The 40,647-nt window shown below is 72.0% G+C and carries 34 protein-coding genes and 1 tRNA gene; 15 read left to right on the top strand and 20 right to left on the bottom strand.

What is annotated here, in order from left to right; all coding sequences use genetic code 11:
• Window positions 1-1,349: 1,349 nt before the first annotated feature.
• The 8 genes from NX794_RS34185 to NX794_RS34150 all read right to left on the bottom strand — a co-directional run bounded on the left by NX794_RS34185 (window position 1,350) and on the right by NX794_RS34150 (window position 12,191).
• Window positions 1,350-2,483, bottom strand: a complete 1,134-nt coding sequence (locus NX794_RS34185) for an LCP family protein (RefSeq protein WP_258783581.1) — start codon at window positions 2,481-2,483, stop codon at window positions 1,350-1,352.
• Window positions 2,484-2,753: 270 nt separating this feature from the next.
• Complete coding sequence (rho, locus tag NX794_RS34180; RefSeq protein WP_258783580.1) at window positions 2,754-4,796, bottom strand: transcription termination factor Rho; 2,043 nt, start codon at window positions 4,794-4,796, stop codon at window positions 2,754-2,756.
• Between the two features lie 404 nt (window positions 4,797-5,200).
• Window positions 5,201-6,118, bottom strand: coding sequence for a homoserine kinase (gene thrB / locus NX794_RS34175; protein ID WP_258783579.1), 918 nt, complete (start codon window positions 6,116-6,118; stop codon window positions 5,201-5,203).
• 412 nt (window positions 6,119-6,530) lie between these two features.
• Window positions 6,531-7,589, bottom strand: a complete 1,059-nt coding sequence (gene thrC / locus NX794_RS34170) for a threonine synthase (RefSeq protein WP_258783578.1) — start codon at window positions 7,587-7,589, stop codon at window positions 6,531-6,533.
• 6 nt (window positions 7,590-7,595) lie between these two features.
• Window positions 7,596-8,888, bottom strand: a complete 1,293-nt coding sequence (locus NX794_RS34165) for a homoserine dehydrogenase (protein ID WP_258783577.1) — start codon at window positions 8,886-8,888, stop codon at window positions 7,596-7,598.
• Between the two features lie 152 nt (window positions 8,889-9,040).
• The gene (gene lysA / locus NX794_RS34160; protein ID WP_258783576.1) at window positions 9,041-10,432 is read right to left on the bottom strand and encodes a diaminopimelate decarboxylase; all 1,392 of its coding nucleotides are present in this window, start codon (window positions 10,430-10,432) and stop codon (window positions 9,041-9,043) included.
• 54 nt (window positions 10,433-10,486) lie between these two features.
• Window positions 10,487-11,470, bottom strand: a complete 984-nt coding sequence (gene nrtL, locus NX794_RS34155) for an ArgS-related anticodon-binding protein NrtL (protein ID WP_258783575.1) — start codon at window positions 11,468-11,470, stop codon at window positions 10,487-10,489.
• Window positions 11,471-11,600: 130 nt separating this feature from the next.
• Window positions 11,601-12,191, bottom strand: coding sequence for a response regulator (locus NX794_RS34150; RefSeq protein WP_428986015.1), 591 nt, complete (start codon window positions 12,189-12,191; stop codon window positions 11,601-11,603).
• A 226-nt stretch (window positions 12,192-12,417) separates the two neighbouring features.
• Here NX794_RS34150 and NX794_RS34145 point away from each other — a divergent pair.
• Window positions 12,418-12,489: transfer RNA gene (locus tag NX794_RS34145), tRNA-Arg, on the top strand.
• Window positions 12,490-12,756: 267 nt separating this feature from the next.
• On the top strand, window positions 12,757-13,317 hold the full coding sequence (locus NX794_RS34140) for a hypothetical protein (RefSeq protein WP_258783573.1): 561 nt from the start codon (window positions 12,757-12,759) through the stop codon (window positions 13,315-13,317).
• Window positions 13,318-13,398: 81 nt separating this feature from the next.
• On the opposite strand, the gene NX794_RS34135 is transcribed toward NX794_RS34140, so the two are convergent.
• A complete protein-coding gene (locus tag NX794_RS34135) occupies window positions 13,399-14,124 on the bottom strand; it encodes a DUF4839 domain-containing protein (protein ID WP_258783572.1) in 726 nt (241 codons plus the stop codon).
• Between the two features lie 252 nt (window positions 14,125-14,376).
• Here NX794_RS34135 and NX794_RS34130 point away from each other — a divergent pair, with 252 nt between their 5' ends.
• Window positions 14,377-14,778 (top strand): PIN domain-containing protein, encoded by a 402-nt coding sequence (locus NX794_RS34130; RefSeq protein ID WP_258783571.1) that lies wholly within the window; start codon window positions 14,377-14,379, stop codon window positions 14,776-14,778.
• A gap of 237 nt (window positions 14,779-15,015) precedes the next feature.
• Here the strand turns inward: NX794_RS34130 and NX794_RS34125 are convergent, their stop codons facing one another.
• The 3 genes from NX794_RS34125 to ku all read right to left on the bottom strand — a co-directional run bounded on the left by NX794_RS34125 (window position 15,016) and on the right by ku (window position 20,414).
• Window positions 15,016-16,680: an SWIM zinc finger family protein gene (locus tag NX794_RS34125; RefSeq protein ID WP_258783570.1), complete on the bottom strand. Its 1,665-nt coding sequence runs from the start codon at window positions 16,678-16,680 to the stop codon at window positions 15,016-15,018.
• Window positions 16,681-16,809: 129 nt separating this feature from the next.
• The gene (locus NX794_RS34120; RefSeq protein WP_258783569.1) at window positions 16,810-18,858 is read right to left on the bottom strand and encodes a TerD family protein; all 2,049 of its coding nucleotides are present in this window, start codon (window positions 18,856-18,858) and stop codon (window positions 16,810-16,812) included.
• 491 nt (window positions 18,859-19,349) lie between these two features.
• The gene (gene ku, locus NX794_RS34115; RefSeq protein ID WP_258783568.1) at window positions 19,350-20,414 is read right to left on the bottom strand and encodes a non-homologous end joining protein Ku; all 1,065 of its coding nucleotides are present in this window, start codon (window positions 20,412-20,414) and stop codon (window positions 19,350-19,352) included.
• Window positions 20,415-20,467: 53 nt separating this feature from the next.
• On the opposite strand from ku, the gene ligD reads away from it, so the two are divergent.
• Window positions 20,468-21,355 carry a non-homologous end-joining DNA ligase gene (ligD, locus tag NX794_RS34110; RefSeq protein ID WP_258783567.1) on the top strand — a complete coding sequence of 296 codons (888 nt, stop codon included), beginning with the start codon at window positions 20,468-20,470 and terminating at the stop codon, window positions 21,353-21,355.
• On the opposite strand, the gene NX794_RS34105 is transcribed toward ligD, so the two are convergent.
• Window positions 21,352-22,155 carry a nuclease-related domain-containing protein gene (locus NX794_RS34105; RefSeq protein ID WP_258783566.1) on the bottom strand — a complete coding sequence of 268 codons (804 nt, stop codon included), beginning with the start codon at window positions 22,153-22,155 and terminating at the stop codon, window positions 21,352-21,354. The two genes, ligD and NX794_RS34105, sit on opposite strands and share 4 nt — an antisense overlap.
• 99 nt (window positions 22,156-22,254) lie before the next feature.
• Here NX794_RS34105 and NX794_RS34100 point away from each other — a divergent pair, with 99 nt between their 5' ends.
• The 5 genes from NX794_RS34100 to NX794_RS34080 all read left to right on the top strand — a co-directional run bounded on the left by NX794_RS34100 (window position 22,255) and on the right by NX794_RS34080 (window position 27,879).
• On the top strand, window positions 22,255-22,761 hold the full coding sequence (locus NX794_RS34100) for a protein-tyrosine phosphatase family protein (RefSeq protein WP_258783565.1): 507 nt from the start codon (window positions 22,255-22,257) through the stop codon (window positions 22,759-22,761).
• Between the two features lie 132 nt (window positions 22,762-22,893).
• Window positions 22,894-23,622 (top strand): hypothetical protein, encoded by a 729-nt coding sequence (locus NX794_RS34095; RefSeq protein ID WP_258783564.1) that lies wholly within the window; start codon window positions 22,894-22,896, stop codon window positions 23,620-23,622.
• Window positions 23,619-24,905, top strand: a complete 1,287-nt coding sequence (locus NX794_RS34090) for a sensor histidine kinase (protein WP_258783563.1) — start codon at window positions 23,619-23,621, stop codon at window positions 24,903-24,905. The genes NX794_RS34095 and NX794_RS34090 overlap by 4 nt, the downstream gene beginning before the upstream one ends.
• 131 nt (window positions 24,906-25,036) lie before the next feature.
• Window positions 25,037-26,398 (top strand): FtsW/RodA/SpoVE family cell cycle protein, encoded by a 1,362-nt coding sequence (locus NX794_RS34085; protein ID WP_258783562.1) that lies wholly within the window; start codon window positions 25,037-25,039, stop codon window positions 26,396-26,398.
• A 23-nt stretch (window positions 26,399-26,421) separates the two neighbouring features.
• A complete protein-coding gene (locus NX794_RS34080) occupies window positions 26,422-27,879 on the top strand; it encodes a penicillin-binding transpeptidase domain-containing protein (protein ID WP_258783582.1) in 1,458 nt (485 codons plus the stop codon).
• Window positions 27,880-27,948: 69 nt separating this feature from the next.
• Here NX794_RS34080 and NX794_RS34075 read toward each other — a convergent pair whose 3' ends face one another.
• Entirely contained in the window at window positions 27,949-28,818 is an 870-nt protein-coding gene (locus tag NX794_RS34075; RefSeq protein WP_309506062.1) for a hypothetical protein, read from the bottom strand.
• A gap of 206 nt (window positions 28,819-29,024) precedes the next feature.
• Between NX794_RS34075 and NX794_RS34070 the strand changes: the two genes are divergently transcribed.
• The 5 genes from NX794_RS34070 (at window position 29,025) to NX794_RS34050 (ending at window position 32,809) form a co-directional block, all read left to right on the top strand.
• Window positions 29,025-29,963: an AurF N-oxygenase family protein gene (locus NX794_RS34070; RefSeq protein ID WP_258783560.1), complete on the top strand. Its 939-nt coding sequence runs from the start codon at window positions 29,025-29,027 to the stop codon at window positions 29,961-29,963.
• 72 nt (window positions 29,964-30,035) lie between these two features.
• Entirely contained in the window at window positions 30,036-30,686 is a 651-nt protein-coding gene (locus tag NX794_RS34065) for a TetR/AcrR family transcriptional regulator (protein WP_258783559.1), read from the top strand.
• A gap of 10 nt (window positions 30,687-30,696) precedes the next feature.
• Window positions 30,697-30,999, top strand: a complete 303-nt coding sequence (locus tag NX794_RS34060; protein ID WP_258783558.1) for a hypothetical protein — start codon at window positions 30,697-30,699, stop codon at window positions 30,997-30,999.
• 125 nt (window positions 31,000-31,124) lie between these two features.
• A complete protein-coding gene (locus tag NX794_RS34055) occupies window positions 31,125-32,186 on the top strand; it encodes a C40 family peptidase (protein WP_258783557.1) in 1,062 nt (353 codons plus the stop codon).
• 47 nt (window positions 32,187-32,233) lie between these two features.
• Window positions 32,234-32,809, top strand: a complete 576-nt coding sequence (locus NX794_RS34050) for a hypothetical protein (RefSeq protein ID WP_258783556.1) — start codon at window positions 32,234-32,236, stop codon at window positions 32,807-32,809.
• Between the two features lie 87 nt (window positions 32,810-32,896).
• Here NX794_RS34050 and NX794_RS34045 read toward each other — a convergent pair whose 3' ends face one another.
• From NX794_RS34045 to NX794_RS34025, 5 genes are read right to left on the bottom strand one after another with little or no spacing between them, the layout of a single operon-like run.
• Window positions 32,897-34,150 (bottom strand): styrene monooxygenase/indole monooxygenase family protein, encoded by a 1,254-nt coding sequence (locus NX794_RS34045; RefSeq protein WP_258783555.1) that lies wholly within the window; start codon window positions 34,148-34,150, stop codon window positions 32,897-32,899.
• Window positions 34,151-34,177: 27 nt separating this feature from the next.
• The gene (locus tag NX794_RS34040) at window positions 34,178-34,816 is read right to left on the bottom strand and encodes a GTP-binding protein (RefSeq protein WP_258783554.1); all 639 of its coding nucleotides are present in this window, start codon (window positions 34,814-34,816) and stop codon (window positions 34,178-34,180) included.
• Window positions 34,797-35,204 carry a DUF742 domain-containing protein gene (locus NX794_RS34035; protein ID WP_258783553.1) on the bottom strand — a complete coding sequence of 136 codons (408 nt, stop codon included), beginning with the start codon at window positions 35,202-35,204 and terminating at the stop codon, window positions 34,797-34,799. Before NX794_RS34035 ends, NX794_RS34040 begins: the two co-directional genes overlap by 20 nt.
• Window positions 35,201-35,704, bottom strand: coding sequence for a roadblock/LC7 domain-containing protein (locus NX794_RS34030; protein WP_258783552.1), 504 nt, complete (start codon window positions 35,702-35,704; stop codon window positions 35,201-35,203). Before NX794_RS34030 ends, NX794_RS34035 begins: the two co-directional genes overlap by 4 nt.
• On the bottom strand, window positions 35,701-38,682 hold the full coding sequence (locus NX794_RS34025) for a nitrate- and nitrite sensing domain-containing protein (RefSeq protein ID WP_258783551.1): 2,982 nt from the start codon (window positions 38,680-38,682) through the stop codon (window positions 35,701-35,703). Before NX794_RS34025 ends, NX794_RS34030 begins: the two co-directional genes overlap by 4 nt.
• 385 nt (window positions 38,683-39,067) lie before the next feature.
• Between NX794_RS34025 and NX794_RS34020 the strand changes: the two genes are divergently transcribed.
• Window positions 39,068-39,856: a protein phosphatase 2C domain-containing protein gene (locus NX794_RS34020; protein WP_258783550.1), complete on the top strand. Its 789-nt coding sequence runs from the start codon at window positions 39,068-39,070 to the stop codon at window positions 39,854-39,856.
• Between the two features lie 19 nt (window positions 39,857-39,875).
• On the opposite strand, the gene NX794_RS34015 is transcribed toward NX794_RS34020, so the two are convergent.
• Window positions 39,876-40,367: a MarR family winged helix-turn-helix transcriptional regulator gene (locus tag NX794_RS34015; protein WP_258783549.1), complete on the bottom strand. Its 492-nt coding sequence runs from the start codon at window positions 40,365-40,367 to the stop codon at window positions 39,876-39,878.
• Between the last annotated feature and the right edge of the window lie 280 nt (window positions 40,368-40,647).

Genomic DNA, 40,647 nt, shown 5'->3' with positions numbered 1-40,647 from the left:
GGGGATTGGTGTGCTGGGGCCGGTGAGTGGGGTCCGGTGAGTGGGCGGACTTCGACGGGGCACGGCTGGCGGGCGTGCTACGGCGGAGGCGGCCGGTGGGCAGCCCTCGGCGGAGCGCGGCCCGTGGGCGGGCTACGGCAGGCCCGGCCGGTCGACGGGCGTCAGCGAGTCCGGCCGATGGAGAGGCCCCGGCGGGACCGGACTCGGCGGGCGAGGCCGGTGAGCCGGCCTCACCGGCCACGGCGAGTGGGCAGGCCTCGGCGAGTACAGCCGGTAGGCAAGCCACGGCAGACCAGCCGACAGGCAAGCAAGCCCCGGCCGACCGGCCGATGACCGGGCTCCGGCGGCCCATCCGTCAGCCAAGCCACTGCAGCCACGACCGGCAGGCGGCACGCGTCCGGGCGCGGCCGGTGGACGAGTTACGACGGGCGCGGCCAGCAGATAGGTTCCGGCGGCGCTGGCCGATGACCGGGCTCTGGCAGACCCGGCCGACAGGCGAGAAACGGGGGCACGGCCGGTGAGCGGCGCTCAGCGAGCGCGGCTGGTGAGCGAGCGACGGCGGACACGACCGGCAGACAGGCCCCGGCAAGCCGAGCCGATCACCCGCCTCCGGCAGACCCCGCCGACAAGCAAGACACGACCGGCACGGCCAGTAAGCAGCGCTCAGCGGGCGCAACTGGTGAGCGAGCTACGACGGGCGCGGCCAGCAGATAGGTTCCGGCGGTGCTGGCCGATGACCGGCCTCCGGCAAACCCGGCCGGCAGGCAAGGCACAACCGGCACGGCCGGTAAGCGGCGCTCAGCGGGCGCGGCCGAAGGGCGAGCTACGGCGGACACGGCGGGTGGGCAGAGCCCGGCAGGTGCGACCGGCAGGCAAGGCACGGCGGGGACGGCCGTAAGCGGCGTTTCAGCAGGCGCAGCTGGTGAGCGAGCCACAGCGGACACGACCGGCAGACAAGCTCCGGCAGTCCCAGCCGATCACCCGCCTCCGGCAAACCCGGCCGACAGGCGAGGCACGGCCGGTGAGCGGCGCTCAGCGGGCGCGGCCGAAGGGCGAGCCACGGCGGACACGGCGGGTGGGCAGGCGGGCAGACCCCGGCAGGTGCGACCGGTAGGCAAACCCCGGCGGCACCAGCCGATCACCGGCCTCCGGCAGACCCCGCCGACAGGCAAGACACGACCGGCACGGCCGGTAAGCGGCGCTCAGCGCGCGCGGCCGAGGGGCTCGGGCTCTCAGTGGCCGGCCACGGTCCTCAGCGACTGACCACAACCCCTGGCTCGCCGGCCACGGCCCTCAGCCACTGACCACAACCCTCGGCCACTGGCCACGGTCCTCAGCCGCCGCCTCCCTCAGCCGCTGACCACGCCCTTGGCCTCGCCCGTCGCCGTGCCCTTGGTGGCGGACTTGGGGATCGGGCGGTCGTTCTTCAGGGCGTTCCAGATCTGCTGGGCTTTGGACTTTTCCAGCAGGACGCGGTTGGGGTTGGCCGGGTCGTACTGGACCGGCATCGTGACCATCTTCATGTGGGAGGAGCCGATGCCCTTGAGGCCGCTCGCGAAGTCCGTCAGGGAGTTCACCGAGCCGAGGTCGGAGTCGGTGGTGACGGCCTTGGTGGCGGTGTCGGCGAGGTCGTACAGCCGCTTCGGGTCGGAGAAGACGCCGACGTGCTTGACCTGGTCGATGAGGGCCTTGACGAACGCCTGCTGGAGCTGGATGCGGCCGAGGTCGGAGCCGTCGCCGACGCCGTGCCGGGTGCGGACCAGGCCGAGGGCCTGCTGTCCGTCCAGGGTGTGGGTGCCGGCCTTCAGGTTGAGGTGACTCTGCGGGTCGGCGATGGCCTTGGTGGTGGTCAGTCTGACGCCGCCGAGGTCGTCGATGAGCTGCTGGAAGCCCTCGAAGTCGACCTCCAGGTAGTGGTCCATGCGGATACCGGTGATGGACTCGACGGTCTTGACCGCGCAGGCGGCGCCACCGGTGGAGTACGCCTCGTTGAACATCACGCCGGACGCGGCCGGATGCGCGGTGCCCTTGGTGTCGGTGCACCGCGGGCGGTCCACCAGGGTGTCCCGGGGGATGGAGACGACGCCGGCCTTCTTGTGCCCCTTGTACACGTGGACGATCATCGCCGTGTCGGAGCGGGCGCTCCCGTCGTCGGTGCCGCCGCCGAGCTTCTTGTTCTTGCCGGTGCGCGTGTCCGAGCCGAGGACCAGGATGTTCTGCGAGCCGTTGTCGACCTTCGCGGGCCGGTCGCCGCCGAGCGCCTGGTTGATGTCGACGCTGCGCAGGTTGCCGTTGAGCTTGAAGTAGACGTACCCGGCCCCGGTGCCGCCGAGCACGATCACGCCCGCGGCCGTCCAGGCCGTGACCAGCAGCGCCTTGCGGCTCCCGCTGCGCGGCTTGCGGCGGCGGCCCCGGCCGCCTCGCCGGGGGCCGGTGGTGGCCGGCCCGGATATGCCGGGGCCCGGTGTGCTCTCGGCGGACACGTCGCTCCTAGGTCTCGTCGGTGGGATACCCCCTGCTGTCAGGGTCGGGCGCGGTCGTCACCGCTCCATCGTCGCCCCGCCAGGACAGACGGGGAAACTCGGGAAAGGGTTGCACAACGCAAAGTGCCCACCGCGTGCGGCGATGGGCACTCTGCGTCACCGGTGCGACGAGGACACGCCTCGCTCACCTGCTCTTTTGCCCGAAACGGGCGCACCGCTGGAAACGGTGCCGAAGGAGACCGTTGTGGCACAGATCTCCGGGGGCAACGGTCAGTCGCCGTTGCCCGGGGTCGGCGTCGTCTTCTGGATCTGCATCAGGAACTCGCCGTTCGACTTGGTCTGCTTCATCTTGTCGAGGAGCAGCTCGATGGCCTGCTGCTGGTCGAGCGCGTGCAGCACCCGGCGCAGCTTCCAGACGACCGCCAGCTCCTCGTTGCCGAGCAGGATCTCCTCCTTGCGGGTGCCGGACGCGTCCACGTCCACCGCCGGGAAGATGCGCTTGTCGGCGAGCTTCCGGTCGAGCTTGAGCTCCATGTTGCCGGTGCCCTTGAACTCCTCGAAGATCACCTCGTCCATGCGGGACCCGGTGTCCACCAGGGCGGTGGCGAGGATGGTCAGCGAGCCGCCGTCCTCGATGTTGCGGGCCGCGCCGAAGAAGCGCTTCGGCGGGTAGAGGGCCGTCGAGTCGACACCACCGGACAGGATGCGGCCGGAGGCGGGCGCGGCCAGGTTGTAGGCACGGCCCAGACGCGTGATGGAGTCGAGCAGTACGACGACGTCGTGGCCCAGCTCCACCAGGCGCTTGGCGCGCTCGATGGCCAGCTCCGCGACCGTGGTGTGGTCCTCGGCCGGGCGGTCGAAGGTCGAGGAGATGACCTCGCCCTTGACCGAGCGCTGCATGTCGGTGACCTCTTCCGGACGCTCGTCGACCAGGACGACCATCAGGTGGCACTCGGGGTTGTTGTGCGTGATCGCGTTGGCGACCGCCTGCATGATCATGGTCTTGCCGGTCTTCGGCGGGGCCACGATCAGACCGCGCTGGCCCTTACCGATCGGCGACACGAGGTCGATGATGCGGGTGGTGAGCACGCCCGGGTCCGTCTCCAGACGGAGCCGGTCCTGCGGGTAGAGCGGGGTCAGCTTGTTGAACTCCGGCCGCCCGCGGCCGTGTTCGGGTGCCATGCCGTTGACGGAGTCGAGGCGGACCAGCGCGTTGAACTTCTCGCGGCGCTCGCCCTCCTTGGGCTGGCGGACCGCACCGGTGAGGTGGTCGCCCTTGCGCAGGCCGTTCTTGCGGACCTGGGCGAGGGAGACGTACACGTCGTTCGGGCCCGGCAGGTAGCCGGAGGTGCGGATGAACGCGTAGTTGTCGAGGATGTCCAGGATGCCCGCGACGGGGATCAGGACGTCGTCCTCGGCGACCTGCGGCTCGGCGATCTCGTCGCGGCCGCGACGGCCCCGGCGGTCGCGGTAGCGCCCGCGACGGCCCCGGCGGCCGCCCTCGAAGTCGTCGTCGTCCTGCTGCTGCTGGCGGTCCTGCCGGCCGCCGCCGCCCTGCTGCGGCTGCTGCTGACGCTGCTGGCCGCCGCCCTGCTGGTCGTCGCCCTTGCCGCGGCGGTCACGGTCCCGACCCTCGCGGTCCCGGCCATCGCGGTCCCGGCCGTCACGGTCGCGCCCGCGCTCACGGCGGTCCCGGCGGCCACGGCCCTCGCCGTCACCGGCGTCGCCCTTGGCGTCGCCGCCCTGCTGCGACTGCTGCGGGGCCTGGGCGTCGGCCTTGGGCTCGCTCTTCGTCTCGGCGGCGGTCTCGGCGGGGCTGCCGGCGTCCGCGGTGGCGCGCCGGCGACGGCGCTCGCCCGGGGCGTCCTCCGCACCGCGCTCACCCTCGCGGGTGCCGCCCGCGGGCTGGCCGGGGATCTCGATCTGCTGCTGGGCCACGGCCTTGTCGGCGGGGCCGTCGTTCTTGGCCTCGGCCTTCTTGTCGGCGGCGTCCTCGCCCGTGCGCGCCTTGGAGGTGGCGCGACGCTTGGGCTTGGTCTCGGCGGCGTCCGAGGCGGGCGCGGCCTTGGGGGCACCGCCCCCGGCCTGCGCCTCCTTGATGACCTCGATCAGCTGGCTCTTGCGCATCCGCGCGGTGCCCCTGATGCCGAGGCCCGAGGCGACCTGCTGCAGCTCGGCCAGCACCATGCCCTCAAGGCCGGTGCCGCGGCGCCGCCGGGAGCCGGCACCGGTGGCAGGCGCGGAGGCGTCCGTGGCGGGCGCGGCAGCGGTCTCCTCGACACGTGCGCCCATCAGATCGGTGGTGTCGCTCACGAAGGGTCCTTCCCTGGAGCGGACGTCGGCCTTCTGGCTCGGCGACCGGTTGTGCTGTCCGACTACGGTCCTGTCTTCCGTGAACCGTGCCGGGGCGGTGGTCCGCCAAAGCGGCGGAAAGAGATGTGCTGGTGATGGCGCTTCCGCGAGCCGTGGCACCCAGTGTCACGTGGCGTGGTAGCACCGATTCCGGAGCGTGCCCGGCGGTCCGCTCAATGCCCGCATACGACGCACTGCCCAGGTACGGCGCAAGGGACACGGAGTGGCGTGGGAGGCTCCCGGAAGAATGTCTGTCCCGGACGGGGACACGAGGCACCTCGCCATGGTGGGGTCGGGTGCAGACTTGAGATTAACACTACCGGATCCAACAAACATTCCCCCTCTCCAAATCCGGCAACCGTGTCTCAGGCGGCAAGCGGCAGCACGCTCGCCCCCCGCTGGTCCAGGCTCAGCCGGTTGGCGGCCCAGTCGGTGCCGGCCAGCGCCTCGACCTTGTCGGCGGTGCCGGGGTCGGCGAGGGCCATGACGGTGGGCCCGGCGCCCGAGATCACGGCCGGGATGCCGTCGGCCCGCAGCCGCTCCACCAGTGCCGCGCTCTCCGGCATGGCCGGGGCGCGGTACTCCTGGTGCAGCCGGTCCTCGGTGGCCGGCAGCAGCAGCTCGGGGCGCCGGGTGAGGGCCTCGACGAGCAGCGCGGCGCGGCCCGCGTTGGCGGCGGCGTCGACGTGCGGCACGGTGCGCGGGAGCAGCCCGCGGGCGGTCTCGGTCAACACCGGTTTCCCGGGCACGAAAACCACCGGAACGATGGAATCGCAGGGGTCCATCCTGATCGCGCGGGCGGCGCCGGCCTCCATCCAGGACAGCGTGAAACCGCCGAGCAGACACGCCGCCACGTTGTCCGGATGGCCCTCGATCTCGGTGGCCAGTTCCAGCAGCGCGGTGTCGTCCAGACGGGTCTCGCCGCCTATGGTCACCGCGCGGGCGGCGACGATGCCGGCGCAGATCGCGGCGGAGGAGGAGCCGAGGCCGCGGCCGTGCGGGATGCGGTTGGCGCACACGATCTCCAGCCCGCGGGGCTGTCCGCCCAGCAGGTCGAAGGTGGTGCGCAGGGAGCGGACGAGCAGATGCGCCTCGTCTCGGGGCAGGGTCTCGCTGCCCTCCCCCGCGATGTCGATGTGCAGCCCGGAGTCGGCCACCCGGACGACGACGTCGTCGTAGAGCCCCAGCGCGAGGCCCAGGGCGTCGAAGCCCGGACCGATGTTGGCGCTGGTGGCGGGTACGCGCACCCGGACGGCGGCGGCGCGGAACGCTGGACCGGCCATCGCTCGTTGACTCTCCTTGAGCTGCGTGACGGGAGACCGTCGTCCGTGGTCCCGAACGGCGGTCGGTGGATCCGGCGGACGTCCGAGCGGACGTCCGATGGCGTACGAGGCCCTCGGGGCGCGGAGACGACGCGGCCCCGTGCCCACACGCGGGGCATATGCGGTAGGCGGGTTCACCCCAGCCTATCGAAGGAAGGTTCTGTGGCGACACAGGGCGCACAGGAGGCGCACGATGCGTGTCGGAGGCCCCCTGTGCATCCCGGCAGGGGCCCCTGCGCATCCCGGCAGGAATCGCGGCGCATCCCGACAGGGATCACGCTCGCCACCCTGCCGGGATCGCGCCCGCCACCCCTGCCGGGATCGCGCCCGCCACCCCTGCCGGGATCGCGCTCACCACCCCTGCCGGGGCGGGTCAGGCGAGGCCGAGGCGCTCGGCGGCGGTGGCGGCGTCGACCGGGACGGTGACCGGCTGCGGGGCGCCGGCCACGGCCCAGTCGGGGTCCTTCAGGCCGTTACCGGTGACGGTGCAGACGATGCGCTGGCCCGGGTCCACCTTGCCCTGCTCGGCGGCCTTGAGCAGACCGGCCACCGAGGCGGCCGAGGCGGGCTCCACGAAGACGCCCTCCTGCGCGGCCAACAGCCGGTAGGCGCGCAGGATCTCACGGTCCGTCACCTCGTCGATGGCGCCGCCGGATTCGTCGCGGGCGGCGAGGGCGAGGCTCCAGGAGGCCGGGTTGCCGATGCGGATGGCGGTGGCGATGGTCGAGGGGTCCTTGACCACCTCGCCGCGCACGATCGGGGCGCTGCCGGAGGCCTGGAAGCCCCACATGCGCGGGGTGCGGGTGGCGATGCCGTCGCCCGCGTACTCCCGGTAGCCCTTCCAGTAGGCGGTGATGTTGCCCGCGTTGCCGACCGGCAGGACGTGGATGTCGGGGGCGTCGCCCAGCATGTCCACGATCTCGAAGGCGGCCGTCTTCTGCCCCTCGATCCGCACCGGGTTGACCGAATTCACCAGCGCCACGGGGTAGTTCTCGCTCAGTTCCCGGGCGAGGGTCAGACAGTCGTCGAAGTTGCCGTCGACCTGGAGGATCTTCGCGCCGTGCACGAGGGCCTGGCCCATCTTGCCGAGGGCGATCTTGCCCTGCGGCACGAGCACAGCGGAGACCATCCCGGCGCGTACGCCGTAGGCGGCGGCGGAGGCGGACGTGTTGCCCGTGGAGGCGCAGATGACGGCCTTGGCCCCCTCCTCCTTCGCCTTGGAGATGGCCATGGTCATGCCCCGGTCCTTGAAGGAGCCGGTGGGGTTCGCGCCCTCCACCTTCAGGTGGACCTCGCAGCCCGTGCGCTCGGAGAGCACCTGCGCGGGCACGAGGGGCGTGCCGCCCTCGCGGAGCGTCACGACCGGCGTGGTGTCGGATACCGGCAGCCGGTCCCGGTACTCCTCGATGATTCCGCGCCACTGGTGGGTCATTGCTGGTTACTCTCCTTCAACCCGCATGATGCTGGCGACACCCCGCACGGTGTCGAGCTTGCGCAGCGCCTCGACGGTCCCGGTGAGGGCGGCGTCGGAGGCCCGGTGGGTGACGACGACGAGAGAGGCCTCGCCGTCCTTGCCCTGCTGCCGGACGGTGTCGATGGAGACCCCGTGCTCGGCGAAGACGGTGGCGACCTGGGCGAGCACGCCCGGCTTGTCGGCCACGTCGAGGCTGATGTGGTACCGGGTGACGACGTCGCCCATCGGGGAGACGGTCAGGTCGGCGTACGCCGACTCGCCGGGCCCGGTGGCGCCGTTGAGCCGGTTGCGGCAGACGGCGACGAGGTCACCGAGCACGGCGGAGGCGGTCGGGGAACCGCCGGCGCCGGGGCCGTAGAACATGAGCTGGCCGGCCGCGTCGCTCTCCACGAAGACGGCGTTGTACGCGCCGCGCACGGAGGCGAGCGGGTGGGTCAGCGGAATCATCGCCGGGTGCACCCGGGCGGTGACGGACGCCCCGTCCCCGGACCGCTCGCAGATGGCGAGCAGTTTGATGGTGCAGCCCATCTCCCGGGCCGAGCGGAAGTCGGCGGCGGTGACCTCGGTCATGCCCTCGCGGTAGACGTCGTCGAGCCGTACCCGGGTGTGGAAGGCGATCCCGGCGAGGATGGCGGCCTTGGCAGCGGCGTCGAAGCCCTCGACGTCGGCGGTGGGGTCGGCCTCGGCGTACCCGAGCGCGGTGGCCTCGTCCAGGGCCTCCTGGTAGCCGGCGCCCGTGGAGTCCATCTTGTCGAGGATGAAGTTGGTGGTGCCGTTCACGATGCCCAGCACCCGGTTGACCTTGTCGCCGGCGAGGGACTCGCGCAGCGGGCGGATCAGCGGAATGGCTCCGGCGACGGCGGCCTCGTAGTACAGGTCCTTGCCGTGCTGCTGGGCGGTGGCGTGCAGCGCGGCGCCGTCCTGGGCGAGCAGCGCCTTGTTGGCGGAGACCACGGAGGCGCCGTGCTCGAAGGCGGTGGTGATCAGCGCCCGGGCGGGCTCGATCCCCCCGATCACCTCCACCACCACGTCGATGTCGCCGCGTTTGACGAGGGCGGTGGCGTCGGTGGTGACGAGGGCCGGGTCGATGCCCGCGCGCACCTTGCCGGGCCGGCGGACCGCCACACCCGCGAGCTCCACCGGGGCGCCGATCCGGGCGGCGAGGTCGTCGGCGTGCGTCGTCATGATGCGCGCCACCTCTGAGCCGACCACTCCACAGCCCAGCAGCGCCACCTTCAGCGGACGCGTACGCATCATCCGACCTCGTTTCCTCATACCGTCGACGGTTGCACCAGTCTCACTCACCGGACGGGAGTTTCCCCCCTTGGTCCGGATCGTGAGACATTCATTTCATTTCCGGGCCCGTTCGAACCGCAGATCTTCCACCCGCACTGCGCGGGATCGCGGGCTCACCCGACATCGAGCCGCAGCAGATCCTCCTCCGTCTCCCGCCGGACGATGACCCGGGCCTCGCCATCCTGCACGGCGACCACGGGCGGCCGCAGCACATGGTTGTAGTTGCTGGCCATGGACCGGCAGTACGCGCCCGTCGCCGGTACGGCGATCAGGTCGCCCGGCGCCAGGTCGGCCGGCAGGAAGGTGTCCCGGACCACGATGTCACCGCTCTCGCAGTGCTTGCCGACCACCCGGGCGAGCATCGGCTCGGCGTCGGAGACCCGGGAGACCAGGGCGACGCTGTACTCCGCGTCGTAGAGCGCGGTGCGGATGTTGTCGGACATGCCGCCGTCGACGGAGACGTAGGTCCGCAGCCCTTCGAGGGGCTTGATGGTGCCCACCTCGTACAGCGTGAACGCGGTCGGGCCGACGATGGCCCGGCCGGGCTCGACGGAGATGCGGGGCGTGCGCAGCCGGGCCGCCTCGCACTCGCGGCCGACGATCTCGGTGAGCGCCTTGGCGATCTCGTGCGGCTCGCGCGGGTCGTCGTCACTGGTGTAGGCGATCCCGAGCCCGCCGCCGAGGTCGATCTCCGGCAGCTCGACGCCGTGCTCGTCGCGGATGTCCTTCAGCAGCCCCACCACGCGGTGGGCGGCGACCTCGAACCCGGACATGTCGAAGATCTGCGACCCGATGTGCGAGTGGATGCCGATCAGCTCCAGGCCGTCGAGCTGGAGCGCCCGCCGCACCGCCTCGGCCGCCTGGCCGCCGGCGAGCGGGATGCCGAACTTCTGGTCCTCGTGCGCGGTGGCGATGAACTCGTGGGTGTGCGCCTCCACGCCCACGGTGATCCGGATCTGCACCTTCTGCCGCGTGCCGAGGGACTGCGCGACGTGCGCGACCCGCGCGATCTCCTGGAAGGAGTCGAGCACGATCCGCCCGACGCCCGCCTCGACGGCGCGGGTGATCTCCGCGACGGACTTGTTGTTGCCGTGGAAGGCGATGCGCTCGGCGGGCATGCCCCCGGACAACGCGGTGGCCAGCTCGCCCCCGGAGCACACGTCCAGGTTCAGCCCCTCCTCCGCCAGCCACCGCACGACGGCCCGCGACAGGAAGGCCTTCCCCGCGTAGAAGACGTCGGCGTCCTCCCCGAAGGCGGTACGCCAGGCCCGCGCCCGGGCCCGGAAGTCGGCCTCGTCCAGCACGTAGGCGGGCGTCCCGAACTCCTCGGCGATCCGCCCGACGCCGACGCCGCCGACGCTGACGACACCGTCGTCATCCCGCGTGACGGTCTGCGCCCACACCTTCCGGTCGAGCGCGTTGAGGTCCGTGGGCGGCGCGGAGTAGTGCCCCTCGGGCAGGACGTCGGCGTGACGGGGCCCGGCGGGATGCGCGGAACGGCTCATGACGTGACTCTCAGACTCTCTGTGTCTCTCCGGGGCCCATGACGTCTGCGGCCCTCAGAGGTGTTCGGGTGCGTCGATGCCGAGCAGGGACAGGCCACCGGCCAGCACCGTCCCGGCGGCTTCGGCGAGCGCCAGCCGGGCCCGGTGGGCGGCCGAGGGTTTCTCCTCCCCGACGGGCAGCACACAGACCGCGAACGGCAACAGCGCATCGGCTACGGCGACGAGATGCCGCGCCAGCCGGTCGGGGGCCCGGTGAGTGGCGGCGGCGGTGAGGATGCGGGGGTGGGCGGTGAGGGGGGTGGTCAGGGGAGTGAGGAGGGAGTGGGGGGCCAGGGGACCCGGCTCGGCGGCGAACCCGAGACGGCCGGCGTTGCGGCTGAGGGAGCGGACGCGGGCGTGCGCGTACCGGACACGGAAGAGCGGGTTGCTCTCGCGCTGCACGAGGTGATCGGCGGTGATCCGGGGCCGGTCGTGCGGGGCGGGATGGAGCAGGGCCCACCGGGCGGCGTCGGCCCCGAGCGGAGCGGGGTCCTCCGGAGCGGGAACCGGACGCACGTTCACCGGCTCACCATGCTCGACGACGGCCCGCCCGCCCTGCGTGGCGACGATCCGCGCCACGGCGTCCGCGACGACCTCGGCCCGCACCTCGTACGGCACCCGCAGGACGACGACCTGCCCGGCGAGGGCGTCACCGTGCCCGTACGCACTCCCCTGCCGCAGGATGTCGCCCACGAGGTCGGCGACAAGGTCACCCTGGCGTCGCAGACAGAGGTTGAGGAACCCGGGCCCGGTGACGACGACGTCCCGGATGCCACCGGTGCCGACGAGCCGGGGCCGCAGAATCTCGGCGACCCTGAGCGGAGGCTGCCCGGCCGGCCGGGCGAGCTGGAGGGCGACGTTGGTGGCGTAGTCCCCGCACCCCCCGGGCCCCGGCTCGGTCACCACGACCCGCTCGGGCACGGCCACGCTCAGTTCCCCGTCCTCGACAGCACGACGCACCGCGCCCAGCACGGTACGGGAGAGCTCGACGGGGGTCACGGGACAAGCGTAGGGGAGGAAGGGGGTGGGGCGGGGAGGTGGCTCAGGTTGTGGACCGGGTAGGGGGCAGCGGCGAGACGAAGGCGTACGAACCGCAAGGTCACGCGCCCGCCCGCCACAAGAGTCCCGCCTACCCCCCGAAGGAGATCCCCCCGGTCACCCCGTCGGCGACCCCGTCATCGTCGCCTTCTCCGTCGTCACCGGAGCCGGAGCCGGAGCCGGCGTCGGAACCGCTGGGACTCACACCGGCACCACCACCGGAACCACCCCCCGCACGCCCCTCTCCCTCACGCCCGCCCGGCCGCTCCAGCAACTGCTTCACCAGCCGGACGAGTTCACCGGGTTCGAAGGGCTTGGCGAGAAAGGCGTCCACGCCGACATCGAGCCCGGCCTCGACCTCGTACTGCGTACACGCGCTGATGATGGCGAGGGGAAGGTGACGCGTACGGGGATCGGCACGCAGCAGGGCAGCGGTCCGCAGGCCGTCCAGCCTCGGCATGACGATGTCGAGCGTCACGACATCGGGCCGCACCTCGTGCACCACGTCCAGACACTCGGCACCATCGGCCGCGGTCACGACCTCGAGCCCTTCAAGTTCGAGGTTGACCCTGATCAACTGCCGGATCACCTTGTTGTCGTCCACAACAAGCACCCGGCCCGAGGCGCCTGACACAACTCGAGAGTAGGTCCGGACCGACCACCGCGTCCGGGTTTTCCCCACTTCCACCCCGTACAGGGGAACTTCCCGTCCGGGGTCCCCCACAGATCCCACACCCACCACTCCGCCCTCCAAGGCCTCGCCGGGTGAGGCTGGCGGGGCCACGACACCCCACCGGAGCCCCCGCACCCGTCCTCCGCCCGCCCCGGCGAAACGGGTTCCTGATCACCCCGCCGGACCTGCTAGTGTTCTACCCGTCGCCGCAAGCGAAAAGCTCCGCAGCCGACACGCCCCCGTAGCTCAGGGGATAGAGCAACGGCCTCCGGAGCCGTGTGCGCAGGTTCGAATCCTGCCGGGGGCACTCCTTACAAGGTGCCCAAGACCCCGTCACCAGCGGAAACGCTGAGGCCGGGGTCTTCGCGTTTATACAGGCAGGTGCGGAGCGGAGCGGGCGTATTTCGGGGTCTGGGGACGAGGCCGCAGCGGAGAAATCAGGCTGGTGACGCGAGCTGTCGAAGCCGCCATCAGTCGCCGGCTCCCGACATACGAACAGGCGAACTGGGGACTCATGGATGTATCCGCTGTGGCCGTTGGGCTGATCACCGCTGGTGCAACTCTGGGTGGGGGGATGTTCAACGAGTTCGCCAGCCAGAAGCGCGAAAAGCGCGCCGATCAACAACGCGTGCAGGAGCGCGACGAGAGGACGCAGCAAGCAAGACGTGATCTCTATGCTCGCCTGAACGCCACCGCTCGTGCTTATCGGGTTGCTGCCCGAGATGCGGTCCGGGCTACCGAGCGAGGTGAAGACGTCGAGTCAGCGGTCCTCGACGCCGCCATAGAAGCCTGGGCGGAGGAATACTCCCAGGCGCGGATGGCGCTGTCGAAGAACGTCCTGGATGTGGCCTCGACCCTGAACAGCGCTCTCGGCGTCGGATACACCGTTGTGAAGCAGTTGCCGAGCAGCCTCAGCCCGGATGCCGCATACAGCCGAGCAAAGGCATGGTTCAGGGGTCCACTGTCCGATGGCGTGCATCTACTGCGGGTCACCCTGCGACATGACCTCGGCGTCGAGGTGAGGCCTGACTTCGAATACTCCCTCATGCGGGGTGTTGCCGCCCTTGACAGTGAGCGAAGAAGTCTTGAACGCCAACTCGACTCAGAGCACACTCAAGCCAGCCAGTCCTCATGACGCACGGATGAGCACTGGCCCGGGGGGAACGGATCTAGCGCCCGACTTCCGCGCGGCGTGCTGATGCTCCACTCATCTTGACTACCGGATTTCCGTAGAGCTCGGGTCGAGGAAGAAAAGGCACTGGTCCGCTTTGAATTCGCCCACCTCAGCGACGAAGCGGAACTTGTCGCCTGCTCCGACGGTGACGGGGATTTTCTTGCCGGTCAGATTCAGGTCAGAGATGTTGACGTCCTCGTACTTGAAGGCCGGGCCGACCGCCGTGTTCGGTCCCTTGTCGCCTGGGCCCAGGAGGAAGTCGTAGCGGGTGTCGTAGTCACCGTGGGGCGCCATGTTCACGATCGAGCCGTTGAACGCGACCGTCTCGCCCTGGTGCCTGGTCGCGAAGTCCAGGTTCGCGTCGTCGCACGGGCCCGCCTTCAGCAGCGCCGCGAACTCCGGGTTGTTCTGAGCCGTGATCACCTTAGCGGCGGCCGGCTCGGCCGCGGTAGGAGTCGGCAAAGCGGAAGGCTTTTCGCTCGCAGCGGCCGTCGACTTGTCTGCCTCGTCCTTCTTCTCCCCTCCGTCGCCGAGTGCAGAGGCAACGCCGATAACGATCGCCAGGATCACGAGGACGGTGGTCCCCGTGCCGATCACCAGCCACGGCAGCGGCTTCTTCGGCCGACGGAAGTTGAGGGTGGAGCGAAGCGCGCCCTGGGTGTGCTCCACAAGCTCCCAGCCATCCTTCTGCATCTTCGAGATCACCAAGCCGTCGGTGCCGCGAACTGTCCGCACGGTCTTGTACTCGTACCTGATCTCGTCGACCATGCGACTCTCCCCTGAAGAAAGACGGACTGTTCATACCAGCAGCCCTCGCGAGCGTAGGCGACGCAGCTTGGGAACTCGGCATCTCCGACGTCACCCTCCGCCTCACCGACACGGCGACGACCGAGGCCGCCGCGGTGGTCGCGCGTCCGGCGCCGTGCGGGCGCAGAAGCCACGGAAACACATGACCGGCCCCCGACAGCACGTTGGGTGGCCCCGTGCTCACACCACCAGTTGGAGCACCGCCCCTAGAGGTTGACTACCGGTAGAAGAGGTTGGCTACCGGTAGAAGACGGGCTGGCGAAGGTTGTTCTGCGCGACCGCGCGGTCACCGGCTGGCTCGCCCTGGCCCGCGCCGACGACCACCGAGTGATCACCTCGGCGGCCACCCTCGTCGAAGTGGTCCACCCCCGGATCAACCGCCCGGCCCTGGAATGGACGCTCTCCCGCTTGGTCATCGAACCGATCACCGAGCCGATCGCCCGCCACGCCGCCGCCCTCCTCGCCGACGCCGGCCTCCACGGCCACAAGTACGCCATCGACACCATGCTCATCGCCACCGCCCTGGCCGCGCCAGGCCCGGTCACCGTCCTCACCTCCGATCCGGAGGACCTGACTGCCCTCTGCGGCGGACGCGCGACCGTGATCAAGATCTGACCTCCCATTCTTGCAAGGGCGGCCGGTCAGAACCACGCACTATGTGTTGCAGCCCATGCTGGTCGCCCCGTAGTCGGGGTCGTACGACCCCGTGCAGGGTTCCCGGCATGTCGATCGCGGGAAGCTGTGAGTACCCGTGCTCCGTCTTGCTGCTGTGGGACCACGCCTTCGGGAAGACTTGCCGGGTGTTCACGTACTGCCCGATCAGGAACTGCTCGTCGATCGCGCCGTTCTGGCTCACAAGCCATGCTCGTCCAGCAGTCGCATCAAGTTCCGCTTGCGCTTCTGGGCGGCGCGCAGGTCGGTGACGTAGACGGTGAAGTCGTCCGGTGTGCCGAGCCGGTGGTGGCAGTCGCGGATGCTGAGGAGCAGGCTGACGAGCTGTTCGTAGGCGTGGCTTCCGGTCTGGCCGGCGAGGTGGGTGGCCAGGCGGAGATAGACGGCCAAGGCGTCCGCGGGGCGGGACGGGCGGAACCGGTCGGCGAGGGTGAGCCATTGGCCGTCGTGGGCCCCGTACTCGTCGGCTGCCCGCCAGGCGGCGTCGGCGTCCTCGTCGTCCAGCAGGACGTCGACGAGGACCCGGCCACCGCACGGGTCCGCCTCGGCATCGGCGCGGAGAAGCGCCAGCGCCTTCTCGCGTTCGGTCTGCCAGCACGCGGCGGTCCCGGCTGCGGCGCGCAGTTGCCGGTAGGTGAGCGGGGTGCGGCGGGCGGTGAAGTGGTCACGGCGCAGGGTGACGGCGTCGGCGGGCCGGCCGATCCGGGTGTAGTGGTCGGCGAGGTGGTCGACCAGAACGGTGTCTACGGTGGCGAGATCCTGGGTCTCGCGGATGCCGCGCTCGGCCCATTCCAGGGCTTCGGCGGTACGGCCGTCGGTGTCGAGTTCGCGGGCGATGAGCAGGTGGGTGTGGCCGTTCGGCGCGAGGTCGGCGTCGTACACGGCGATCACCGTGTCGATGTCCCGCCCCGACTTCGCGAGGCGCTGCACCAGGTGCTTCTCGGCCCAGCCGGTGCGGTTCGCCCGCCAAGCGTCGACCGCGTGGCGGCGCAGGGCGGCCATCCCTCGCTCGCCGAGCAGATCCTCGTAGTCGAGCGGGTCGATGTCCGTCAGGTCGGCCGCTGCGCCGAGCGTGTGTGCCACCAGCCAGTGCGCGAGTTCGTCCGGGTCGGGCCGGGCCGCTCGGCAGGCGTCGTGGTGAGCGTCGGCGAGGCCGCCGCCGATCTGTCCCAGCCGGCCGTCGGAGTCGTCGATGTTCTCGACCACCCCGCCCAGCAGGCCGATCGCCTCCTGGGCCAGAGCCACCGCGTCGGCTGCCCGGCCAGAGGACGTCAGTGACCGGATCGCGGTGACCGACTGCGTGGCCTGGTCCGCATAGGCACGGACATCGGCGTACTCGACATGGCCATACTGCGCGAACGGACGGATGTCCAGCAGCTCACGGACGCGAGACCTGGCCCCGGACACGTCGCCGCGGGCGCTCACCGCCCGCAGTTCCAGACGCCTCCGCAGGTTCCGGTCCTCAGCCGTCTCCTCCCGCAAGAGGGCGAGCAGGTCGTCCCGTGACAGGCCGGTCAGCCAGGCGTCGAGGCCGCAGGCCCGGTCCCGGGCCGCCTTCCGCAGGCGAGGCAGGTCGGCCGCCTGGGCGATCACCGTCAGACCGAGCGCGACCAGGTGCTTGCAGAAGTTGCCCTCCTGGCCGTACGGGCAGTCGCACGTGCCCGTCGGCTTTCTGCGCCCGCCCGGGAGCAGCTCCACCTCGTACCGCTCCGTGCCACGCACCGATGCCCTGATCCAGCCGTCACCGAACTCGACCCCGGACACCTCGTCGACGTAATCACGTCCACGCTCGAACGAACGCTCCCCCGCCAGCGCCCTCAATTCCGCCTCTGTGAGACCGCCCATGGTTCCCCGCACTCCGATCCGGCTCTGGCTCCCCCAACGACCCTCACGCTAACGGCCGCCGGATCGAACAACGTCCGCCCGGGTCAGCTCCCGCAGGCTCAAGGCCCTGAACGGCGTGGTTGTCACGGATCAGCCCACCGACGGCTCCGCCTTGGACGGTGCCCGGCGAGGTGTCGCGCGGTCCAGGTGGGCCACCACCGTGGAGTAGAAGCGGTGCACCGCGTCGTCGACGCTGCGGATGAAGCCCGACTCGGCGTTGCCGCGGGTGCTTCCCATGCTTTTGATCAGGGACAGACGGAAGCCGGTGATGGTGGAGCCGGTGCCCTTCGGGAGCATGTCCGCCGGTTCGGGGCGGAGCCGTTCCAGGGTGCTGCGGGGGCCGCCCTGTTCGCCTTCGACGAGGGTTTCGATGTGGAGAGCCGCCGGTGCCTCCGCCAGGGTGCGGACGAGCCGCTTCGCCCAGGACAGGGGGTAGCCCTGTGCCGGGGCGGGGATCTCGATGGAGGTGCGCAGTCTGCCCGTGCGCAGGTCCGCGCTCACCGCGAGGATGCCGGGGGTTCCCTCGATGCGCAGCTCCGCCTGGAGGTTTCCGTCGCGGCAGAGGTGATCCGCGAGGAGGCTTCTGCGCGCTCCCGGGTCCGATCCCCGCCTGGCGCGCTGCACGGGCAGTACCTTCTGGCCCAGTTCGCCGCCGAGTCCGAGGCATACCTGGCGGATGAGCCTCTCCCAGCTCTCGACGACCTCCAGTGCGCGCGAGTCTCCCTGGCACAGGGTCTCGTCGTCGATTCCGTTCCGTACGGGGACCCAGGCCGGCCCCATGTTCTGGAAGCCGTGGCAGCCGGAGTTGTCGTGCTGGAGGTAGGCCAGCAGTTCCTGGAGCAGCCAGGCGTGCGCCGCGTTGCCGACACCCTCGTGGCGGATCAGCAGTTGCGCCTGATGCGTGACTTCCGCCCAGGAGAGGTGCCACAGGGCGACCTTGTGCTTGCGCCGGCCGTCGATCTTGACCTCGACGAGCGGACTGCCCTCCAGCGCCACGTCGTTCGACAGTGTGATCACGGCCTCGTAGCCTCGGCGCGCGGCGATGTCCATGTACGCCTGCACCTGATCGGCCTTGAGGGCGTTGCCGTTGGTCTTCGTCTCGACCAGGGCCGTCCACAGCTTGCCGGCCCGCTCGACGCGGATCACCCCGTCGGGGCGCCGCGGTGTCTCGCCGTGCGGCAGGGTGACCTCGGTGAAGGTCTCCATGCGGCCGGCCGGCGCGCCGAAGGCCGCGGTCAGTCTCCTGCCGAACTCGGGTACCTGCGCCATCACCGACAGCAGCACCGAGGTGGCCCGCGTTTCGCGGTCCCGGTCGCTCTTCAGCGCCGACGCCGGGAAGAGCCGGGCCTCTCTCCAGGACTCGTTCTCCGCCAAGCCCTTCCTGGCCACCTTGGGCAGGGTGATCTTCTTCTTCGCGGTACGAGGGCGCGCGGTCCGCTTCCGCGGCTCGCCGTCGTCTTCCGGCGGGCGAGGAGACGGGATCGCCTCCGACGTTCGCCGTGCACTCGGGTCGTCGGCCGGGGTCGGGGGCGGGACCGTCGTGTCTTCCTGGTCTTCGGCCGCAGCGTTTTCTTGTGCTTCTATCGCTTCCGCGTCGTCCTCGATGTCGACGCCGAAGTCCATCGCCAGACCGGCTAGACCGGTGTCGTAGCCTTGGCCGACAGCGCGGAACTTCCACTCCTCCTGGCGCCGGTACAGCTCGCCGAAGATGATCGCGCTCATCGAGTCGACATTGTCGACGGCAAAGCGGAGAAGGTTTTCACCGGCTCCATCGGCCAGTGACAGCCGTACGTCGTCCAGTTCGCCGAAGCGCGCGCCGTTGTACCGGCTGGCTGCCACGACTATGCGGTCGACGTGGGCCGGGATCGCCGTCAGGTCGAAGCTGATCCGGTCCTCGTTTCCGTCCGCCGTCGGCGTCTTGCCGAGGAGCTGCACGCTTCCGTCGGGCGCGACCGGGTTGTTGTAGAAGTAGAAGTCGGTGTCGCTATGGACTTTTCCGTTCGCATCCAGCAGCAGGACCGAGACGTCCGCGTCGCCTTCGCCGGTCGGGCTTCCCCAGCCCAGGCTGATGATCACCGAAGCGACGTTCTCACTCAAGACTGACAGAGCCACATTCGAGCCCTTGAGCATTTCCCGCATAACCCCCCCAACCAACTCAAGCCGGGCACAGAAGTGTTCCTGTCCCAGCCCTCTGTCGAGCAACGCAGCGTGACGCGCCGCACACAGGTGACTGTAGTGCCCTCCGAAGGAATTCCGCGCGGGTGGGTGTGGCGATTACCCGGTAGGCACGCACTCGGAGACGTACGTGCCCGACCGCGGGCGCCGGGTGGACACCTCATGGGATCGATCGGGAGCACCGGGGGTACGGACGATGACCACCGAGACCAATCGCGGCGCCTCCGCGCCCTCACCGCCCACACCAGCCGTGCCGCATCGGCTGGTGCTGCCGACCGTGCTGGCCGGCGCCTTCTGGACGAGGCCACGGGCGAGCTGCTCGACCGCCTGTACGGCGTCGTCCCCGCCGGTCCGGATCGGGCGGGGGCGGTGTAGGACGCCGTACCGGTACCGGTACCGGTACCGGTATGGGCGGGGGCGGGCTTGTCGTCGCCCGGGGGTCGACGCCGTGTCCGTCAGGCCGAGCGTTTGCGCGAGGCGGACTTCTTCGCCGTCGACTTCACCGCCGAATTCTCCGACTTCCCCGCCGACTTCGCGGGCGTCTTCTTCGCCGCGGACGTCTTCTTCGCCGCCGTCGGCTTCTTCGTGCCCTCCGTCGCCTTCGACGTGGACTTGCGTGCCGCCGCCGTCTTCTTCGCGGGGGCCGCCTTCGTGGTCTTCTTGCCGCCCGTCTCCTTGGGGGTGGACCCGCGTCGGGGCAGGGATCTGACCTCGGCCTCGGCTCCGTCGCCGGCGGGCTCCTCGCCGCGGGACTCGCGGGCCGCGCGCACGCTGCCCTCCAGGGCCGCCATCAGGTCAAGGACCTTGCCGCCGGTGGCCGGTTCGGGTGTCTCCGGTGGTGCCTCGCCGGAGGCCTTCGCGGCGATGAGCTCCTCCAGCGCCTCCCGGTACTCGTCGTGCAGGTCCTCCAGGTCGACCTCGCCGAGGGTGTCCATCAGGGCGTCCGCGAGGTCGAGTTCCTTGTCGCGGACGGTGACGTCGGTGTCGGGCGCGACGCCCTCCGGGGCGCGGACCTCGTCGGGCCAGAGCAGGCCGTGCATGGCGATGGCCTCGCCGACCACCCGCAGCATGCCGAGCCGCTCCCGGCCGCGCAGCGCGAACTTGGCGATGGCGACCTTGTTGCTGCGCTTAAGGGCCTCACGCAGCAGGACGTACGGCTTGGCGGCGGGCGCGCCGCTCGCGGCGAGGTAGTAGGCCGAGCCCATCTGGAGCGGGTCGATGCGGTCACCCGGCACGAAGGCGACGATCTCGATGGTGCGGGCGGTGGGGATCGGGAGGTGGGAGAGGTCGTCGTCGGTGATCGGGATCACCGAGCCGTCGGCGTCCTCGTAGGCCTTGCCGATCTCGGCCTGCCTGACCTCGCGCTCCTCCAGTTCGCAGACCTTGCGGTAGCGGATGCGGCCGTTGTCCTCGGTGTGGATCTGGCGGAAGGAGATCGCGTGGCTCTCGGTCGCGTTGACCAGCTTGATCGGGATGCTGACGAGCCCGAAGGAGATGGCGCCGTTCCATATCGACCGCACGTGCCGCACCCGCCCTTTCCCGTTTTCACCGGTTCGTCTGGGATTGTCATCCTATGACGCCTATCACTGAGGTGGAGGGGCGGCGGGTCGCGCTCAGCAACCTGGAGAAGGTGCTGTATCCGGAGTCCGGCTTCACCAAGGCGGAGCTGGTGCACTACTACGCGACCACCGCCGGCGCCCTGTTGCCGCATCTGCGCGGCCGCGCGGTCTCCTTCCTGCGCTATCCGGACGGGCCGGACGGGCAGCGGTTCTTCACCAAGAACGTGCCGCCCGGTACGCCCGAGTGGGTCACGACCGCCGAGGTGCCGCGCTCCGCCACGGAGGGGCCGGGCCGGATGGTGCTGGTGCAGGACCTGCCGAGCCTGGTCTGGGCGGCGAACCTGGTCGCCGAGTTCCACACCCACCAGTGGCTGGTGGAGAGCCCGCGGGAGGCCGACCGGCTGGTCTTCGACCTGGACCCGGGGGCACCGGCGACGGTCGTGCACTGCTGCGAGGTCGCCCTGTGGCTACGGGAGCGGCTGGCGGCAGACGGGATCACGGCGTACCCGAAGACGGCCGGGTCGAAGGGGCTGCATCTGCTGGCGGCGGTCCGCGGGAGTTCCTCCGAGCGGACGAGCGCGTACGCGAAGGGGCTGGCCGTGGAGGCCGAGCGGGCGCTGCCCCGGCTCGTGGTGCACCGGATGACGAAGAGCCTGCGGCCGGGCAAGGTCTTCGTGGACTGGAGTCAGAACGCGGCCCGCAAGACCACGGCCACCCCCTACACGCTGCGCGCCCGCCAGGACCCGCTGGTGTCGGCGCCGGTGACCTGGGAGGAGGTCGAGGGCTGCGGGGACGCCGGGGGCCTGGAGTTCCGGGCCGGTGACATCGCGCGTCGGCTCCGGGAGCTGGGGGACCTCATGGCTCCGCTGCTGGATGCCACCATCGCTACGGCCCTTCCCTAGACCCTGCTCCACGTCCTCCGGTCCCTGGCCATCGCGTGCAGGGCCTCCACGTCCGCCGGTTTCAGCACGCCGCCGAGCCGGGCCAGGGCCGGCAGGTCCGTGTCCCGCAGGACGCGCACGCGGTGGGGCTCGGCCGTGGTGGTCAGGTGGGACGGGGCGACGAGGACGAGGACGGGGTGGACCTCGGCGGTGAGGGCGTGGGTGGCGCGGTCGGCGTCGGCGCGCAGGCGGCGCAGCAGCGGCTCGGGGTCGCGGTGGCCCGCGGTGACCATCGGGTCGGCGATCAGGACCCGGGACCTGTGGGCGTACAGGGCGTGTACGGCGAACAGGCCGCCGGGGCCGATCAGCAGGTGGTGGACGCGGTCGCCGCCGGGCAGCGGCACCGAGTGCAGGGTGTGCCAGCCGGCGCCCTCCAGCCGGTCCAGCGCCCCGCCGACGGTCCGCTCGGCGGTCAGGGCGCGCCGGCGCGGGTCGGCGCGCAGCCGGTGGGCGGGTCCCGGGTCGCGGTCGAGGGCGACGAGCAGGGCCTCGCCGGGGCGGTTGGGTGCCAGGTCGTCGTCGGGGTGGAGGGTGAGTCGGGCCAGTTCCGCCGGGGTGGGCACGGGTGGCGGGCCGACGGTGACGGGGCCGGTCAGGAACGGTTTCAGGGCGGCGAGGACTTCGTCCCTGACGTCCTCGCCGAGCAGGTTGACCCGGCCGGCCTCACGGTCGTACCAGGCGGCCGTACCGCCGTCCGGGCGGCAGACGTACAGCCGCTCCCGGCCGTGCCGGAAGGCCGGCACCACGCGCAGTCCGCTCATGCGCCATCACCCCTCGACCATGGGAACAGGCGGGCGCGCCCGGGGCAAGACCGGTTACCGTGGATGACGGCCCTGCGAGGGGGAGTTGGGGAGGCGCCGTTGCGGATCCGCGGAAGGCAGCCCGACGTACCGGCTCCGGAGCGCCCGTGGAGCGAGATCGTGCCCGGCCTGTGGATGGGCGGGCACGAGTTCCGGGACCGTTCGGGGCGGGTGGAGCTCGCCGTCGTACGCGACGAGTTCGACGTGGTGCAGTCGCTGCTGCGGCTGCCGGGGTACGGGCCCGATCCGGGCGTGGAGCACCATGTGTGGCCGATCCCGGACGGGCCGCTGGACGGGACGCAGCTGGCCGGGGTGATGCGGCTGGCCCGCGCGGTCAACGAGACGCTGGACGCCGGCCGCCGGGTGCTCGTGCGCTGCTATCACGGGTACAACCGCTCGGGGCTGGTCGTCGGGCACGCGCTGGCCCAGCGGGGGCACGCGCCGGACGAGGCGATCCGGCTGATCCGGGCCCGGCGCTCGCCGTGGGCGCTGCACAACCAGTTGTTCGTGGAGTACCTGCGGGCCGGGCTGTCCACCGTGCGGCTGCTGGAGGAGCTCACCGAGTAGCCCGGGGGCGTGCGCGTCGGGACCGCACCGGGTACGCAAAAGGGGAGGTCCCGGACCATCGGGGAACACTTCCCTGCGAAAGCACCACTTAAGGTGGACGGGGTTCCGCCGATCCCGAAGCCCAGGAGCACCGTGCCAGCCCGTCGCCGCTCGCGTACCGCCCTCGCCGCGGCCGCCGTCGCCCTGCTGTCGGCGACCACGGCCGCCTGCGGCGACACCGGCGGGCTGCAGGGCGCCGGTGCCACCCCGACCGCCGCGAGCCCGGCCCGGCTCTGGCCGGATCTGCGGCCGGCGTCCAGCCCGGCGTACCCGTACGACGTGGCGACCCGGGCCGTCGTGAAGGGCGTGACCGTGCCCGGCGACGACATCCGGAAGGTCGATCCGGTGGACGTCGTCGAGGCGGAGATCAAGGCGCACCCGGACGACTACGGGCCGAAGGGCGCCTACCACGGCACCGCCGACCGGATGACGGAGTGCGGCGAGGGCGGGGACGCGGCGCGCTGCCCGCTGCTGAAGCCGTACTACCGCGACCTCACCGGTGACGGCCGGGCGGACCTCACGCTCGGCTTCCGGCTGTACCCGACCAACCAGACGGCGGTGCGCGTCTACACCGTCGAGAAGCACCGCCTGGTGCAGGTGCTCGCCGACAACGACGCGATCGTGGGGGTGGAGCTGGCCGGGCGGGCGCTGATCGAGCGGTCCCCGGCGGACATCTCCGGGTACGAGTACCGCACCACCTGGGTGTGGGACCCCGAGCAGCGGGCGATGGCGTTCTCCCGCGACGAGTACCTGCACACCGGCGAGGGCCGGCGCGGCAAGCAGCCGTCGGCCTCGCCCGGCCCCACCACGAGCGCGCCGTGAGACGGGCGCTGCCCCGGTGGGCGGGGACGCTCGCCGTGAAGGCGGCGGCGTTCATCACGGTGATGTGCTGTGCGCTGGCCGCGCTGCTCGGTGTGCTGGTGCACGTCTCGGTGACCAACCAGACCGTCGGCCAGGCCCGCGACCTCGCGCTGTCCCGGCTGGCGGACGCGACCCGGGCGTACGAGGCGGGCGACACGATGCCGCCGGGCGCCGGGGTGGATCCCGGGGGGCTGCCGAGGCCGCTGCGGGAGCTGGCGGTGGCCGGGCGGCGCGGCACGATGGTCTCCTCCCACCGGGGGCGTCCGACGATGTGGGCGGCGGGTCCGGTGGCCGGGCGCCGGGCGCTCGCCGTGGCGGTGGACTACTCGCAGCAGTCCCGCACCATCGCCGGGCTCGACCAGTCGATCCTGTGGTCGTCCGGGCTCGCGATCGGGGCGACGGTGCTGGTCGGCGCCTTCGCGGTGACGCGGGTGACCCGGCGGCTGCACGGCACGGCGCGGGTGGCCCGGCGGATCAGCGGCGGTGACCTGGACGCCCGGGTGAACGATCCCCGTACGAGGGATCCGAGCCGGCCGCAGGACGAGGTGGCGGCGGTCGCGGCGGCCCTGGACACGATGGCCGCCACCCTGCAGGGCAAGCTGCTGAGCGAGCAGCGGTTCACGGCGGACGTGGCGCACGAGCTGCGCACCCCGCTGACCGGGCTGCACGCGGCGGCCGAGCTGTTGCCGCCGGGCCGGCCGACCGAGCTGGTCCGGGACCGGGTGGCGGCGCTGCGCACGCTCACCGAGGACCTGCTGGAGATCTCCCGCCTGGACACCGGCCGGGAGCGGCTGGACGTCGACTCCGAGGAGCTGGGCGCGCTGGCCGGGCGGGTGGTGCGGGCGTCCGGCACGGACACCGAGGTCCGGGTCGTCCGGGACGCGCGGGTGGAGACCGACCGGCGGCGCCTGGAGCGGGTGCTGGGCAACCTGGTGGCGAACGCGCACAAGCACGGGGCGCCGCCGGTGGTGCTGACCGTGGACGGGCCCGTGGTGACGGTGCGGGACCACGGGGGCGGGTTCCCGGAGTACCTGGTGGCCCACGGCCCGCAGCGGTTCCGCACGGAGGGCGGCGCCAAGGGCCACGGCCTCGGCCTGACCATCGCCCTGGGGCAGGCGGAGGTGCTGGGCGCCCGGCTGACCTTCGCCAACACGGCGGACGGCGGGGCGGTGGCCACGCTGACCCTGCCGGCGGAGCGGGGAGACCGGCCGGCGGAGCAGCGGGGAGACCGGCTCGCGGAGTAGCGGGGCCGGCCGGGCCGGCCGGTCGAGTGGCGGGACCCGTGAGAGCCCCCGTCGGCGCGGCCGGTCCGGCGCGCCACGCTGAGGCCGGCTGACGCAGCACACAAGTCGGGCTGTTTCGGTAGGTTCCGGGCATGACCAAGGCCGGAACCACCCTCGCGGCCCCCCGGGCTCCCGCACCCGCCGCCCGGCTCCCCCGGCGCCGGGGTGTGGAGCTGGCGCTGCTCGTGCTGGCCGTCCTGCTGTCGGTGTACGGGTACTGCGCGGTCGGCGTCGCCCGGACCGGCACCGTGCCGCCCGGTGCCGTCGGGTACGGCGCGGGGCTCGGGGTGCTCGCCCTGTGCGCGCACGTCGCGGTCCGGATCCGGGCGCCGTACGCCGATCCGCTGCCGCTGCCGATCGCGGTACTGCTCAACGGGCTCGGTCTGGTGCTGATCTACCGGCTGGACCTGGAGACCCCGGGCGACCGGGCGGCCCCGGCGCAGCTGGTGTGGTCGACGCTCGGGGTGGCGCTGTTCATCGCCGTGGTGCTGATGCTGCGCGATCACCGGGTGCTCCAGCGCTACTCGTACGTGTGCGTCGTCGCGGCCCTCGTCCTGCTCCTGCTGCCGATCCTCTTCCCGGCGGTCAACGGCGCCCGGATCTGGGTGCGGATCGCCGGGTTCTCCATCCAGCCCGGCGAGTTCGCGAAGGTGCTGCTCGCGGTGTTCTTCGCCGCCTACCTGGCCGCGAACCGCAACGCGCTGGCGTACACCGGCCGCCGGGTGTGGCGGCTGCAGTTCCCGACCGGGCGGGTGCTCGGGCCGATCGTGACGATCTGGCTGCTGAGCGTCGGGGTGCTGGTGCTGGAGCGGGACCTCGGGACCTCGCTGCTGTTCTTCGGGCTGTTCGTGGTGCTGCTGTACGTCGCCACCGGGCGCACCGGCTGGATCGCGGTGGGGCTGCTGCTCGCGGTGCTCGGCGCGGTCGCCGTCGGCCGGCTGGAGCCGCACGTCAACGGCCGGATCGAGGACTGGCTGCACCCCTTCGCCACGATCGACGCCGGGCAGGGCCCCAACCAGCTCGCCCAGTCGCTGTTCGCGTTCGCGGCGGGCGGCTTCCTCGGCACCGGGCTCGGGCTCGGCCACTCGGTCCTGATCGGCTTCGCCGTGAAGTCCGACTTCATCCTGGCCACGGCCGGCGAGGAACTGGGCCTCGCCGGGCTCGCGGCGATCATCCTGCTGTACGCGCTGCTGGTGGAGCGCGGTTACCGGGCGGGCCTCGCGCTGCGCGAACCGTTCGGGCGGCTGCTCGCGGTGGGGCTGGCCTCGATCGTCGCGCTCCAGGTGTTCGTGATCGCGGGCGGGGTGACCGGGCTGATCCCGCTGACCGGCATGGCGATGCCGTTCCTCGCCCAGGGCGGCTCCTCGGTGGTGACCAACTGGGCGATCGTGGCGCTGCTGATCCGGGTCAGCGACTCGGCGCGCAGCCAGTACGACGGGAAGGCGGCGCCGTGAGCGAGTACGGCGGCGGGCGGCCGATGGCCCGCTACATCCGGCACGCCTGCGTGTTCTGCGCGCTGCTGCTCGCGGCCCTGCTGGTCAACGCGGCCCGGGTGCAACTGGTGCAGGCCGGCGGCTACGACGGCAACCCGGCGAACCGGCGGCCCGCGATCGCCCGGTACCAGCAGCCGCGCGGGGACATCCTGGTCGGCGGCGAGCCGGTCACCTCCTCCGTGGACACCGGGGAGCAACTGCGCTTCGAGCGCGGCTACCGGGACGGCCCGCTGTACGCGCCGGTCACCGGGTTCGCCTCGCAGACGTACGGCACCACGTTCCTGGAGCACGCCGAGGACCCGGTGCTGTCCGGCACCGACCCGGCGCTGTCCCCGCTGCCGCTGTGGAACGACGTGACGCGGCGGCGCAGTCCGGGCGGCGACGTGGTCACGACCCTGAACCGGACGGCCCAGCGGGCGGCGTACCGGGGGCTGGCCGGGCGCAAGGGCGCGGTGGCGGCGATCGAGCCGGCCACGGGCCGGGTGCTGGCGCTGGTGACGAGTCCGTCGTACGACCCGGCGGCGCTGTCCGGCAACGGCGAGGCGGTGGCCTCGGCGTGGGCCCGGCTCAACAACGACCCGGAGAAGCCCATGCTCAACCGGGCGGTGCGGCAGACCTATCCGCCGGGTTCGACGTTCAAGGTGGTGACGGCCGCGGCGGCGCTGGACGCGGGCGTGGTCACCGACCTGGACGCGCGGACCCGCTCCCCCGACCCGTACCGGCTGCCGGGCACCACGACCCGGCTGACGAACGAGGCCGACGGCTGCCGGGACGCGTCGCTGCGGTCCGCCTTCGAGTGGTCGTGCAACACGGTGTTCGCCAAGCTCGGGGTGGACACCGGGGTCACGGACATGGGGGCGACGGCGCAGGCGTTCGGGTTCAACGACAAGGGGCTGCGCATCCCGTTCTCGGTCTCGCCCAGCACCTTCGACCAGCACGTGGACAAGGCGCAGTTGGCGCTGTCGTCCATCGGGCAGTACAACACCCGGGCCACGCCCTTGCAGATGGCGATGGTCGCGGCGGCGGTCGCGGACGGCGGGCAGGTGCGCCCGCCGTACCTGGTGGAGCGGACCACCCGGAACGGCGGCGAGACGGTCGCCGGGGCCGGGGCGCGGCCGGTGCGGCAGGTGATGCGGCCGTCCACGGCGGCCCGGCTGAAGGAGCTGATGACCGACGTGGTGGAGGAGGGCACCGGCACCCGGGCTGCCATCCCGGGCGCGATCGTCGGCGGCAAGACCGGCACCGCCCAGCACGGCGTGGACAACTCCGGTGTGCCGTACGCCTGGTTCGTCTCCTGGGCCCAGGCCGAGGACAAGGCGGAGCCGGGGGTCGCGGTCGCGGTGGTGGTGGAGGACGCCTCGGCCGACCGAGGCGAGATCAGCGGCGGCGGTGACGCGGCGCCGATCGCCCGGGAGGTGATGCGGGCGGTCCTCGGGCGGTGAGGCCGTGTCCGAGGGCGCCGCACCCGCCGGCGAGGGCGGCGGATGCGGCGAACTCATCCAGAGCGGGGGTCAGTCGATCGGCTTGACCGTCTCCGCGCGGATCTTGAGGGTCTTCCGCGCGAAGGCCTCCAGGTCGACGGCCGAGGGGTCCTGGGAGACGCCGGCCGTGGTGACCTCGGCGATGGTGGCGCCGGTGTTGCCGTCGGCCCAGGCGCACATCGGCACGGTGACCTTGGTGCCGAGCTGTTCCTGGGTCAGCACCTCGCAGGTGATGGTGACGTCGAGGTGGAAGTCCTTGGCCGGTACGGCGACCTTCGCGCCCTCGCCCTCGGCGGCGCCCTTCATCATGTTGCGGCGGGCCGCGTCGGCGTTCTTGAACCGGCCGTACATGCCCGACACCACCAGGGTGCCCTTGGTCTGGTCACCGCCGGGGGTGTAGCTGCCGACCACGCCGTGGGTGTCCTTGGCGTCCCAGGCGCCGTCGGCCTCGTCCTGGATCTTTTTGCCCTCGGAGCCGGAGAGGTCCTGGCCGAGTTCGTACTGCCCGCCGAGCAGCGTCCTGGGCAGCGTGAGCTTGTTCTTCGCCTCGGGGAAGCCGCTCGTGGCCAGCAGCGCGATCGCCACGATCACCGCGACGACGAGCACGACCACACCGCCGACGATGCCGAGCACCAGACCGAGGCGGCGCTTCTTCGGCGGCGGGGCCATGGGCGGGACACCCCAGCCGGGGTAGGGCTGGCCGGGCTGCGGCGGCTGCCCGGGGTACGGGCCCGGCTGCCCGTAGGGACCCTGCTGCGGGTGGGGGCCCGGCTGCGGGGGCGGAGAGCCGTACGGGCCGGGGGCGGGCTGCTGGCCGTAGGGCCCCTGGGGCTGGGCCGGATACGGCGGCTGCTGGGGCTGGTTCGGGTACGGCGGCTGTTGCGGAGGCTGCGGAGGCATGGACACGCCAGCACGCTACTGCACCCGGGGGAACCGGCAGGAATCCGTCATCGTCTCGATCGGATCACGTCCGCCGCGCCCGCCCGCGCCCGGAACGAGCCGTCCGCCCCCGGCAACAAGTCGTGCGCGAGGGATTGACGCCCTTGCTGACAGGCAGTCTCATAAGAGGCGGACGACGTACCCCCCGGTAACGAGGTGAGGGAGCCATGACGACCCTGACGGAAGCGGACGCGCTGGACGGCCTGCGCGACGCGCTCGGCCTGCTCAAGGACCGGGAGCAGGTGGCCGAACGGCTGCTGGCCTCCTCCGCCAAGCACTCCTTCGACCCCGACAAGGAGCTGGACTGGGAGGCCCCCTTCGAGGAGGGCAAGTGGTTCTGGCCGCCGGAGCTGGTGTCGCTGTACGGCACGCCGATGTGGCAGCGGATGAGCGAGGAGCAGCGCATCCTGCTCTCCCAGCACGAGGCGGCGGCGCTGGCCTCGCTCGGCATCTGGTTCGAGCTGATCCTCATGCAGCTGCTGGTCCGGCACGTCTACGACAAGGCGGCGACGAGCGCGCACGTGCGGTACGCGCTCACCGAGATCGAGGACGAGTGCCGGCACTCCAAGATGTTCGCGCGGCTCATCTCGCGCGGTGACACGCCCTGGTACCCGGTGAGCCGCGCCCACCAGAACCTGGGCCGGCTGTTCAAGACGATCTCCACGACCCCGGGTTCGTTCACGGCCACGCTGCTCGGCGAGGAGGTGCTCGACTGGATGCAGCGCCTGACCTTCCCGGACGAGCGGGTCCAGCCCCTGGTCCGGGGCGTCACCCGGATCCACGTGGTGGAGGAGGCCCGGCATGTGCGCTACGCCCGCGAGGAGCTGCGCCGCCAGATGGTGACGGCCCCCAAGTGGTCCCAGGAGTTCACCCGGGTCACCTCCGGCGAGTTCGCCCGCGTCTTCTCGGTCGCCTTCGTCAACCCCGACGTGTACACCAACGTGGGCCTCGACAGGCGGGAGGCGATGGCGCAGGTCAAGGCCAGCGGCCACCGCCGGGAGATCATGCAGACCGGCGCGAAGCGGCTGACCGACTTCCTGGACGACATCGGCGTGCTGCGGGGCGCGGGCCGCCGGCTGTGGCGGTCCTCGGGTCTGCTGGCGTAGCACGGGCAGCCGGGGCGGGCGGTCCCGCGGGCGCCGGGGCCGGGCGGCGGTGCGGCGATTAGGCTGCTGGACATGACCCCGGCCGCCACGCCCGCCTACCGCCGCCTGAGTGTCGAGGAGCGGCGCAGTCAGCTCCTCGCCTCGGCCCTGTCGCTGTTCGCGCACCGCGCCCCCGAGGACGTGTCGCTGGACGACGTGGCGGAGGCCGCCGGGGTGTCCCGGCCGCTGGTGTACCGGTACTTCCCGGGCGGCAAGCAGCAGCTCTACGAGGCCGCGCTGCGGTCCGCCGCCGAGGAGCTGCGGCACTGCTTCGACGAGCCGCGCGAGGGCCCGCTGCTGGCCCGGCTGTCCCGGGCGCTCGACCGGTACCTGGCCTTCGTCGACCAGCACGACACCGGCTTCAGCGCGTTGTTGCAGGGCGGCAGCGTGGTGGAGACGTCCCGGACCACGGCCACCGTGGACGGGGTGCGCCGGGCGGCCGCCGACCACATCTACCGCCACCTCGGCGTCACCGGTCCTGGGCCGCGGCTGCGGATGACCGTGCGCATGTGGATCACCGCCGTCGAGGCCGCCTCGCTGATCTGGCTGGACGAGGGCAAGGAGCCCCCGGTGGAGGAGCTGCGCGCCTGGCTGGTGGAGCAGTTCGTGGCCGTCCTCACGGTCACCGCGGGCCGCGACCCCGAGACCGCCGAGCTGGTGGGCACGCTCACCGCGGAAGCCTGAGACTGGGACCGTGAAGAGTCAGGACACCCCCTTCGAGGGCGGCCCGATGGACGGCCGGGTGCTGCCGGTGCTGGTCGGCGCCACCGGGCACCCGCCGAAGACGTACCGCATCCCGGTCCCCGGCGCGGACGGCGGCCCGCCCACCGTGCTCGTCTACCACCGCGTCCCGCGCGGGCACAGCAGACGGCTCGGTCTGATCACCGGCTGGAAGTACCAGTACGCACCGCACGACACCACCGGCGGCAGGCTCCGCTGGCCCTGGTCCAAGCCCCCGGTCGCGCCGCCCGGCAACCCGGGTGACCCGGACGACTGAATCGGCGGGGCCGAACGGCCCAGAGATATACCGTTGATCACTTCCGCACGTCCGATTATCACCTTTGCGACGTTCGTGGGGGACGGCGGAGAGCCCGCCCGTCCCGCCACGCCGGAGGTGACGAGGTGTCAGGAGTGTTTCTGCGGCTGGCCTGTACGGCGGCGCTGGCGGCCCAGACCGCCCTCGCGCCGGTGCCCGCGCTGGCCGCGCCGGGCGACCCCGAGCGGCCCCTGTCCCAGCTGCTGACAGACCTTCAGCGGCTGTACCGCGGGACCGAGCAGGCCACCGAGACGTACAACGCGACCGCGGAGAAGCTGGCGCGGCAGCGTGCCGAGGTGGCCCGCCTGGACGACGAACTGGCCCGCGCCCGGCTCTCCCTGCGCGACAGCCGCACCGACGCCGGGCGGCTGGCCCGGCAGCAGTACCAGAACAGCGGCGGGCTCGGCCCCTACGTCCGGGTCCTGCTCGCCCGCGACCCGCAGCACGCGCTGGACGAGGGCCACGTCATCGGCGAGCTGACCCGCGAGCGCGCCCGGACCGTGGCCCGCCTGGACGAGGCCGAACAGCGCAAGGACAGCCTCGCGCGGGCCGCCCGCAAGGCCCTGGACGCCCAACTGAGCCTCGCCGGGCGGCAGAAGAAGCAGCGCGACGACGTACGGACCCGGCTCGGTGACGTGGAACGCCTGCTGGCCTCCCTCACCCCGGACCAGCTCGCCGCCGTCGCCCGGCTGGAACAGCAGGGCGTCACCGAGGCACAGGAGCGACTCGGCAGCGCCGGGTCGCTGCCCGACGACGGCCGCCCCGCCACCCCCGCGGGCGACCGGGCGGTCCGCTTCGCCCTGGACCAGGTGGGCAAGCCGTACCAGTGGGGCTCGGCGGGCCCGGTCGCCTACGACTGCTCGGGCCTGACCTCCCGGGCCTGGTCCGACGCCGGCACCCCGATCCCGCGCACCAGCCAGGAGCAGTGGCGCCTGCTGCCGAAGGTCCCGCTGAAGGAGCTGCGCCCCGGAGACCTCGTCGTCTACTTCCCCGAGGCCACCCACGTCGCGATGTACGTGGGCGGCGGCAACGTCGTCCAGGCCCCGAGACCCGGCGAGCAGATCAAGGTCTCGCCGCTCGCGTCCTACCCGATCCTCGGAGCCGTCCGCCCGGACCCGGCTCAGGCTCCGGCGACCGAGGCCAGGTAGCCCTCGATCCTTCCAGGCCGACGCGGAACCCTGCCACCATACTTCTCATGGACGCATCGGTACTGGACGCGTTGATCGGTCTGATAGGTGTTGCCGCAGGCGGCGGCGCCGCCTGCGGCGGAGTCGTCTACCAGCAGCGCCACGGGACCCGGGCAGCGGATACCGCCAGACGACGAGGCGAAGCAGTCGCGGCGGCTGAGCGCATACTCGCCGAGTTACTGACCACGCAGCAGCATCTACGGCAGGGTTTCCATGACGTCGCGGAAGACGAGCGACAAGAATACTTCCGCGTCCTCCGTCGCCATCACGCCACTGTCCAGCTGTACGCACAATGGCTGCCCGACGCACAACTGAGAGACCGGCTGTCCACGAACGCCCTGTACGTCCAGATCGGTCCATTGGGTGACCAGCGGAGCGACGCCCAACGACGTGTGGAGGGGATGGCCCTCTGCACGGACAGCATCTCCTGCCTCGGCTCCTACCTGCGTTCGGAGGCCGTTCCCCATCGAGACAACTCCACGTCTGAGTTACTCGCTCGCTGGCCTGAGGGACGAGAATTCCATACGTTCATCTTTGCGGAACGCCAATCGGAAGGCGACTTGCATGGCAGCTCGCTGGACTAGTGGCGAAGTGGAGCCGCCACTGTCCGGCTCCACGGTGAGGCTCCGAGTTCGACGCTGTGTTCCGTGCGCGCCCGAGTAGCCGAGCCGTCAGACCCCGGCGACCGAGGCCAGGTAGGCGGCCGTCTTCTCCGGTTCGTAGAAGAAGTTCTCGAAGTCGGCGGGGTCGTCGAAGGCGTTGGCGAAGCGGTCGGCGACCGGCTGGAGGGCGCCGGCCGCGCCGATGAGGTCGAGCACGTGCGCCGGGGGCGGGGCCAGCATGGCGTTGGTCCACTTGGTGACGTGCCGGGCGGTGGTCCAGTAGCGGTCGAAGGTGGCCCGCATCCACTCCTCGTCGAACGGCTTGTCGCCGCGTTCGAGGATCGAGTCGAGGTAGGCGGCGGCGCACTTGGCGGCGGAGTTGGAGCCCTGGCCGGTGATCGGGTCGTTGGCGACGACCACGTCGGCGACACCGAGGACCAGGCCGCCCGAGGGGAGCCGGCCGATCGGGTTGCGGACGGTCGGGGCGTAGCGGCCGGCCAGCGTGCCGCCCGCGTCGGTCAGTTCGACCCTGGTCGCCCGCGCGTACTCCCAGGGCGTGAACTTCTCCATCAGCTCCAGGGTCAGGGAGAGGTGCTCGGCCGGGTCCTTGACGCCGGTGAAGGCGTCGAGCGGGCCGCCGGGCACACCCTCCCAGAACAGGATGTCGGCACGCCCCGACGTGGTGAACGTCGGCATGATGAACAGCTCGCCGACGCCGGGCACCAGGTTGCAGCGGACCGCGTCGAACTCCGGGTGCTCCGGGCGCGGGCCGAGTCCGTGCACGTAGGCGACCGCCAGCGCGCGCTGCGGCTCGCCGTACGGGGAGCGCTCCGGGTCGCGGGCGAACATCGAGACCAGCTCGCCCTTGCCGGCCGCGACCAGGACGAGGTCGTAGGTGCGGGAGAAGTAGTCGAGGTCGCCGACCGCCGCGCCGTGGATGACGAGCTGGCCGCCGCGCTGGGCGAAGGTCTCCATCCAGCCGGCCATCTTCACCCGCTGGTCGACGGACTGCGCGTAGCCGTCCAGCCTGCCGACCCAGTCGACGGCCCGCTGCGTGGGGCCCGGGTCGTGCGAGCCGGGGGCCGCGACCGAGACGCCGAGCCCCTCGATCCTCGGGGCCTGGGACTCCCAGAAGTTCAGCTTCAGGTCGCGCTCGTGCCCCAACGCCGTGTGGAACATGCACTGCGTCGACATGACCCGGCCGGAGCGGATCTCGTCCGCGGTCCGGTTGGACATCAGGGTGACCTCGTAGCCGTGTGACTGGAGGCCGAGGGCGAGCTGGAGGCCGGACTGGCCGGCTCCGACGACGAGTATCTTCCGCATGCGGGTGGTTCTCCTACCGGGTGAGGACTACTCGGGGGTTTCGTCCAGCGCGTGGGCCACCAGGGCCAGGAGGGTCTCGACGACCGGGATCCGCCGCCGCGCGTCCATGATCATGACAGGGATGTGCGCCGGTACGGTGAGCGCCTCCCGTACGTCCTCCGGCTCGAACCGCTCACTGCCGTCGAAGTGGTTCACGGCCACGACGTACGGCAGTCCGCAGCTCTCGAAGTAGTCCAGCGCCGGGAAGCAGTCCTTCAGCCGGCGGGTGTCGGCCAGCACGACGGCGCCGATCGCGCCGCGCACCAGGTCGTCCCACATGAACCAGAACCGCTGCTGGCCCGGCGTGCCGAACAGGTAGAGCACCAGGTCGTCGTCGAGCGTGATGCGGCCGAAGTCCATCGCCACGGTGGTGGTGAGCTTGGCCGGGGTGGCGGACAGGTCGTCGGTGTCCTCGCTCGCCTCGGTCATCAGCGCCTCGGTCTGCAGGGGCGTGATCTCCGAGACGGCGGTGACCAGCGTGGTCTTGCCGACTCCGAAGCCGCCGGCCACCACGATCTTGGTGGCGACCGGGGCCCGGGTCCGGTCCGTCTGCCAGGACTTCAGGTCCTCGTCGGGCTCGGTGACGAGGGGGGCGACGCCGGTGGCGTCAGAGACGGCGGAGTCCACTCAGCACCCTTTCCAGCAGAGCGCGGTCCGGGCGGCCGGTGCCGTGACCGGTTCCGGTGCCGTACACACGGATCTTTCCCTGGTCCGCGAGGTCGCTGAGGAGGACGCGGACCACGCCGAGCGGCATCTTCAGCAGCGCGGCGATCTCGGCCACCGTGCGCATACGGCGGCAGAGTTCGACGATGGCCCGCAGCTCCGGCATGACCCGGGTGGTGAGCGAGCCCTTCGTCAGTTCCCTGCGCTCCTCGGGGGCCTCCAGCGCGGCCACGAACGTCTCCACGAGGAGGACGTGACCGAAGCGGGTACGGCCGCCGGTGAGCGAGTAGGGGCGGACGCGGGCGGGTTTGCGGTCGCCGCCGCGCACCGGGAGCCGGGGGGTGCCGCTCATCGGGCGCTCCCGGTCGGCTCGGACTCCAGCGACTGCCGTAGCTCGGAGCGGAGTTCGGGGGTCAGGACATGGCCGGCCCGGCCCACGAACAGGGCCATGTGGTACGCCACCACGCTCATGTCGCACTCGGCGCCGCCGTGGACACCGAGCAGCGAGCCGTCGCTGATCGACATCACGAACAGGCTGCCCTGCTCCATGGCGACCATGGTGTGCTTGACCCGCCCGAAGTCCATCAGCTTCGCCGCGCCGACGGTGAGGCTGCCGATGCCGGAGACGACGGTGGCCAGGTCGGCGGAGGAGCCCTTGGGGCCGGTGGGCCTCGCCTCGCGGGAGGCGCGGGCCTCCTCGGTGTGGTCCGGGTCGGACGAGAGCAGGAGCAGGCCGTCGGAGGAGACCACGGCGACGGACTGGATGCCGGGTACGTCCTCGACCAGGTTGGTCAGCAGCCAGTGCAGGTTGCGGGCTTCACTGCTCAGTCCATAGGTACTGGGCGCGGTCAACTGCTTGCCTCCTCGGCTGTGCCCCCCGTGGCTTCTTCGGCGTGCGCGTGGTCGGCCGCCGTGGTCTGGTACGTGGTCGGACGCTGGTTGGTGCCGGTCTGCTCGATCTCCGCCTCCACGTCGCGGTAGCCGGCCTCGGCGCCGCGGCGGAAGCCGCCGAGCCTGCGGCGCAGGGCGTCGGCGTCGACGGTGCCGCCGCGCTGGCGGGGCGGGGCGGGGGTGGTGATTTTGGGGGTGCGCTTGGGGAGACCCTTGCTGGTGAGCCGGTCCTCGTCCGCCTCGGCTTCGCCATCGGCGGGATTCGTGTTCCCACCCGCACCACCTGTGCGGCTTTCGTCGCCGGCCGCGGGTGGCCCCTGCGGTGCGTGCCCGCCGTCGGCGGTCTGCGGCGCCGTGCGCGGTGCGTCGTGGGGCAGCGCCGGGGCCGGGTGCGGCCTCTCGCGCGGCAGCGGTCCCGCCGCGTCGGCGTGCGGTGCCTCCGGCGGCAGTGGCCGGGCCGGTTCCGGGGGCGGCTCCGGGAGGAAGAGTTCCATCGTCGTCTCGGCGAGGGTCTCCAGGGGGGCCTTCGGGCGGGTCTCCGCGGGCTCGTCGTCCTGGTCGCCGGCCTGGGCGTGGACCTCGCGGTCCGTGCCGCCCGTGACGTCCGTCGCGCCCGTGGCATCCGTGCCGTCCGCCTCGTCCGCCGACGTGTCGAACGCGTCCCGCACGGCCCGGTCGGCCCAGTCGGCGTCGGAGGCGTCCTGGACCGCCTTCTCCGCCAGGGTCACCAGCGGGTCGGCGTCGGCGTCCTTGGCGCGGCCGGGCAGGACGTTGGAGTTGGCCTCCGCGTCGGCGCCGGGCAGCGAGACGGGGGACGTGCCGGGGGACGTGGTCGCGGGCGGGACCGCGGCCGGCGGGGCGTCGGAGAGCAGCGTGGCCGGCAGGACCACCACCGCCGCGACGCCGCCCTGCTTCTGCTCGCGCAGCCGGGCCCGGATGCCGTGCCGGTGGGCGAGGCGGGCGACGACGTAGAGGCCGAGCCCGAGACCGTCCTCGGCCTCCTGGTCGTAGGGGGACTCCGGGTCGAACGCGGAGAGGCGGGCGTTGAGGCGCTCCAGGCGCTCCGGCGCCATGCCGATGCCCTCGTCCTGGACGGAGAGCATGACCTCGCCGGATTCCAGCAGCCAGCCGGAGACCTCGACGGGCAGCTCCGGCGGGGAGAACGAGGTGGCGTTCTCCAGCAGTTCGGCGAGCAGGTGGGAGAGGTCGTCCGCGGCGAAGCCGGCCACGTGGGCGTGCGGGGGCAGGGCCGCGATACGGACCCGCTCGTAGCGCTCGATCTCGCTGACCGCCGCGCGCACCACGTCGACCAGCGGCACCGGTCCGGGGTGCTGCTGGACGTGCTCGGTGCCGGCGAGGACGAGCAGGTTCTCGCTGTGCCGGCGCATGACGGTGGCGAAGTGGTCGAGCTTGAAGAGGGTGGCGAGGCGGTCGGGGTCCTGCTCGCGCGCCTCCAGCCCCTCGATGACCCCGAGCTGGCGCTCCACCAGGCCGAGGGTGCGCAGCGCGAGGTTGACGAAGGTGGAGCCGATGCTGGTGCGCAGCCGCTCCAGCTGGGCGGCGGAGTCGGCGAGTTCGGCGCGCAGTTCCTCGCGGGCGTCGGCCATCTTCTGCCGCTGTCCGACCAGGTGCTTGCGGTCGGTCTCCAGGGTGCCCACCCGCTCGTGCAGGGCGGCGGCGTGCGTGTGCAGGGCGTTGACCGAGCGGACCACCTGGGCGAACTCGTCGTTGCGGCCGGTGAAGGTGATCGGTTCCTGGGCCGCCGGGTCCTCGGCCTCCGCGAGCCGGGCCGAGCCGCGCCGCAGGACGGACAGCGGGCGGGTGAGGGTGCGGGCCATGGCGGTGGCGAGGCCGATCGCGACCAGCATCAGGGCACCGAGGACGGCGACGCGGATCTCCAGGGCGGTGACGTCGTCGTCCCGGAGCTGTTCGAGGTCCTTGGTGCGGTGGTCGTAGAGCGAGGACTCGGCGCCGCGCATCAGGTCGACGCGGGCGGACAGAGCCGCGTCCAGCTTCTTGGTGCCGGTGGTCAGCTCGCTGTCGGCCAGGGTCGGCTGGTCGGTGAGCGTGGCGAGGTACTTCTCCGCCGAGTTGACCTCGGGTCCGGTGACCGTGGAGTCGTAGGAGTCCCGCGCGGCCTTGGGCGCGGTCTCGCGGAAGCCGGCGAGTGCCGCGTCGGCGCGCAGCCGGGCCTGCTGGGCGGCGGCGGTGAGCGCGTCGCGCTGCTTGCGGTCCGCGTCTGTGCCCGTGGTGGTGGTGCTGGGCAGGCCGGTGACGGGGTCGATGACCGTGTGGCGGCCCGACGGCACGTTCAGCGCGGCCAGCAGCAGCCCGCGAGCGGCGGCGGACTGCTGGACGGCGGAGTCCAGTTCGGCGAGCGCGTGGTCGCCGGAGCCGGCCCGCGGCGGCGTCCGCTCGGCCAGCTGTTCGGCGAGCCGGTGCAGTTCGGTGATGGTCGCCGAGTAGGCGCGGTGGGCCTCCAGGGCACTGCTCTTGCCGGTGAGGGCGGAGCGCCGGACGCCGGCGACGGCGTCCAGGTCGTCACGCAGGTCCGCCGGGGTGTCGGTGTCGGCGCGCAGCTCCTCCACCTGCCGGTCCACCCGGACGCTGCGGTCCTCGGCCGGGGCCTTGGTCCTGGGCCGGCCGGCCGCGATGTAGGAGGTGACCTCGTCGCGTTCGTCGGCGAGCGCGTGCGCGAGGGCGAGGGCGTCCTGGGTGCGGGCGGCCAGCGTCACCAGGTTCTGGGAGTCGTTGACGTCCTGGGAGGCGGTGAGCAGCGAGGGCGCGCCGGCTCCCGCGACGGCGGCGGCCACCACCGCGACGGCGACGATCAGCCGGGTGCGCACATGAGTGGGTCGGCCGGTGCCCACGGACGTCTGCGGGGCGGTCCCCGTGGGGGCCGACTGCCTGTCTGTGCGCCGAGGCCGCTTCTTCTGCACCGGTGCTCGCATTCCTGAACTCGTCTATCCAGGGGCCCGGGTGGCGCCCCGTCATCTCGGTGCCAAGTGGTGCGTACACCCGGTACGTACGGTTCCCGACCCTCCCAGCGCCGGTGGGCAGTGGTCGCGCATCACCTGACCCGCCACCTGAAGGAGTGAACATCGGTGAGGAGTTGACGGGCAAGTTCCCGTGGCGCGTGCGACGGCCTTGCGCGGCGGGCCGGTTGGACGCGTGCGGCCCGGCTTTGGCAGTATTCGCCACCGCGCCTTCCCGGAGTGCCCCATTCTCCCCCAAACCAGGCGCCTGACCTGCGGGGTCGTGCCCGGCTCGGGATCGCGACCGGCCATCGACGGGGCGGGTGCGGAGCTGGTGCAGACTGGCCGGATGCGAACCGATCTCGTCTCGGAACCCGGCACCGCCGACCGCCCCAACGAGGACTTCGCCGGTGTCGGACTACCCGCCTGCGGACAGGGCGGTTGTGTGATCGTCCTGGACGGTGTGACGCCGCCCGGCGGTGCCACGGGCTGTCTGCATTCCGTCCCCTGGTTCACCGCGCGGCTCGGCGGTGCGCTGACCGAACTGACCGTTTCCGGGCGAGATCTGACGCTGACGGAGATTCTCGCGAGGGCGATCGCGCGCACCGCGGAGGCCCACGCGGAGACCTGTGACCTTTCTCACCCGCGAACTCCGCAGGCAACCGTCGTCCTCGTGCGGTGGTCCAGCGACTCGGTGGAGTACCTCGTGCTGTCCGACTCGGTGCTGCTGCTGCGCGGCGCCGACGGCACGGTGCTGCCGGTGCTGGACGACCGGCTCGCCCGGCTCCCCCGCTCGGCGCTCGCCACCGACGCCCTGGTGGACGCGAACCTGCGCAACCGGGAGGGCGGCTTCTTCACGGCCGCCGCCGACCCCTCGGTGGCCGCCCGCGCCGTCATCGGCACGCTGCCGCGCGGCGAGGTCCGGGCGCTGGCCGCGCTGACGGACGGGGCGAGCCGCTGGACGGAGACGTTCGGCGAGGGCGACTGGACGGACCTGCTCGACGTGATCGCCAAGGAGGGCGCGGGCGCCCTGGTGGAGCGGGTACGGCGACTGGAGGCGGCGGACCGCGAGGAGCGGGCGTTCCTGCGGCGGAGCAAGACGCACGACGACGCGACGGTGGTCTACGCGGAGCTGTGAGCCGGTTCCGCCCGCCCGGTCACCTTTCCATGACCCCGTTCAACTGGTGCAGCAACCGGGCCAGTTCGGCGACCTCGTGGCGGTCCCAGTGGGCGAGCTGGCTGACGTACCGCGCGCGGCGGGCCTCGCGGACCTTGCCGACCCGGCCGCGGCCCTCGTCGGTGAGGGTGACCAGCCAGGCCCGGCCGTCGGCGGGGTCGGGCTGGCGGGTGATCAGGCCCAACTCCTCCAGGGCACGCAGCTGGCGGGACATGGTGGCCTTGCCGACGCCGATGTAGCCGGCCAGTGCCGTGGCCCGCTGGCCGCCCAGCTCGTCCAGCCGGATCAGCAGCCCGTACGCGGAGGACTCCAGGTCGGGGTGGACCTCGCGGGCCATCTCGCCCTGGTTGGAGCGGGCGCGCCGCAGCAGCACGGTCAGCTCGCGTTCCAGGGCCAGGAACTCCTGGTCCGCACCGCTCGGTGACCCCTGGCCGGCGACCCGGTGCGTGTCGCCGTTTCCGTCCTCGTGCACGTCAGCACCCCTGCTCGGTTTCGCGTTCCTGAAAGTTTCCGTCATCCGGCGTCGTCGCCGCAGCTCCGTAAGTATTTCGCAGGCGTAGACCAACGGCGGTTCCCGCGGCCCTTCCCACGTCCTGTCTACGTGCGTAGCTTCTTTATCAGGCAATCAATGGCATGCCCACGTCCAGTGGAGCGGCCCGCCCCGCGACGGTCACTGCCACGGTCCCCCCACCCCCCTTTCCGGAGGCACGTCATGCCCGCGCACAGACCCGGCCCCATCCGCCCCCGCCCCC

This window comes from Streptomyces pyxinicus (assembly GCF_024753135.1).
Taxonomy (GTDB): domain Bacteria; phylum Actinomycetota; class Actinomycetes; order Streptomycetales; family Streptomycetaceae; genus Streptomyces; species Streptomyces pyxinicus.
Note: the sequence above shows the minus strand (reverse complement) of the source record. Positions and strands in the feature narration are given on the sequence as shown.

What these genes read in the sequence shown, in the direction of transcription:
- thrC (WP_258783578.1), bottom strand. Translation starts at nt 7,589, where the DNA reads ATGACCCACCAGTGGCGCGGAATCATCGAGGAGTACCGGGACCGGCTG.
- NX794_RS34105 (WP_258783566.1), bottom strand. Translation starts at nt 22,155, where the DNA reads ATGAGCGGACTGCGCGTGGTGCCGGCCTTCCGGCACGGCCGGGAGCGG.
- NX794_RS34165 (WP_258783577.1), bottom strand. Translation starts at nt 8,888, where the DNA reads ATGATGCGTACGCGTCCGCTGAAGGTGGCGCTGCTGGGCTGTGGAGTG.
- NX794_RS34045 (WP_258783555.1), bottom strand. Translation starts at nt 34,150, where the DNA reads ATGCGGAAGATACTCGTCGTCGGAGCCGGCCAGTCCGGCCTCCAGCTC.
- lysA (WP_258783576.1), bottom strand. Translation starts at nt 10,432, where the DNA reads ATGAGCCGTTCCGCGCATCCCGCCGGGCCCCGTCACGCCGACGTCCTG.
- NX794_RS34075 (WP_309506062.1), bottom strand. Translation starts at nt 28,818, where the DNA reads ATGCCTCCGCAGCCTCCGCAACAGCCGCCGTACCCGAACCAGCCCCAG.
- NX794_RS34140 (WP_258783573.1), top strand. Translation starts at nt 12,757, where the DNA reads ATGTTCAACGAGTTCGCCAGCCAGAAGCGCGAAAAGCGCGCCGATCAA.
- NX794_RS34035 (WP_258783553.1), bottom strand. Translation starts at nt 35,204, where the DNA reads ATGAGCGGCACCCCCCGGCTCCCGGTGCGCGGCGGCGACCGCAAACCC.
- ligD (WP_258783567.1), top strand. Translation starts at nt 20,468, where the DNA reads ATGACGCCTATCACTGAGGTGGAGGGGCGGCGGGTCGCGCTCAGCAAC.
- NX794_RS34080 (WP_258783582.1), top strand. Translation starts at nt 26,422, where the DNA reads ATGGCCCGCTACATCCGGCACGCCTGCGTGTTCTGCGCGCTGCTGCTC.
- NX794_RS34120 (WP_258783569.1), bottom strand. Translation starts at nt 18,858, where the DNA reads ATGCGGGAAATGCTCAAGGGCTCGAATGTGGCTCTGTCAGTCTTGAGT.
- NX794_RS34020 (WP_258783550.1), top strand. Translation starts at nt 39,068, where the DNA reads ATGCGAACCGATCTCGTCTCGGAACCCGGCACCGCCGACCGCCCCAAC.
- NX794_RS34065 (WP_258783559.1), top strand. Translation starts at nt 30,036, where the DNA reads ATGACCCCGGCCGCCACGCCCGCCTACCGCCGCCTGAGTGTCGAGGAG.
- NX794_RS34050 (WP_258783556.1), top strand. Translation starts at nt 32,234, where the DNA reads ATGGACGCATCGGTACTGGACGCGTTGATCGGTCTGATAGGTGTTGCC.
- thrB (WP_258783579.1), bottom strand. Translation starts at nt 6,118, where the DNA reads ATGGCCGGTCCAGCGTTCCGCGCCGCCGCCGTCCGGGTGCGCGTACCC.
- NX794_RS34125 (WP_258783570.1), bottom strand. Translation starts at nt 16,680, where the DNA reads ATGGGCGGTCTCACAGAGGCGGAATTGAGGGCGCTGGCGGGGGAGCGT.
- NX794_RS34135 (WP_258783572.1), bottom strand. Translation starts at nt 14,124, where the DNA reads ATGGTCGACGAGATCAGGTACGAGTACAAGACCGTGCGGACAGTTCGC.
- NX794_RS34085 (WP_258783562.1), top strand. Translation starts at nt 25,037, where the DNA reads ATGACCAAGGCCGGAACCACCCTCGCGGCCCCCCGGGCTCCCGCACCC.
- NX794_RS34070 (WP_258783560.1), top strand. Translation starts at nt 29,025, where the DNA reads ATGACGACCCTGACGGAAGCGGACGCGCTGGACGGCCTGCGCGACGCG.